Below are 56,376 nucleotides of genomic sequence, written 5' to 3'. Positions count from 1 at the left end.
ACTCTACCGATACAAAAAGGAAACTCTTGTTGAATACCTGAAAGCTGCAAACATACCGGTTCCAGACTTCCTACAGGGTGAAACTGTGAACTGGAAAGTGAGCAAGGGACTTGATGCTGAAGAGATACGTTTAAGGCAGTCGAAGGCTGGCATTAGCAGCGCCATGAAGCGGCGCGAGAGTACGTTGGAGTTAATAAAGTCTGCTATTCAAAGTGGAGCCAAAAAAGGGCACGAGATAGCGTCTTTAGCAGGTATTTCGTTGCGAACTGTACAGCGTTACGTAAGCAGTAACATTGCGTCATTCGCTAGTCTTGTATATCCGCCCCCCGTGGGGATGATGTAACTTAATTAGTTTCTTTGGTTAACGGTCTAACCTTTGATGATCTCTTGACTGCTGAGTTCGTCTGGGTGCTGGCCCGGTCAATGCGTCTGGGTGCTGCCCGGTCAATGCGTCTGGGTGCTGGCCCGGTCAATGCGTCTGGGTGCTGGCCCGGTCAATGCGTCTGGTGCTGGCCCGGTCAATGCGTCCTGGCCCGGTCAATGGCCCGGTCAATGGGTGCTGGCCCGGTCAATGCGTCTGGGTGCTGGCCCGGTCAATGCGTCTGGGTGCTGGCCCGGTCAATGCGTCTGGGTGCTGGCCGGTCAATGCGTCTGGGTGCTGGCCCGGTCAATGCGTCTGGGTGCTGGCCCGGTCAATGCGTCTGGGTGCTGGCCCGGTCAATGCGTCTGGGTGCTGGCCGGTCAATGCGTCTGGGTGCTGGCCCGGTCAATGCGTCTGGGTGCTGGCCCGGTCAATGCGTCTGGGTGCTGGCCCGGTCAATGCGTCTGGTGCTGGCCCGGTCAATGCGTCTGGGTGCTGGCCGGTCAATGCCCGGTCAATGCGTCTGGGTGCTGGCGCAATTTATCGCAGCGAGTGCGGTTAAAATTGCGCATGCGCAACAGTTTAAGATGAATGGAAACTAACGGGATACCTTTTTGACGGTTGCTATTAACTCACCGCCTGTGAGTTGATACTTCTTCCCATCAATCAGCATGATCAGAATCCTTATGACTTCTGCATTAGAGGTTTTGGGGGGCAAGTCGTACATTTCCTTAAATCTTGTAAGTGCTGATATGTCATCACCATGCAAAATCGTGTTTAATCTAGCGCCGCCAGCATTAATCAGCTTCTCCATCGATTTTTTATACAATTCAGCCTGGCTCTTGGGCGCTGTTTTACCTTTAGGTCTACCGACCTTTTTAGATGAAGTAATCAAAATCATTCCCCGCTATGATACTTTTTAGTATCATAAGGCAATGTGAGGCATATTGGTATCATTTGATTAAAAAGTTCATCTATTTTCAGCAGGTCCGTTTAGTTGGTATGCAGGTATCGCTGAGTGAAATTTGAACTTTTAACTTCATTTAGGACAACACGTATGGAAATATTGCAAAACAAATACTTCTTAAGTCACTGTATTCTTTAGACCATTATGGATTCTTCAGCGAATCGTTCATGGTATAATTTCACCCGATGTTGCGCATGCGCAACTCGCTACTTGGACATTGGTCACAAAATGTTTTTAACATGATACTTAAACGTTGCATGTAATACACTTATCTGTCATATTAGCTGCATGCCAAGAATGGCACGGGATATTGAATCCATAGCCGGAGATTAGACAAGAATGGTTAAGCATTTAAGTACCAAACCCGCTTCAAAGCTTGCAACCCTTACTCAAGCGCAAGCTAAACAACTCAAGACTCTGCATCCAATTATTAGCAACTCCAATGGTAAAGGTGGCGTAGGTAAAACAACCTATACCGCTCATCAAGCTTGGTATGCTTCCGAGTTACTTGGGCTTAAGGTGCTCGTAGTAGACCTCGATCCTGATATGCACATTACTAAAGTTTTCTTTGGTGAACACTTTGAACTGAATGAATATGCATCTTCAACAATGTTGTTCAGTGACGACGAAATCACTAAGCCGATCATTCAACATCCAGATAATGAAAATCTCTATTTTCTACCGGCTGACTACGAATTAGAGCATATCGGTAAAGGTTTGGATGTGGAGGCCACAATTGCTCTTTATCCATACTTCCAGTTGCAGGCACTACGCCAAAATTACGATATCGTGATTATTGACTGCCCACCTGGTAAGGGAGATTACCGAAACGCGGGTATGCTCGCATCTGACTTAACTGTCCTCATTACTGAAATGAGTGGCGTTTCTTTCAGTGCAGTTAACTCAGCGATTTCTACTATTGATCAACTGGTTCGTGACTTAAACAGTCAAAACCCTGATTTTCAATTCAAGTTCCCAGGATATTTGATTATTCCAAATAAATACAAAGCATCACGTCAAAAGCATCGAAATGCACTTGATGAGTTGAGAGATTCTCCACTTAACGTGGGTATACCTCTGGGTGACTTTGAACCGATTGAAGATACCCTTAACAATCGCCGTCCTGTTTGGGATGTCAAAACTGGCAATGGCCGCACAGCAGCCAAAGCATTTATTGAAGTGATCAATACCATTCTGAAAGCTGCAATCAAGGAGGCTAAATAATGTCTGTTAAAAAAATTACTGTCCCAGCCTCTTTAAAAGCCTCATCACTGTCTAGCTTATCGAAAACAGCGATGACCCGTGGTGCTAACATTGCGGCAGAAGTGCTGTTCGTTGATCCAGAAGAATGTTATACCGTGATAAACCCACGGAAAAAATTCAATCAAGACCTGATTGATTCTTATGCCGAAGAATTTTTAGACCCCGCGCAGGGCCAGCGTGAGCCTTGCCATGTCTATCCGAAAGATGACAAAGGCTATCGGATGCACCACGGCGCAACACGCCGCCTTGCAGCGCTCAAAGCTAAAGAGCGTAAGCCTGATTTTAAATTAAAAGTCATTATTGATAGCGAACTCCTCAATCGTAGTGATGCTGCTAATTATTTTGAGCAAGGCGCTAACAACATTAAGCGCGATAATATGTCTGTATTCGATCAGGCAGATTGGATTGCTGAGAGTATGGAGTTAGCCAAAGCTGAAGGTGTTAAACTGACACTGACAGAGGTCGCAGAAAAACTCGCAATGAGCAAATCGAAGGTTTCGCGCATTTATGCATTACGCAATGCGGCCCCAGAGATTCGTGAAATCTATGACACTCGTACTCAAGACCCAGAAACTTTAACTAACCTGGTTAAAATTCGCGAAACTAACCCGGATCTTTTCACGACTCTTGTAAATGAGACTGAGCTTGATCGTGCGACTGTTCGCGAGGCTGCAAAAAGCGGCACTTTACCAAAACCAGAATATCCTATGATTGCTGGTAATGGCCAACCGCTTATAAAAACGCAAGATGATTCCCAAACCTTAAGTGCTCAGACAACTACCTCTGACAGTAATGGATATGATTGGAGTAATTTTGTTGCGCATGCGCAACAAAGTCCACTTGACGATCTACAGTTAAGCACTGGCAATAACGTAACCATTTATCAGTGTAAAGTTGAAGGCGGTTATATGGCGGCTGCATCAACTGATTTTCCGTCTCACAAGCAATTGAAGTTAGAAGATAACCATTTCTCAATATCTGGTGATGCTCAAGCTGCACTTAATCAGGCATATCTCAGCCTTTATCACTGGTCTGAAAATTTAGAGAAAGACACGAACCTGAATGAAGAACAACTCAGCGATATAGTGCTTTTAGGTGGGTTCTTGCGCATGCGCTTAGCCGCTGTGCCGGGAACAACTCCACCGGCTCCTAAGAGAGAGCCTAAACCTAAAGCTAAAGCTAAAGCGTCATGCATTCAGGGCACTTGGGAAGGACAGGAGTGTGTACTGGTATCTGACCTCAGCGTTCTTAGCTCAGAAGAATTGGCAGCGATTGGATCAAGCGACATGGTCTATATCGACGGATTAAAAGGTGGTCGTAAACTTATTCATCCCGAAGAATTTACGCTTAAGGGCGTTAAATTCAAGATTGAGGACTAAACCATGTTCGCAATCTTACTTAAAGACCGGGGTTTCCCGGTCCATTTATATCTTCAACACATGATGAAGGAAGTAAATCTTAGTCGCACGGATGCAGGGAAGCGGCTTAGTCAGTTTGCCTACGAGGCAGGTCTTCGTGATACTGCGAGCACACCCCTCAATAACACAATGACCGATTGGGTGAGGAATCTCAAAACGCCGCAATGGGCTGTAGTCAGTTGTATGCAACTGCTCGAAATTTCCGGGCGAGTTCCGAAGACTCAACAAGAGTGGGCATTCTGGGCCTTTAGCCGAATCGATAATAAAATTGCTACGGATAGACATATTCCACGAAATTGGCCGGTGGAAACAGCTAACTACTGGTTGGAGTGTGCTGAACGTTACAGCTACTGGTACAACAGACGAAGTGAAATCAAACAATGCCTTGGTGCTTGTGAAAGTCCGTTGCTTGCAGCAAAACTTATGTATCACATTTTTGGCGAGATTGATGAAGTTTGTAGCTACCCTGAACTTTTCTTCAGCCTGGCACACGGTAAATTAGCAAACGAGCAGGTTGCATCTTCGGTTCGAAATGATGTAGCTCTTAATATGCTTCAAGTTGAGCATGTGTGCCTGAATGACCATGAAGCTAAAAAGATGGACGAGAGTATAAAAGCTGAACTTAATATTCTTTCCGGTATGAACTTAATCAATATTGACCACGATAAAATGATAAGGGGGCAAAAATTCAATTTGCTCTCTCTTTTGAGGGAACCTGCTTAATTATTCCTTCGACAAGTTCGCGAAGAAAGTTGTTTGCGACTTTCCTCGCGAAATTAGCGCGTTTTATATCTGAATCAACATGATTATGGAACGCAAAAAAGAATTTTTCACTATAAAGATAAGCTATTTTCAGTCGATAACGCTCATGGATGAATGAAAGCTGAAGTCGTACCCAATCATGATCGTCAATATGTATCATGACGGGAAGAGTAATATACTTAAGAACATCCTTCTCTTTTGGATTCAGCTTTTTCATCGAGTATCCTTGTGAAAACGACCGTTGCTATATGATTATAGTATGGTTATGTAAAAATTAAACGGGAATAATTATGTGGCAGGAAGTTCTGTGCGCAGAGTTAAGTGTTGGAGCGCACAAAAAACAATTCAATCTGGGGCAGTTAGCAAATGAGCTAATTAACGTATTACCGATATCTCCTGTTGCATTCAAGCGACTTCTACTGTCGCAATACGATGCACGTAAAGAGATCAGCGAAGCAGATTTGCATGATATGATCTGCTTCATAAGCGACAAGTTAGGTCATGCTGAGCTTGAAAAACATTTGCTCGATGAAAGTGGAGACGCGCACCTAATTGATTCTGATGACGAATGGCTCTTTACCGACTCTGCTATAGAGCTTTGCAGCGAAGATAGCCTATTTCTCGACGTTTATGTAAATCGTCATAAAGTTGCTGACTTGAGTGAGACCGGGAACTTAGAAAACACTTTTCATTGAAAGCCCTGCAAGAAAACGCAGGTATATTCATTACTCATTATTCATACAAACATTACACATTAATTTTCGAAACTAACTTGTCATCAAATAAGCTTAAAATTGATGTGGTCAGGTCTTAGAAGCGCCGTAAGGCGCTTAAAAGTCCACTCTTATAGATTCCAGAATCCTTACCGGATTTCTGCCACCACTAATGTTAGCCACTTTTTCAGAACAGTCGCGAATTGTTTGTGCAAGGCGAGTAAAATGAGTAGGGTTTTTCCCCGCCATTTCGCAGCATTTACTTTTAGCTAATTGAGGGTGAGTTAAAATTATTTCAATCAGTTTTTTATTGGCGGGTGAATCTGCCGACTTTGCTGGAAGAATAGTTAGCAAGCTTTCAATGTATGACTCTGTTGTAAATCCAAAGTAATATAAGACTTCAGTGGCATTATTTAATAACGATCCAACTCGTTCGGCTGATAATTCAATCCGGCAATTTATATTGCTTTCTTTTATCCAGTTCATATAAGTAATATGATTATCAATATCACTGAGCCGTAAAATTGATAACTTTTTATCTATGTCAATTATGTACACATCATTCTCGTCAATGAAATAAATTTGCTTATTTATATCATATTGAACGTCGAAATTGTAACAGCTTGCCAAAATGGTGCGGTGTTCGATTGATTGGCTATCAGCCACCTCCTGATAACAGCGAAATTTTCGCCGCGCCCCGCCTTACGGCGGGGCGAACTAAAGAAAGTGTGCCCGAGGGGGCGGCGGTGCGTAGGTGCCCGGTGCAGCCACGGGTGAAATTCCGCTTCCTCATCGCGGTGTTCGCTCCTCGCTGCGCTGCGCTGCGGTGCGCCTCAACGCGATTTGCGGCGAGCGTAACCGGCGCGGAGACGGTGATCATCACAGGCCCGCGCGGCGGCGGGCGCATTTCAACGGCAGGTGCCCGAGGGGGCGGCGGTGCGTAGGTGCCCGGTGCGGCCACGGGTGAAATTCCGCTTCCTCATCGCGGTGTTCGCTCCTCGCTGCGCTGCGGTGCGCCTCAACGCGATTTGCGGCGAGCGTAACCGGCGCGGAGACGGTGATCATCACAGGCCCGCGCGGCGGCGGGCGCATTTTAAGGGCAGGTGCCCGAGGGGGCGGCGGTGCGTAGGTGCCCGGTGCGGCCACGGGTGAAATTCCGCTTCCTCATCGCGGTGTTCGCTCCTCGCTGCGCTGCGGTGCGCCTCAACGCGATTTGCGGCGAGCGTAACCGGCGCGGAGACGGTGATCATCACAGGCCCGCGCGGCGGCGGGCGCATTTTAACGGCAGGTGCCCGAGAGGGCGGCGGTGCGTAGGTGCCCGGTGCGGCCACGGGTGAAATTCCGCTTCCTCATCGCGGTGTTCGCTCCTCGCTGCGCTGCGGTGCGCCTCAACGCGATTTGCGGCGAGCGTAACCGGCGCGGAGATGGTGATCATCACAGGCCCGCGCGGCGGCGGGCGCATTTTAACGGCAGGTGCCCGAGGGGGCGGCGGTGCGTAGGTGCCCGGTGCGGCCACGGGTGTAATTCCGCTTCCTCATCGCGGTGTTCGCTCCTCGCTGCGCTGCGGTGCGCCTCAACGCGATTTGCGGCGAGCGTAACCGGCGCGGAGACGGTGATCATTACAGGCCCGCGCGGCGGCGGGCGCATTTTAACGGCAGGTGCCCGAGAGGGCGGCGGTGCGTAGGTGCCCGGTGCGGCCACGGGTGTAATTCCGCTTCCTCATCGCGGTGTTCGCTCCTCGCTGCGCTGCGGTGCGCCTCAACGCGATTTGCGGCGAGCGTACTCATCAAGCAAGTAATTTAATAAGCACTTACATTTAACAGTGGAGAAATAATAAAACTGGTCTAGCAGAAAAGGAGGTTTTAATAAACATATAATTAAATATATTCGCTTTTATTTTTATATTACCTATGATAAGGTAATATAAATTAAAGCGGAGGTGTAATATGTTTGCTGTGATGAAAGGCCACACTGTAGAAATCTCGTTTAATAATCTTAGGTATAGTGTAAGACTTAATACTGTTAAGGATGCTCTTACATATCTTGAAGTCATCAACAAACTGGCGAAAAGAGGGGAGTATGCATCTCTCCCGGCCAACTTTGCCGATGAGCTTTTCTCGCACCTCAATAAGATTGGCCGCATCGGGCCTAAGCGGAATGTAAGCCACAATGTTCTACATGAAAAGGCGCGTTTAGTCAGTTCCCTTGCTAAATCTAGGGGGGCGCTGTCTCATGCGTAGAAAAGTAAAAATTACTTGTCTCAATCGCTTAGGCATAAAGCTAGGGACAATGACCATAACTACTGATGATGCTGTTGTTGATCCGAAAGATATCTTTGAGAAAAACAGGAAAGCAATCAAAGAACTTTATCCCGCAACTGTAAAGGTGAAGATGTACAAAAAGAAATAAATAATTTTATCGCATGATGTGCATTTAAAATTGTTGAGTTATTACCTTTTTACAGGTAATATAATCATGAAAGAAAATTAATCATACATACTCGGGCATTGTGCCCTTAACCGGAGATAAAAAGTATGTCTAACCCAAAATCACCTGTCGTTAATCCAAACACGCCTCCTCTTGAAAGTCTACTTGCAGATTTTAATGCAAGATTGTATTTCTACCCGGAAAACATGACGGGTTATTTCGCCTTGCGAAACTCAACCGATTTTCAGTGCGCTAAAATTTATGCCGAAGTAACTGGGGGCCAGAGGGTCGAGGTTGCAGCAATTGGCTGTAACATCCGTGCCCAGGAAGCTTTACAAGTATTGACCGAAGCTTTCCAGCCGCTGCGAGAGGCATTAGAGCAACAAAAAGCTACTAAGCAGGCAGGGCGTGAACACCTTAATCATTATGAGCGTCGTCTTGAAGAACGCAGGGACCGCTTCAGTGACTTAGCATTTAAGAAGCGTCGGGCAGCATTAGACGCGTTTGATGCTAGTCACAACGCCGTTGCGCACATTCCCTTTGGACAACCTATTTTAATCGGCCATCACAGCGAAAGAAGACATCGCGCCGTACTCTCTCGTTCCCATCGCTTAATGGACAAAAGCTGTGAATTATCTAAAACGGCAGATTACTATGAAAATCGCGCCGATAGTGTTGGCAGAAGTGGTATATCCTCAGACGATCCTGAAGCGACAATGAAACTTGCAGAGAAAGTAGCAAGCCTGAAAAAAGCTCATGCCATGATGATTGAAGCTAATAAAATAGTCAGGCTAAAAAATGTAAGCGACGAAGGCAAACAGGAAGCGCTATTTTGCCTTGGTTATTCTGAAAAAATGATCAAAGAGATATTAGAGCCTGTTTACGGCGCTCAGGGTTTTGCAAGTTATCAATTGAGTTTAAGCAATAAAGCTATAAAAACTGCTGAAGAAAGAATTTCAGCGATAGAGAAAGCAAAAAGCCTCAATACAGAAGAAGTTTCATATAGTGGCTTCACGGTACAAAATGATACGGATGACAATAGGATCATCATCCGATTTGAAGAGAAGCCAGCGGAAGACGTCAGAACGTTGCTAAAAAGGAATGCTTTTAAATTTAGTCCGTCGCGTAAAGGGGCGTGGGTTAGAAAAATCACACCTAACGCGCTGGCTTCGATGAAGTATTTACTTAAAAACTTAATTGAGATTATGTAAGAATAAGGCGGCGTTAGCCGCCTTTTTTTTCATAGAGTCAATCATTATATAACGTTTAATCAAGCAGGTATTCATGGAACACTTAAGCTATTACGATTCGGCTGAGGACATGCAGATAGATCGCAAACGAGTCATGGCCGAATTTGAAAAACATCATACTGAAACACGGGATGTAGAGGAGTTTTTCTCAAAGCATCCTGCTAACTGCAACAAATTTGATGCGCAAGAACTACTCATTTTTTTAGGTTACTAATCCGCTATAGTGTTGCGCATGCGCAATTTAAAAACCTATCATCGGTTTAGTTTATTGAAATGTTTAGTCTTTTCATGTTCCGGGCTGTGTCTTTGCTGTTCCATCTTGCAGGTAAAAATCACCCTCTCTATACTGTATAAAAAAACAGTGTTAGGGAGGGGCTATGCAGATTGAAATTTATACACCATCAAAGGCTGACATCAAGCAGCATGCATTTTTTTATGCAGAACCGGTGTATGCCGGTTTCCCTTCTCCAACAAGCGGCTATGAAGCTTCTGAATTGAATCTTCACGACTACTGTGTAAAAAACAGAAACGCGACTTTCTTTGTCAGAGCGTCCGGTTCATCAATGATCGAAGCAGGGATAGGTGATAACGATATTTTAGTTGTGGACAGGTCTCTTAAGCCCGTTCCTGGCAATGTTGTTATAGCCGCGATGGATAATGAGTTTACAGTCAAGTTGTTGAACATCGTGTCAGGTAAACCTGTTCTTATGCCTATGAATCGCGCGTACAGCCCTATCTATCCAGACCCGGACAGCTTAATTATCTGGGGTGTCGTAACATATATTGTTAAAAAGGCAGATATATGTTTGCCTTAATCGACATTAATTCTGCTTTCGCCAGTTGCGAAACAGTTTTTAGACCGGATCTTTATAACAGTCCGGTTGTGGTCTTAAGCTCAAACGATGGCAATATAATTGCAAGAAATAAACTTGCGAAGAAATTAGGCATAAAAATGGGAGATCCCTATTTTCAGCTTAGGGGGTTCTTGAAGAAAAATAACGTTGCCGTTTTTTCGTCGAATTACACGTTGTATCATAGCTTTAGCCAACGGTTTTATAATTTAATCGAGTCGGTATCTCCTAAAACAGAAATCTACAGCGTAGATGAAGTCTTTTCACAAATTGATAGTGTTGATAATGTAATGTCATTCGATGAATTTGGAAAAGAACTAAGAGAGTTGATATTTAGGAATACCGGCCTAACGGTTGGAATCGGAATAGCACCAACCAAAACTTTAGCTAAAGTGTGCAATCACCATGCTAAAAAATGGGATATTTTCGGCGGAGTTGTAGCGTTATATAATACAGAAAGAATAAAACGTATGTTAATTAAGACAGACGTTGAAGATGTTTGGGGAGTTGGACGGCGACTTACCAAAAAACTCGCATTAATGGGTATAAAAACAGCTTATGATCTGGCCCAAGCGGATACTCGATTAATCAGAAAAAGCTTTGGTGTTGTCCTGGAGAGGACTGTTAGGGAGTTACGCGGAGAGGTTTGTTTCAGGCTTGAAGAAAATCCGCCAGTTAAGCAACAGATAGTTGTGTCACGTTCATTTGGTAGTCGTGTGACAGCACTTGATGACATGCAGAGGGCTGTCTGTGGTTACGCGGTCAGAGCAGCAGCTAAGCTACGTAGCGAAAAGCAGTACGCACGCATAATCAGTGTCTTCATAAAGTCTTCCCCATTTGCATTAAATGACGAGCCATACAGCAACATAGCCACTATTAAGTTAAATACTGCCTCGCAAGATACAAGGGACATCATCGAGGCGTCACAGCGCGCCCTGGCAATGATTTGGCGCGATGGAATACGATATGCAAAGGCAGGGGTGATGCTGGGCGATTTCTCCGGTAAAGAAACTCAGTATAATCTGTTTGATGAGCACCGGCCAAAGCCTAAGAGTGAACAGTTAATGAGAGTGCTTGATCAGCTTAACGCTCGTGACGGAAACCATCTCTTCTTTGCAGGAGAAGGTATAGACAACTCCTTTTCTATGAGGCGTGAACTACTTTCACCGTGCTACACGACAAATTGGAATGACATACCAACAGCTAAAGTTTTATAATCCGCAGTCTTCAAGGATTTTAATCAATGTAAGGATTTCACATGGCAGGCAGAGAAGATAGTTTAAAAGCTGTGTTTGATGATTTATTTATAAGCGCCTGTGAGCATTACGGAACAATAGATGTAAGGGCACCTCTAAATGGTTTAGACCGTTTTTTTAATGCTGACACACTATTCTCAACTTTCGATAGATTTTTTATTGTTGAGTTTAAATCTTTCATGCACAGTCTGGGTGATGAAAAATACAAAGACTCTGCATGTGACATTTGCTGCGGTTTAGTTGCTGCACCGAGTGTTATACCTTTACATGATCAATGCCATTTTGCTATGTGGGGAAGAATTAACAGAAAATCACATTGTTTAGAAGGTGATTATCAAATCTATAGGAAGGCTGTTTGTAGACCTGTCGTTCTCCCCGAATGTAGAGGAGCTAGCTACTCAGATGATTCTATAGAGTTTGAACATTTCAAATCTCTTGCTAAAAAAGCTGGACAAAACGCAGCGGGTTTACGTTCAACTGAATTTCAGATCTATCTTGCGTGGCTTCTCGGCAATCGCGGTATTGGCGCTAATGGAAAGGGTGATTTTAATTGTGCTATATACGCAACATCTAAGTCACACGGCATTGCAGGAATGGCTTTCAAAACAAGTTCAGATCTTCATCGATGGTCTACAGGAGCGCGGCCTGCGAAGCGAAACGATGATTGGGATGGTTTTTCGGCTTCATAATTTAGCACATCCCAAAATCATGCTCTGTCCTCAAAGCGACATAATGGCCCCCTTCGGCTCCCCGGCGCTGCCGGGTCGTCGAGCCATACTCCGCTAAGCGGCAAGCCGCTAAGCTCCGCCGAACCCCGCAGGCGGGTTTCGGGCCTACCGGCTAATGTCTGATGGCTGAGGTCAAAGACGTGCAGCCAGCCTTGCGGCTGTCGCGCAAAAGGGCCATGCAGCCAGCCTGACGGCTGTCGCAATAACCGGTCGCAGGCTCCCTCTGAAGGCTCACGCCTTGCGTGAGAAATGCTGTGCCCTGTCTTACCTCTCTGCCGTGACGCTTCCCCGAGTCCCTCCACCGCGCCTGACGATGCCACACGGGCTGTGCCGGTCAAGGGTCGCTGGCGCTGAACGGCTGCACCCGGTCCCTCCGGGCTGCGGCTTTGCCGTTCCCCCGTGACAGTCACCTGCCGCCCGTGAGGCACCTCGGGCTTTGCGGCGGGGGAACGGGGAATCATCAGCAACAACAACGGGAGAGAAAGACATGTCACAGCAAAACATCAACGTCAAGGTCAAGGGCGCAGCGAAAGGCCCAAGGAATCTTTCGAAAGGTCATAAAAATGAAGGGGATATGATTAAATCGACTGTAAAAGGTTCAATTGTAGGTAATTATGACGAAGTCGCCGCGCACCTAAAAAATAATTACCCGGCAGGTGTTTTCACTGTAATCGTATGGACGCGTGAAGAAATTAAACAATTGGCACAGGAGGGGGGAGCATCAATAAGTGATAGCCAAGCAGATGACGTACTGTTTGATATTGCCACGAATGAGATTCATGAGCATGGACAAAATGAAGAAAGTGCCCTGTCTTATATATATTCGATAAAAGGGCATGCCGAGTAAAAATTACTTAATTCTACCTGGTATAATTTTTTTAGTTTATATATAATGTATTTGCTTTCAGGCGCAATGCCTAAACCGGACACCCGCCGTAATTCGGATAGTAGGTAAGAAATGAAAATCACTATTTCTCATGCAATTTCAGTATTAAACATTTCAGGCGAAATCACAGAAGTTTCAATCAAACGCGCTTACAGAAGTCTCGCCAATAAACTCCATCCTGACCGTAATCCGGGCAATGCTAAAGCAGCGGAAGAAATGAAGTTAGTTAACGCTGTGTATGAATTTATTAAAACCCAGAACATTGAAGCAATTCAGAGTGCTGCCGCTGAAGCACATGATGAAAAGTTAGTGGGCGTAATTGCAAGTCTTAATCAGCTTTCGGGCATCAAGTACGAACAGATTGGTCGCTGGGTATGGATCATGGGAGACACCCGACCTCACAAAGAAACCCTTAAGGCTCTCGGCTGCATGTGGTCACGTCAAAAGCAGCTTTGGTACTTTCGCCCTAATGAACATAAAGCGCCTTTCAATCGCCGCACACATGAACAGGACGAACTACGGGAAAAGTATGGCACAAGCGGTGAGCGCCGCAGTGCAGGCATGACATCCTTACATGGCTAGTTAACCTGGCGGGGGATTGACCCCCGCCAGATTAAATATCGGGCACCCGCCGCAATTCGGGAAGGAATTAAAATGAAAAACTACAGAAAAACAATCACTGGCACAATCACCGAAATCAACGGGATTTCGCAATTACATTTTAACGGTGTATATAAATTGTCGGGAGGGAAAAACACCCTTAACTTTCCTTTCTTTCAAGAAATCCCCCTCCACAATCAGATTGAATCAATAATGTTGGTGAATAAAATGTGCACCAATGTCACAAGGGTTTGCATTTTAAGGGATGTTAATCAAGTTAAAGATATTGAAATTACGTACAACCTGCCAGCCTGAATAAATTCTAAATGATGAAACGGTCTGCTGACCGTTTCACCTCTAAATATTGGAGTTTCATAATGTCCCATTTTACTTATCCATGCTTTATTGGTGTTCAGGGCGGTCAGAGAATTATCACTATTCAGGTGCCATTCTCCCATGTTGAACGTTTACTAGTGTGTGACAACACAGGCCATGTCCTTGAGCGAAGTCAGCGGGAACGTAGCACGAAACGCGTAAACGACTTTGCTAAATATCTTCTTGATGCAGTAGAGCATGATAAACCTTTTATCGTTCCCCCGCTCATCGGTAATTGCGATGGTGAATTGCAGATTGAATTATGGGGCGAGACCTTTTTAGGCCAGGTGACATTTCCGATGGAAGCGCGAACAGTCCTTTTTGACGGTCAACACCGACAGGGCGGCATTGTGCAGGCGGTAAAGTGTGATACACGCCTTGCCACTCATAAGGTGACAATAGTGCTCACACAGAATTTAGATCTACCGACCCGGCAACAATTCTTTTCCGACATTAACAGTAATGCCTCAAAACCGAGTGCCTCGATCAATCTTGCATATAACCGTTCCAATGAGGTCAGTCAGCTTGTGAAAGAGGTAATCAGTTCGCATCCTCTACTGCACAGAAAGACAGATTTTGAGCGTCCTGTCGTGACCGGGAAAATCAATAATTACTACGTTTCTTACAAAGCTGTATGCGATGCTACTAATCGCTTTATAGCGTTTCTCAGTGATGACGACGCAGAAACCATAGAGTCAAAACTGTTTTCAATCTGGAGTGCCTGGGTGAAATTTTCCCAGCTAGGGCAGGGGACAGAGATTGCTTATGCTTCTTATAAGTCCTGGTTCGTTACCTTCCATGCCGTATGTATTGTAGGGTTTGGGTTTGCCATGAAAATACTCCTTGAGCGCCATTCACTGACAGAAGTAGTCACAATGCTGGAGAACATGAAATCAGATACGTGCAATGCCCAGTCTAACTACTTTGAACATCAAAACTGGAAGGGCATATGTGTTAATCCTGATACTGGCAACATGATTGCAACAGTAAAGGCGCAAAAGGCTGTGGGTATTAAGCTGGCCGCTACGATTCTGTCCGGCAGTTTTAGCTGATGTTCTATATAGCCGCAGGGATGCGGTTTTTTAGTTTGTAAGGCGTTGATTGCTGCTTATACAATACGTGCTGCTAAGTTAAATAGGGTGAATAATGAACGTTATATTCGAGAATACTCATACAAAAAATACGAAAGAGTTCATTTTTACTGTCTACCAAAAAAATGATGGCTCTTACGTCATTACACATGTCAGTTACAGAATCATGCCAGATGCTTCGCGCCGTGTTGTAGCCCAGAAGGAATGGACAGCCAAAGATCTCACCGAGTTAAAAGGTGGCGAATTTATGAACACCCGGCAGGGAAGCTTTTCGCCAGTTCCTTAGCGTAAAAATTAAGTTGCAAAGCCCTTAGTTCAATACATTTTCGTTAGTGTGACCTCACAATTTCCTCTTTTTGCGCATGCGCAACTTTCAGTATTTTTCTCCCCCTAAACGGCATGCTGGCCCCCTTCGGCTCCCCGGCGCTGCCGGGTCGTCGAGCCATACTCCGCTAAGCGGCAAGCCGCTAAGCTCCGCCGAACCCCGCAGGCGGGTTTCGGGCCTACCGGCTAATGTCTGATGGCTGAGGTCAAAGACGTGCAGCCAGCCTTGCGGCTGTCGCGCAAAAGGGCCATGCAGCCAGCCTGACGGCTGTCGCAATAACCGGTCGCAGGCTCCCTCTGAAGGCTCACGCCTTGCGTGAGAAATGCTGTGCCCTGTCTTACCTCTCTGCCGTGACGCTTCCCCGAGTCCCTCCACCGCGCCTGACGATGCCACACGGGCTGTGCCGGTCAAGGGTCGCTGGCGCTGAACGGCTGCACCCGGTCCCTCCGGGCTGCGGCTTTGCCGTTCCCCCGTGACAGTCACCTGCCGCCCGTGAGGCACCTCGGGCTTTGCGGCGGGGGAACGGGGAATCATCAGCAACAACAACGGGAGAGAAAGACATGTCACAGCAAAACATCAACGTCAAGGTCAAGGGCGCAGCGAAAGGCCCAAGGAATCATTTTGAAAACCATACAGGATACCTTTGGTATAGCCCTGAAGCAGATGCAGCCTGGTATGCCCACTGGAACGGTGAAGAGTGGGATCTAGAAATTGCCGGTATCGGGCTGGCAAGCATGAAGCAGGAACATCCCGACTTAGTGTTGATAACGAGCAAAGATTTTGAACTGATCCGCTATCACCTGAACTGCAAGCCGGTTACTGAAATTTCAGAGGAAATATTCACAGACATGCTGGAAGTGCTGCCACCGATAAAATGGCAGAATCCCGGAAAGAAAGAAGGATGCTCTTTCCAGATGGAGGAAATATACCCTGGCGGTGTTGTTGATTTTTTCGTTGAGTGGGAGGGGAAATTCTATGCACTGAGAGATGACATGGAACTGACTCACGCCGAAATCATCGAGAAAATTAAAAATTCACATGTAATTTTGAAGAAATGAAAAAAGCAGGGGGCAACCCTGCTCTTTCATCCGTCATACGCGGGCGTATGACTATCACGTCAACTCTGGAGGCAACATGATTACTGAAGAACACATCCTCACACATGCAAAAGAATTTGTAAATGGCCTGGTGAACGGTCGCGCCTCAATGCCAGCCATGCCTGTACATGAATGGACGATGTTTATGACGCTTGTCAGAGAGCAAATCAGGCAACGGAATCTGGCTATTCATTAACGTGTAGCGAACCAGCCATGATCCATGCATGAGGGCGGGTGTTTATACACCCGCCCTCATAGCTTTAAGTTTAAGAAGCTGGATATCGTCAAATGATTTAAATTTGCGCAAATTTTAATTACAACAAGCTAGCGAATAAGCGCTAACTTCAGGTGCTGTATGCTGGCAGCAGATGTTCTGATTTGGAAAAAATAAGTTGAAAAGTCCCTCAGTGGGACTATAATAGAATCTTAGTCCCGTAGTGGGACAGTGAGAGGAAGCCATGAGAGTTATATCAATCGCAACGTTGCGCAATTTCTGGGAAAATAAACTTTATCGCGATGCAGAACAACCACTTAAATCATGGCTTGACGAAGTCAAAAAGGTTAGCTGGAAAGAACCAGCAGACATTAAAGATTTATACGGGAGCGCCAGTATCCTGAAAAACCGACGCGTTGTATTCAATATCAAAGGCAACGATTATCGTCTTGTCGTAGCTATTGCTTATAACACAGGGGTCGTATTCGTAAAATTTGTCGGCACCCACGCCCAATACGATAAGATCGACGTAAATACAGTTGAACCGGAGTGATTATGAACATAAAACCAATTCATACAGAAGCAGATTACAAAGCAGCACTGAATGCAATTGCACCGTTGGTTGAGCTTGACCCGATGCCTGGCACCGAGGAAGGTGACTATCTTGAAGTAATGGCAACGCTTATCGAACAATACGAAAAAAAGCACTATCCGATTGAAGCGCCCGACCCAATTGAAGCCATCAAGTTTCGCATGGAGCAGGCCGGTCTTACGGCCACTGATATGAAACCCGTGTTTGGTACTACCAGCCGTTTTTATGAAGTAGTAAACGGGAAGCGCAACCTTACACTGCCGATGATCATCAAACTTCATAGAAGCTTTAAAATACCTGCTGAGGCATTATTGAATCTTAGCATTTAAGGGATTAATGATGAGTGTTAATAAAATTATTAAATTTATCCCCTGTCTTCTATTAATGGGGTTTTTAATCACCTTTGTAAATGCTGTTGATACCACGGTTAATAGTGGTCTTATAGGTAAGGGCGAGTTCATTTATGAGTCACTAAAAAGTGGTGATTCAGATGTAATTGTACGTGCCTTTTTCCTGGCTAGTTTTCAATATGGCGTATTTTTATGGGTAGGGCTGTACGCTTTAGTAAAAATTGGAAAAGCAGTGCTCTGATTGACAGGTTTTTTAGACACAGATCTCAACCATTATTAGGCCCCCTTCGGCTCCCCGGCGCTGCCGGGTCGTCGAGCCATACTCCGCTAAGCGGCAAGCCGCTAAGCTCCGCCGAACCCCGCAGGCGGGTTTCGGGCCTACCGGCTAATGTCTGATGGCTGAGGTCAAAGACGTGCAGCCAGCCTTGCGGCTGTCGCGCAAAAGGGCCATGCAGCCAGCCTGACGGCTGTCGCAATAACCGGTCGCAGGCTCCCTCTGAAGGCTCACGCCTTGCGTGAGAAATGCTGTGCCCTGTCTTACCTCTCTGCCGTGACGCTTCCCCGAGTCCCTCCACCGCGCCTGACGATGCCACACGGGCTGTGCCGGTCAAGGGTCGCTGGCGCTGAACGGCTGCACCCGGTCCCTCCGGGCTGCGGCTTTGCCGTTCCCCCGTGACAGTCACCTGCCGCCCGTGAGGCACCTCGGGCTTTGCGGCGGGGGGAACGGGGAATCATCAGCAACAACAACGGGAGAGAAAGACATGTCACAGCAAAACATCAACGTCAAGGTCAAGGGCGCAGCGAAAGGCCCAAGGAATGCATGTTTAAAGGCTGAAAACAAAATATTGAATTTCAGAAATGGGACTGTTGAAACAGGCGATATCTTCTATTCATCCTGGGGCTACGAACAAACGAACATCAATTTTTACCAGGTAACGCATCTTAAGGGAAAAAGCACGGTCGTCGTTCAGGAAATCCGGTGTCAGCAAATTACTGCATCGGGCGCTATGAGCGGCACTGTAGAACCTGTAAAGAGTGATTTTATCGGAGATCCTTTAACAAGACGTGTAAAGGAATGCGCACAGGTTCCCATGATTGCTATAGACGAATGCGAGAACGCTTACAAAAAAACAAATGACAAAAAGTTTTATTATTCATCCTATGCATGAGGAAAATCAAAAGAATTAAATTAATAATATTGTTAAGCCTGGTATATTTGCCCGGATTTTAATATAATAGCTGCATGGCATTGGGCCACTAACCGAAGGTAATTTTATGAAAGCTGATTTAACTACGTCATTTATTAATAAATACTCTCACCTGCCAGTGTCTGAATTGGTTTTATACATTCCGGGAAAAACATCAATTCAGGACACTGTAGTTGTTCGTGATGGCTCGTATGTTGGTCAATACTCTAATAAAACCCTTGAGGAATATCGGGAAGAATATCCCAGCATGATTATTACCTCTTTTGCTGAAGCCATTGCGCTGACTGAGGAGTTAGTCAAAACTGACGTGAGTGAGATCACTGAGGAAAGGTATAACGATATGCTGGAATGTCTTTGGCCTATCGACTGGAAACAAGGTAGCGGGACTGACTCATTTAAATTCCGTGAAATGTATTCAGGTAATATCACTGACATTTTTGCATTCATTAAAGACGAAGTAACAGGCGAGCGCCGTTACTTCACTTTCCGCGATAATGTCAGAATGGCACATAGCGAAATTATTGCAAAATGCTCTGCTTTCATCGCTAAGGGGGAAACCGCATGAGTACGACTACAAACGTCTCTATGGTGCATAAACTCGCTGGCCTGGAAGGTGAAGCGGTAACGCTTTTAGCGCTTATAAGTACAGTGGCAGATCTGGATATGCATGAAATAAGGATGCGAACTGAGAAGCTTTTCAAAAGCGTTTCAGACCTTGTCTGGAGTGATAGCAATCTCGGAAAACACGGATTAGATATCCTCGAAAGTATTGAAAATGCTGCTTTAATTTTGAATCCATCATGCTGGCTTGAACACATGCCCGAAGATATTTCAGTTGTGTTCAATGAGGAGCATTTAGCGTTTTTGCAAGATGAGGCTGATGAAGCAAAAACGGAAAAAACTTGTGATGCATCCGATGAAGGTTGGAGTTTAAACGGCCAGCGATTCTACGGTGGCTGTATCGCGCCTGGTGAACAGCTTCAAGCTTACACCTTTGATTGTGAGTGTTCTGTATGCGGTTCTGCGGCAACGCAAACTGAATTTGAGCGGGTCGAGGGAGGCTCACTGAATCGATATTATAAAACAGAGTGTTCATCATGTGGAGGCATAACCGATTACGGCAGCATGAGATAACGTAAAAATGGCGGCTGATAAAGTCGCCATCTAACTATTTTCACTTTGCGCAAAGGAAAATTAAATCATGCCACGAATTACATACATAACTGATGTGAAACCTGGGGAACCAGACATTTTAAAAGCGCATCTACAGTCAACACTTGTGATCAAAACTCTGGACAGTGCAACAGAGATATTTTCACAAGTGGCACCTGAAAGCGGATGGACTCATGCGATCTTATCAAATATACAGCCACAAAATTTATTCTATGGCGCAGATGCATATCTCGATGGCTGTTGGATTGGTTCTACTGAAGTTTGACAGTATGGTGCCCCAACTCAGGGGCGCTAAAAGCCTCTGGCCCTTCGGGCCGGGAAAAGCCGGTGCTGCCGCACCGGCATCACCCCTCCAGTGCTTTTCATAGCTGCCAAAATTATTAAAAATAAATGTATTTCATATCGTTAAGATTTTTATCTTGCTGTATTAGATGCATGTCAATGTTGAATGCGCGTACATCAACGTCAACATTAACAGCCGTAAACTGGCCCCCTTCGGCTCCCCGGCGCTGCCGGGTCGTCGAGCCATACTCCGCTAAGCGGCAAGCCGCTAAGCTCCGCCGAACCCCGCAGGCGGGTTTCGGGCCTACCGGCTAATGTCTGATGGCTGAGGTCAAAGACGTGCAGCCAGCCTTGCGGCTGTCGCGCAAAAGGGCCATGCAGCCAGCCTGACGGCTGTCGCAATAACCGGTCGCAGGCTCCCTCTGAAGGCTCACGCCTTGCGTGAGAAATGCTGTGCCCTGTCTTACCTCTCTGCCGTGACGCTTCCCCGAGTCCCTCCACCGCGCCTGACGATGCCACACGGGCTGTGCCGGTCAAGGGTCGCTGGCGCTGAACGGCTGCACCCGGTCCCTCCGGGCTGCGGCTTTGCCGTTCCCCCGTGACAGTCACCTGCCGCCCGTGAGGCACCTCGGGCTTTGCGGCGGGGGGAACGGGGAATCATCAGCAACAACAACGGGAGAGAAAGACATGTCACAGCAAAACATCAACGTCAAGGTCAAGGGCGCAGCGAAAGGCCCAAGGAATCGTGAGGCACCTCGGGCTTTGCGGCGGGGGGAACGGGGAATCATCAGCAACAACAACGGGAGAGAAAGACATGTCACAGCAAAACATCAACGTCAAGGTCAAGGGCGCAGCGAAAGGCCCAAGGAATCTTTCACAAAACCAAAACAAAATGAATTTTGATGAAGTTTATCAGTTTCTAAAGTTGCACTATAAACCATCGCGGTTTGCAGAACGTGATCAGCCTGGTGTATGGCACGATTATTCATCTTGCGTGACTAAATCACATATCGAATCTTTGCATCTTTATGGTGTTTCATACATTTCCAGGTTCGAAGACAAAGCAGGAGTTGGGCTTAAGTTTAATGATCAGCTTCAGATTGTAAGTTAATAGTCTTTTCATCAGGCATTAGGCCGCTAACCGGGATAAAATTATGCGTATTGTTGAAACCAGAACGCCAATATCAACTGTAAAGAATATCAAACTTTTCTATATCGACTGTTCGCGCGAGTGCGAAAATTTGGAACTGTTAGCCCGAAAAGCTTTTGTAACCCAGCTTGAAAAGCATTTCAACGAAGCTTTGATAGTAGCCACAGGGGAGGATTTATGTCATGGCTTTTGCATTTGGTCTAAAGGATGGACGTCCAATTTTGGCGTGAAAATGCATCATGAAGATGTTTTCCGCAATGTGTTTAATAAGGTACAAAGTGAATTTTCATTCTCTCCACCTACGGTGAATAAAATTTGCGCCTCTTGTATGGAGAGTTATTGTGGCAATTGTTCACAAAGTAATGGAAAAAAAATAGCTTATTAGAAATAATCAGGTCTGGTTCTCCAGACCTGATTTTAGACTTAATCCGCAGCTACAGATTTTACTGGTTCTGACTGATTCAGCTTTGCCGCTATGGCTTTCTTCATTTCCGTTATCGCCCCTCTCACGACTCTTTCAAAGTCTTCGTTTAGGTTGATTTTCAATCCCAGTTCGTTTAGCTCTTTTCTCAGGTTGTCAAATTCGTCCTTCAATTCCCCATCACACGCGAACTGGATCTTCTTACGTCGCGCTTCAGTTGCAGAAACAATCTTAGCCATCTTTTTAACTCCTAATGATACGAATAGGTATCATAAGATCGCAAATCAATTAGAGCAACAACTGACACACTATTGATCGCTTAGTATGAGAGAAAATAATCAGCCCTTACATCGCAATAAAAAGCCGTCATATAGCAGCCACCAATAAGCTCCACCTTACGCCTGGAAGTGGCAGGAGGTCGCGACTGATGCCGCTGCCGCCAGCGCACCCGCCTGATTCCCGGACGGGGGAGGCGGTCGCGGTCGTTGCCGCTGCCGCCAGCGCACCCGCCTGATGCCCGGACGGGGGAGGCGGTCGCCGTCGTTGCCGCTGCCGCCAGCGCACCCCGACTGATACCCGGACGGGGGAGGCGGTCGAGGTCGTTGCCGCTGCCGCCAGCGCACCCCGCCTGATACCCGGGCGGGGGAGGCGGTCGAGGTCGTTGCCGCTGCCGCCAGCGCACCCCGCCTGATGCCCGGACGGGGAGGCGGTCGCGAGTGATGCCGCTGCCGCCAGCGCACCCGCCTGATACCCGGACGGGGGAGGCGGTCGCGAGTGATGCCGCTGCCGCCAGCGTACCCGCCTGATGCCCGGACGGGGGAGGCGGTCGCGACTGATGCCGCTGCCGCCAGCGCACCCCGACTGATGCCCGGACGGGGGAGGCGGTCGAGGTCGTTGCCGCTGCCGCCAGCGCACCCCGCCCGATGCCCGGACGGGGGAGGCGGTCGCGGTCGTTGCCGCTGCCGCCAGCGCACCCGGCCGATGCCCGGACGGGGGAGGCGGTCGCGGTCGATGCCGCTGCCGCCAGCGCACCCGCCTGATGCCCGGACGGGGAGGCGGTCGCGGTCGATGCCGCTGCCGCCAGCGCACCCCGCCGATGCCGGACGGGGAGGCGGTCGCGGTCGTTGCCGCTGCCGCCAGCGCACCCCGCCCGATGCCCGGACGGGAGGCGGTCGCGGTCGATGCCGCTGCCGCCAGCGCACCCCGCCTGATGCCCGGACGGGGAGGCGGTCGCGGTCGATGCCGCTGCCGCCAGCGCACCCCGCCCGATGCCCGGACGGGGAGGCGGTCGCGGTCGATGCCGCTGCCGCCAGCGCACCCCGCCCGATACCCGGACGGGGAGGCGGTCGCGGTCGATGCCGCTGCCGCCAGCGCACCCCGCCCGATGCCCGGACGGGGAGGCGGTCGCTGTCGATGCCGCTGCCGCCAGCGCACCCCGCCCGATGCCCGGACGGGGAGGCGGTCGCTGTCGTTTACGCTGCCGCCAGCGCACACCGCCTGATGCCGGATTAGTGGAGCAGTCGCGGCGGTGCCGCTGCTGCCGATGTACGGCACGGCCAGCGCCCGGATTATGGGGGCAGTCGCGGCGGTGCCGCTGCTGCCGATATACGTAACGGCCAGCGCCCGGATTTTGGGGGCAGTCGCGGCGGTGCCGCTGCTGCGGATGTACGGCACGGCCAGCGCCCGGATTATGGGGGCAGTCGCGACGTTGCCGCTGCTGCCGATGTACGGCACGGCCAGCGCCCGGATTTTAGGAGCAGTCGCGGCGGTGCCGCTGCTGCCGATGTACGGCACGGCCAGCGCCCGGATTTTGGGGCAGTCGCGGCGGTGCCGCTGCTGCGGATGTACGGCACGGCCAGCGCCCGGATTTTGGGGGCAGTCGCGGCGGTGCCGCTGCTGCGGATGTACAGCACGGCCAGCGCCCGGATTTTGGGGGCAGTCGCGGCGGTGCCGCTGCTGCGGATGTACGGCACGGCCAGCGCCCGGATTTTGGGGGCAGTCGCGGCGGTGCCGCTGCTGCGACATGCACTTAGGCTCCTCAGAACGATTCTGGCAGGGGGTCACAGGAAACGACAGGTTTTCCAAACCGGCGCATTCAACGTCATAGCGCTCGACTCCTGGAACCTGACGATGCATCGAAACAGTGACCAAGGACAAAACCAAGGGAAAAACGCGGATCAGTGCCCGGTTCGGCTGTATACCCCACGAAAATCCGTCACACCCAACGCATCATGCGATGCTAAGCCCAAACCCGCACAGGGCGCGGCTTTGGGGTGCATGACTGCTATTTCATAGCTGTCATGCACTAAAAGGATTCACTCCGCAGCAGTAAAGGGGTTAGAGGTGCATGATCGTCATGCTATGATACGAATATGTATCATCAAGAAGAGAAACAGCATGGCGGTCAAAAGACATAACTTTCAATTCAGGCTTGCAGCAGACATGGAGGAGCTAATCCTGGCTGAAGCTGCACGCAGAAACGTATCACCAAGTGATTACGCTCGTTCACTAGTTATCTCTTCACTGAGAGATACAAGCCACTTAAGCGCACGGTCTGACATGAGTCTGAAGCTTCAGGCTACTGCCACCTTCCAGCTTACTCACTTCATTTTTGAGCTTATGAAAAAACTCGATCCCGATGGCAGTGATACCGAGATTACCGAATATCTAAACAGGGCCATTTTCACACCGGCCAAGCAAAAAGCTGAAGCCATTCTGGAGCAACTAGGTACAGGAGAAAACCATGCAAAATAAGCAGGCAGACAGAAGCACAATGGTAGATTTGAACAGGGGAGGACAAACGTTAATCCACTTCCTGCGAATGCTACATCAGACTCTGAAGCGTTACTTCAGGGCTGTGCTTTGCGTTTACGTCGTTTCTTCTTGTTTCTTAGGCTACTACCTGACAAATACCCTTGATCGTTACATGGGGTTTAAATACTACTTCTGCAAGCTTCAATACGACTTCCTAAACCTCAAAACTAGTTCTGCGAACCTGACTCTGCCTAACGGTCAAACTATCGTAACGACCAATCAGGCTATCGTGGAAAGTCCACTCATGCAAAAGCATGGTGAAGCACTTTATAGCAACCTTCTAAATGGTGGCTTAATCGCTGGAGTAATAGCGCTGGCTTCGGCCTACATTCTGTTTCGTTATCTCGTAAAAAGAGGACGCAAAGAAGCGCGGGATGAGCATGTAAGGGGTAGCGAACTCGCTGAACATGAGAAGTTGCGCGATGCTGCGATAATGAAGGTTAAGGAGACCGGGCTTGATTCGAGGATTCGCATTGCAGATATACCACTTATACGCTTTCAGGAAAACTCAGGGATAGGACTTTCAGGCTCTCCGGGAACAGGAAAATCCAACGCCATGCGTGATCTTCTTCGTCAGGTAAGGGCGATGAAGAAAAAGGCTGTTGTGTACGATATTTCCGGGGAATTTGTGAAGCGATTTTATCGCCCCGGTATCGACGTCATTCTTAATTGTTTTGATGCACGATCTCACTCATGGGATGTATGGTGCGAAGGCAATCATGAGATGGTTTTCGACAGACAAGCAAAGGCTGCAATACCTTCAACCACAGGTGGCGATCCTTTCTGGACTCTCTCGGCGCAATTGTTCTTTTCATCTTTAACACATTCATTCTCACTGAGAAGTGAGAAGCCTGAAATGGCGCATCTGATGCACACCATTCTCAGGATGAGCGCTGACCAGATATCAAGTGTACTGGCTGATACAGATGCCCGTAACGTTATCAACGTGGATGCTGAAAAACTTGCATCTTCCGTAAGGGCCATTGTTACTGCTTATACGCGAAATCTTAAATATTTTGCACATACAAAAGGTAAGCGATTTTCTTTTAAAGAGTGGGCCAGAGACGAAGACAGTGATGTGACTGTGTTCATTACTGTGCGTGATGACATGATGGAGGCTTTACGTTCACCTATATCAATGATGCTGGAGTCTGCAATCTCAGCAATTCTTTCTTTAGAAGCCGATGAAGATCGCCTTATAGCTGTACTGATAGATGAACTCAAAACACTAAATCAACTTCCGTCACTTCCTAATCTTATTAACACAGGCCGCAAATTCGGTGCCATGCCTGTGATTGGATTCCAGTCTCCTTTTCAGATTTACGAGCTTATGGGAGAGTCGGGCGGGAAGGCTTTCTTCGATTCTCTGGGAACGTTCGGGGCATTCAGAATTAATGGCATGGATGGTGCAAAATGGTCAGCCTATCAGTTGGGAGACAGAGAGAAAGAAGTTGCGAATGAAAACACCAGTTTTGGTGCAAATGATGTAAGAGACGCTGTTAGTGTCAATCATAGCCAACAGGAAGGTCAGTTACTTTTAGCGAGCGAGATTTTCGCGCTTAACGACCTCCACTGTTATCTAAAACTTAACCGAGGCTTGCCAGTATCTCATATCAAATATGAGCATGATGGTATGAAGCAAATTGCTCCTGCAATTCTTGAAGCTGACTTCCTGAAAAATGCTGAAAGCATGAAGGCTTTTCACATTGATAACAAGGACAGTCCTGAAGCGATCATTGCCGAAATCAACAAAGATGCGCAGTCAAAGAATCTTAAAGATATTAGAAGCTGGGAAGGACAGAAAAAGGCCAATGACGCACGAGCAAGCGGGGCCGCAGCCACAGCCTCTGCAAGCACTTATGCAGCATCCTCTGAAAGTGATTCAGACTCAGGAGAAGGTATAAGCGACGGTATTGATTTAATGGCTATGGCCTTTGAGCGTGAACAGGGAAGCGCACCTTTACCCGAGACTCAATCAGCCGAAAAATCTGGCGAGCGCAATATCTCATCTGAACTTGATATAGGATTCTAATATGCTGAGTGTCACGAAAGTCGGGAATGTTGCGCAAGCCACAACCTATTATAATTCACCTGATAAGTATTATTCTCAGGATGGAGGCGATATTGGTTCTGAATGGAACGGAAAAGGAGCAGGAAATCTAGGGCTTTCAGGTAATGTTAATGATGAAAAATTCTTACAACTGCTTGATGGTAGAGTAACACCAGACATTCAGTTAGGAAGAAACGGCTCAGGTGGAGAAATTAAACATGTTCCAGCATGGGACTTTACATTCTCAGCCCCTAAGAGCGTATCAATTCTGGCTCTGGTCGGAGGCGATGAAAGAATTGTTAAAGCTCATCTTGAAGCCAACAGAAAAGCAATAGCCTATATCGAAAAGAATCATGCATTAACCAGAATTACAGAGAAGGGAGAAACTAAATACGAAAAGGTTGATAACTTAACTGCTGCTAGCTTTACGCATACAGAGTCACGTAAAAATGATCCTCAATTGCATACGCACAATGTAATTATGAATGCGGTTGTCGATAAAGATGGACAGTGGCGCAGCTTAGAGACCCTTCGAATGTATGAAGGGAAAATGATGGCAGGTCTTATTTATCGTTTTGAGCTAGCCAATCAAGTTAAACAGTTAGGGTACGACCTGGAGATTACAGATCGCGATAAAGGGTTCTTTGAAATTAAGGGCGTACCTGATTCTCTAATCGGCTCTTTATCGAAAAGAAGAAAGCAGGTTTTGGAATCTGCGAAGCAACGCGGGCTATTCGATCAAAAATCACTTGAGAAGGCGACAGTCTATAGTCGGGATTCAAAAAAAACACCCGAAAGGCAAGCATTGCTTGAAGAATGGAAAGATACAGCTATTGAGTCAGGTGCAGACCTGAAGGGAGTTATTGAGAGGGCGATTGATAACACTGCACCTAAATTGAGCGAACAGCCTCTTGCGGAAAATGTGGGGAGCAATCCGGCCAAGGCTCAAAGGCGTCAGGAAATAGAGGATGTATCTGATTGGTCAGACAATAATGATGGCGAGGAGCGGGAAACTGATTATGAGCGTGCCAATTTTGAATCACTGTATGAAGCTGCTTATCCTACGTTCACTGTAGAGAGTAAACAGGCAAACTCCGAACGTCACATTCTGACCGCGCAGTCAGAAACGCTCGTCAGTGATGTTCAGCTTGCCTACAGGGTATTGGCAGAGTCTGAAGCTGTTTTTAACGCTGAAGATCTTACAAAGGAAGTCGTGCGCCTCAGAATAGGGGAGGAGACAACTCAGGAAGATATCGAGCAGGTTTATAACGCTATGGTAGAGAGCGGCGAACTCCTTACCCGTGCGTCACGCACAAAGCCTGGCGAGCTTGCATTTACAACTCCTCATGCGTTCGAAACAGAAAGGCAGATGGTTTCTATCATGCTGAGCGGTAAGGAATCGAGGCCAGCGATTGCAGATGAGGCTGGAATCGGCACTTATATTGCTGCGTTTGAAGAGAGCAAGTCAGAAGAATATGGTTCACCATTCAAATTTTCAGAGGACCAACGTCAGGCCATCATACAAACGGCCACCAATAAGGATCTGGTTTCTGGCATTCAGGGGTTTGCAGGAACGGGCAAGACGACGCTGCTTGAATGTCTGATAGGCTATGCCAGCAAAGAGGGTTACAAGGTCAAAGGATTTGCACCCACAGGTTCAGCTAAAGACACGCTCGCAAAAGAGACCGGCATCGATGCAAAAACTGTTGATACATTCCTGTTCCAGCGTAAGAGAGACGAAGTTTCTACCGGTGAAGTGTGGATTGTGGATGAGGCATCGCTGATCAATGGTAATAACGTTTTCAAACTAATCGATGAAGCGCAGCGCAGCGGCGCGAAACTGATATTGCTTGGTGACAGCAAACAGCTTGAATCTGTTGAATGGGGTAAGGCATTCTCTGTTCTTCAGGGGTTTCGCATGCAAACCTCACATGTAACTTCGATCATTCGACAAAAAAATGCTGCCCTTCTGCAATCTGTATATCACTCGATAGATAAGAACTGGTCTGAAACGTTTGAGAAGATCAGGGATAATGTACACAAGATTGAGGAGCGTGATATCAAGGATGACTATCTTGCTTTGACTCCCGAAGAACGTGTAAAAACGCTGGTCATCATCCCTGATAACGAAGGGCGTAGCGAATTTAACCGTTCAGTTCACGATTCCAGAGTAGAAGCAGGCGAACTTTCGGCCAACGAACATTCAATTAGCATTCTTGTGAACGCCAATCTCAACACCGCCCAGCGCCGCGATGCACGTTACTTTGCGAAATCGCAGCATATTGAATTTCAGCGAGATCATGAAGAGTTTAAGGCTGGGGAGTTCTGGGAAGTGGTTTCAAAAACTAACGACACACTGGAACTTAAAAACAAAGCAGGAGAAGTTAAAACCCTGAATCCCTCAGCCTTGCCAAAAGACAGTAAATTCAGCCTGGATGTTTTTACCCAAGAAAAGATAAACGTCTCTGAAGGCGAAACCCTGCGTGTGACAAAGTCCAGAAAAAAGTTAGGGCTGGGAAACGGGGATGAGGTCACAGTAAAAGGTGTAAACGCAACAGAGGGCACTTTAACAGTAATTAAGACCGATGGTACTGAAATAGTGCTCGATACAAATAAGGCTCATAACATCGATTACAACTATGCGCAGACAGCTTTCGGAGCACAAGGCAAGACGGTTGACAGGGTAATGGGCGTGGTGGAATCGTGGCGCAGAAATCTTATCAACTTCAGGTCTATCTATGTAACGCTGAGTCGCGCGAGACACGAAGCGCACCTTTATGTGGATGATCAGGAAAAAGTCATCAAAAAACTCGGTGAGCATTTGGCCGACAAAACGACGTCATTAAGCGGTATGTCGCAAGCTGATTTGATTCGTAAAGCCACACAATTGCAGGAACAGCGCGAGAAAAAGAGTGATGTAGCTGGCCCTGATTTCAAACACCTATTTGCTGATCTTGAGTTTGTGACCCAAAAGCTCTCTCTGAAGCAAGGCGTATTCAGCCATACGGACTTACTCAAGGAAGTGCTCAAGCACACGATTGGCACCTATGATGTACACGATGTGGAGAAGGGCATAGCCATAATGAGGAATCGCGGCGATCTGGGCTTGTCGCGCATATCCGGCGAAGGCCGCAAATCGGAGCATTTTTACACGCTACCCACGAACATAAGGACAGAGGCGCAGGTTGTTCGCCATATGATTCAGGGTAAAGAGCGAATACCCGCAATAGCGGGTAAAAGCGTTGTTGAGTCATTTGTAAAAGCACGGAATGAACGTGCGGCAACCGGCGATTGTGAACCTGTAACGAAAGAGGCAGCGGTGGCGCTGACAAAGTTACTTTCTAACCGCGACGAGACCATACTTGTCCTGGGTACAGATCACAGTGGTCATAAAGACTTGATGCGCGGTGTTGGCCGCTCTCTCGCAGAAACCAGCGGCTATAAGGTGAGAATGTTCAGCACCAATACTGAAGGGGTTAACCAGTTGCGTGAAAATGTACGTGACGCTCAGAACGTCTACGCGCACGTAAGCCGCATTGAGGAGCGCATTGCGTTAAATGACAGGGTAAAGGCCAGAAAAGAGGTTTGGGTCGTCGAGAATGCTTCACAGCTAGGTTCTGACGATATGCTGAGATTACAGCAGACAGCGCGTTATGCAGGCGCTCGCATAATGCTTGTTGCAGACCGTTCAGAAAATGCCCTTTCATGGGGTAACGTACCGGCACTTCTTATGCAAAATGATGTGTCAGTAGTGAACCTCGATCAGTCCCAGCGCTCGCGCAATGCTGATATCAACCTGGCGACGGATTCGATAGCTCAGGGCAAAGTCGATGAGGCTTTAAAACACATCGACGGAATGATTGAAACGATAAATGCCGGTGATGATCACGCAGAAGGCAAAAAGGCGCGAATCCAGGCACTCGCCAATACCTACCTAAACTTGCCCAAAAATGACAGGGAAAAGACAGCCGTAGTCATTCCTGACTATTTCACAAGAAACAAAGTTGATGCCCTTATCCGCAAAGGGCTTGCAGTGGAAGGCCGTTTGAAGGGGGAAGAACTGACGACAACTCTTTACCGTAACGCTAACCTTGACCCAATGGAAAAACGCCGTGCTCAGTATTACAAAGCGGGGCAGGTTATTGAGTTTGAGAGCGCAAGGAGCGGAGCCGAAAAAGGTGAATATTTCACGGTGACGTCAGCTAATCCGCAGACGAACATGCTAACTCTCCTGTCGATTTCAACGGGAAAGGTATTAAGCCTTAACGCTGATGACATTGCAGGTAGCAGAGGTAATAGTGTCCGGGTCTATCATGTGGAAGAAAAATCAATATCAGTTGGTGAAGAAATACGGTTCAACAAAACAGCACTCAAAGAGCGTTTGATAGATGCTGATAAAAATGTTCCCACGAAGTTAACTGGAAAAGTTACAGGCATTGAAAAAAATATAATCCACCTTTCGATGCAGAACGGGCGTGAGGTCAGGCTGGATACAAATAACTTCAAGCACCTTGAATACGGCTATACAAGTAATTTCTATGACTTAAAAGATAAGCGATTTGAAAACGTAGTTACCTTGATGGAGTCAGGGAAAAAACACTTTGCTACTCAGGCAGCACTGCAAAACGTTTTGACTAAATCAACACTAAATCTCAAGATTGTGACGGACAATAAAGGCAAGTTGTTTGACAGTCTGAGGCACCAGAATGGTTTTCAGCAAATTGCTTTAGACAGTAAAAAGGTATCAATTAACAAGAACGAACTGGCGCAGTTTGATAAAACCTTTGGGCTTGGATTGTCACCCGTTAATCGTGGTTTAGCACGACTCGAAAACGCTTTCAGTCAGGCAGTTCATATGGCAAGAAATAAAGTGCTGGAGAAGGTAGCAGAGAGAAAGGTAGAAGTACCGCAACCACAGAGGCAAAAACAGAGAAGCTTGTAAAAAAAGGGCCGCATCTGCGGCCTTTATTTCGCTAAGATATTCTATAAGCTATGCGGTCATTCCTGAGCTAAGTTATCCGGTTCCAGATGCTTAATACGACGTAGTGCGCTATATAAAAAGTCGCACTCTGCCTGCTTGTTTGCAAGAAATGGCTTATGGTCAAACCACATCGTATTAGGCGGCCATCCATGCACCTTTACTACAGACCTGCCAATGACATGCAGCAATCCCCATCCTTGCGGTAAATCACTGGAACTGATGATGTGCGGTTCGCTCATAAAGAAACGCCAATCGCCCATGCCCTGCTCTGAGTTTATGCGAAAATGCTTTTTACGGTCGTTCAGGAAATCGGAACGAGAACACTTAACCTCAATGAGACATGAGCATCCGTTACGAAAACCAATGGCGTCAGGCTTTTCACCAGTTGCAACTCCAGCCTGAAAGCGATCACTAAATGCCACACTGAAACCATTGCTTCGCAAAAATCTCTCTGCTCGGAGGCAAAGAGCGTCATGAGGTCTTGCTACTTTGTTTATCACAGGTTCTGTAGAACAGGATGTATTGGTTTCTCTGCGAAGAAAGGCCATTAATAACCTCCTTAAAATTTTAATTTAATTTCACTGTTTAGTAGATCAAGTAATCGCCCCCCACTGATGATTGTTATTTTTCCCATATTGATTTTGCGAAGGCTGATGTTCTTTGGCGTTTTACCTGTATGTACAAATATGCCTTTACAGTTATTTTCCTCAAGAATGTTTGAAAATTCTTCAAGGTGGTCGTAGCGAATCTCTTTCTGATAGCGCTTTGCCTGAATGAGATACATTTCACCATTTACAAAGAAACGACCATCAATTCCACCGTCATTTGAATAACGCACGTTTCTTTTAATTGGAAATCCCTTCCTTTCCAGACACGTCATTATTAACTCTTCAAAACTATAAGGATCAATCTTACGCAAGTACCCTAACTTTTGAGGAGGTGTAAACTGGCTTATCCTTTTTAAAACATAATCTGCGGTTTTTATTTTTTTGTTATGTCTGCTTTTCTTCCTTCTAAATGCGCGAGTGATTAGATAAAGAGCAAAAAAAAAAATGATAAGATATCTGTATTCGAATGCTAATTTAACCAGGCTTGCAGGTGTCATCAAAATGAGTCCGTAGGGGGAGAAGTATTCTCTGACTCATGGGTGTTAAAATATGAGTCAGTATTAAGGCTATCTGAAGCAGGCAGGTCAGTTTCCGGTATTCCTTCGATACCCTCAGTTATCTCCTTTTCAGTCATAGACTTTCCTTCAAATTCATGTGGCATCTGGAATCTTTTGGCATCGCCCGTGCCGTTGTCACTTTTGCTGCCTGTGACCCAACGTAGGCCCACCAATACCAGCAACGCAGATACGATCAGAGCAATGCCAATGCCGAACTTACTGAGCATCTACATCGCTTCCATCATTTTGTTGCGCATGCGCAACATTTTCAGAATCACCGAGAGGAAGTGAAAACAAAACTAACACCAATGCAACTGCATGCCATACAGTCACGGCCATTAAATATACTGACGGCAAACCGGGTTTGGAGTACATGTGATCGAGCGTCAGCAGACCAGCCGTGATGAACAAAAAGAAAACGTGATAACTCTGATTGACCAAAAATACCTTCATTGCGCAATTGAGTGACCATAGCGACAGCAACGTGCCTATAGCCATCTGGTAATCAGAAAAGTGCAAATAGCCAAACAGTTTCATGACGTAAAAGATGAGGGCAGCGAAAGCGCCCAGGGCTGTGATTTTTTCATTCATCAGAAGTTACCAACGAGTTTGCCCGGAGCGCCAAGATCTCGCTGGCGAACAATATTGAAAGAGAAAGACCTTAACTGAGATTCGAAACGGTAGTTGTGCGCGCCGCCTTCGAAAGTTTCACGCAACTCACTGACCGGTAAAGATCGTAACTTGTCACTGACTTGCGCAATGAGGACGTTGTCTGTCCGTCCTTTGAGCCTGGCGAGATGCTTCTGGATAAGCCCAATGTAGATCCTTCTTGCTTGTGCCGTTTCAGTTCTGAAACCGGCGTTATAAGCACCGACTGATTCCCAGTTAACGCCATTCAAAGCAAAGTTACCGGCTAGTATCCATGCACCTGTCCTTATGCTCAGACACCCATCATTCAGGAGGGCGTCACGGGTTATGTTGTTGGCTATAAAGTGGGGCTGCTTAAGCCACCAACCGCTGATCTGCATTAAAGAGATATCGTCATAGCGGGGCGAATGCGTATTAACCGCTCTGTTATTTAAGGAGGACTCCTGTATGCCTATCGATTTAAGTACCATCGGATCGATACCGTATTCCTCTCCTGCTTTAACAAAGCATTTATCATAAGGGCTTGGCCCGTATACAGAGGTAGAAGCATTTGCGCTGAATATTGCTAATGCTGCACTGCACAAAAAAAGAGTTCTGATCATTTCGACTTATTCTCTCTTCGGTTTTGAAAAACAGAATCGATGGCAAAAGAGCAAGTTGCAGACAACATCCATGAAAGAAGCAACACGTCTGAGACGAGGGCTTTGAGGCTGTTCCGGTGAGAGGCAAAACCAACAAGAACACTTTTAAGTGCATTGCGTGGTAAGGCCGGGTCATTCGACATGTCTAAAAGCACGTTCAGACGGGTCTGGCGAACTGCTGCGGTCGTTAAAGTTCTGTTGTGAAGTTCAGGGCTTAAATCAACCGGAACGCTGTACTCACCTTTACCAATAATTACATTAGCGCTGCCAGAAATATTGGCTGGTAGTTGATTTATTACTTTTCCCACATTCAGGTTAATTACCTCTTGATTCAGTGAAGTATCATTAATGTTGGTCTTGTGCAGAGATTTTTCGATGGATTCATACAGAATTGCGGTATCTAAGTCCGTTAAGCAGTCATAGATGCGGTCAGGGCCGACAGCTAAAGTCAAGGTTACAGCAAATGCTCCAGGCACCACTAAGCCATGCTTGACGGCAAGACAAAGCGATTTCTTGAAATCAATCGCAGAGATCACGAATGCATCCTTAACAATTTCATTATTGTGTCTTGGGCTTATGATTAATTCACATGATACAATATAGTATCATAAAGGAAAATTAATTTAGCTTGGATTGAGGCATTTGATTTTTTATGCCATGATGCTCAAGGAAATTAAACAAAACATGCAATGGGGTTGCGATTGACCAGAGAAGAACATAGATCCAGCGAGGAGGTATCGCTGACGCTTAGCTTGCTGACCGTCACCAAACCGCAACTTATCAGGCAGATTGTCAGTCACATCGTTAATGATGTTCCAGCAACTGCTCTCGCGGGCAACCTCAATTGCGCTCAGATATATCGCGGAAAAAAGAAATTTATACAGCTCAGGGATAAGGTAGCCACGCTGTCTGAGTCTTACTCACGCCTTTTTGCTGTTAAGGCAGATAACGTAGAGGGGGCAGCTTTTCCTGTCATACTCAACGTCGATAAAGCAGATCTTGAGAAAGGGCTCCTCTGGAAAAGCGTGAAGAATGGCTCTGCATACAAAACGTCTGAACTCTGTTTCTTCACGCTTTCTGACGACGAATACGTACCTTTCTCAATTATCTGATGGCTGACAATATGAAAAACTCTGGACAAAAAACAACCGAGGAAATTTGCTCATATTTGGGTAATTTGTCACGCCGTCGCCAGGTATTTCGTTCACTTTCAATGATGCAGCTAAAAGCGTTAATCACTGATGCACAGAACGTACTGGCTGACCGTGACCAGGAAGAAAAACGACTAGAAGAACAGGAAGCAGTTAAACAGGCCAAGATCAAACAGACCCTGGAACAGCTTAAGCAGGATGGCGTGTCTGCTAATGATTTGACACCGTTTCTCAGGAAAAAGAAGCCATCAAAAGGGCCGGTGCGGTGCTACCTTATCGAAGGGGAGCACATTGTTTACAAGGGTGCAGGCCGAATGCCAGCCAAGCTCAAGGCGCTTGAGGAGCGTGTCGGGCGAGAAGGGCTGAAAGCTTATGAAACAGAAGAGCAGCCATCCAGCGACGATTAAAACTCAAACCGTTTATTTGACGGCCACGGCAGAAGCCGTGGTTTTTTTTACACCGACCGCGATACCCATTCATCAGGATGCAGTGTTATCCTTGTGTACCCTCTAAGCCCAACCCCAATTGTATTTTTATTTATTTTTTCTACCCCAAGCACTTCGTAAATCTGACTTATTTGCAGATGGCCGGGTTTAAGCCAGTGCCCCTTCACGATATCTGAGGCTCTTATACGATAAAAAGTGCCATCCTCCCCGCTAACCGGATTATGTGCGTGGATCAGAACGGGATTTTTACAACCGGGGCAAAGCCAGTCATCCTGAACCTGTTCCCGAGTATAACTTTCCACACTGCAATCTGTGCATGAATAGGACTCACCAGGCAACTTTGTTGCAAATCTTCCTTCATAACTCATTGATTTATTCCCTTTTAAATTTCCACATATCAGCAGTATAGGACATGTTCATGAAATGTTTCAGACATATTTCAGCCTACTGTTATTCCAGTGAACCGGTAATGGTCTGATCTCTTAACGCACGTACAGCGAGTTCGCTATCCCAGGAAAAAGACACCCTGTTTTGTGCGCCGATATCCATAGCAAACAAGCGTGTGTATTTCGCAGTGCTACTGAGATACTTATGCCCGAGATATGTCTGCAACGTTTTCTCATGAACCCTGTTAAGAAGCAGATGTATTGCAAATGAATGGCGGAATGTGTGTGGGGTGATGTGAATGGTAAAAGTGACACCGTCACCCGAAGCAAGGACAATTGCTTCCTTCAGCCACCGCGCGACCGTATCAGGTGACTCCGGCCAAAGTGGTTTACTGACAGGAACCTGGAAGGTTGCAAGGTATTGTCGCATCATCCTGACATAATCTTTATCGAGTAATGGTACAACACGTTTCACGCTGTCTCCGCGAGAAGGCCGCCCAGGCTTGCGACTGCGCTGCTTGAGAGTGCGGATTATGACGTGGGGCCGTGGCCCGTCAAGTACGAAGCTTGCAGGCGTCAGAGCCAGCGCTTCATTGGGACGCGCACCAGTGTTCCAGAGAGTCTGGAAATGTGCCAGGCGCCGCATGTCATGCATGTAGCTAAACAGCACAGAAACTTCTGGTGCAAGCAGATACATGATCGGGTCGGTCAGATTTTGTGCCATTCGCCGCATAGCAGCGGCGATCTCCCACTCCCTCAATGACTCAGTTTGAATCAGGGGCGCTGTAGCGAAATGTGCGGCTGGTAAATTCTGCAAGATTCTCCCCCTGTATTTTTTTCAGAATGGGCGTAGCGTTGCCTACGTCATTTCATGCTGTGTTGCGCATGCGCAACACCTGTGGGTGTTATTGTGCCGCAGAGGCTGTGCGTAAGCACCCGAAGAAATTATTTTCTGTCGATCAGGCTGTGCGGAAGTAACTATGCTGTACAGGCTAATTCCGCACAAATAAATGCCGGTAAGAGTTGCTTTCGGAGGTTCATAATTACAAAAAAAGCAACATATGGTAGTCGTGAGTGGAAGGTTGGCACTAAATGTTGTGCAGAGCGGGAAGGGGCAGGGCGTGCGGAAGAAAACCACTTCTTCCGCAAGGGTGAATAAACAGTGTGGAGTGACGAGACGTAATTAATCCTCGTCTTCCTCCCATATACCACGGGGCTTGGATATCTGCTCATCGTGGCAGAAAAGGCAGACGTAACGATTGCGCTTGCGATTGTATTGCACAGTTTCAAGCGCAGACTCGATAAATTTTCCGTCAAAATTCCAGCTTTTTTTCATGACTGATACACATTTCTTGCAATAGAAACTTTCTTTCTTATTTTCATCTTCAGGATGGTTTTTAGTATAACCAAAATATTCACGCGCTGATTCTTCGGAGCATGCCGAAATAGCGGCAGAAAACTCGTAGTGAGTCTGAAGCATTTCCCACACAATACCAGAGAATTCTTCCTCATCTTCCTGGTGATAGCTGATGCCGCCAGAGGAATGCGCCGCTTTATATTGATACCTGTGCCAAATCCAGTGCGCAGCATCAGAATTAAGATTAATATGAGCAAAAACGACTGAAGTGAAAATTAATTCGGGTGATATGTCCGTTTTCATATCAACCGTATGCATAAATCTGTTCCTGAGAATACGCATATCTCTGAACCAGTCGGTAAATTTAACCGGGAATTTTACGGGGAAAATGTGTCGTGAACTTTTATGAGATCCTGCGCATCAAGCGTATGAAATTCAGAGAACGAAATATTTCCATCACTATCTGCCTTTGGCGTATTACGGGTTGCATTCACTATAAGAAGATAGGGGGAAATATCAACAATAAGACCTTTAATTCTGAATTCCACCGATTGAAGTATTAAGGTGAATGCAGTAATTAATTTGGGGCGCGCAAATAACCAGTAGTGTTCGAGGTTTCTGATTTCATCGTCGGTGAAATGTTCTGATTCGCTGTAAAATCCGTTCCAGATATCTATCTCTCTGTATTCATATGCCAAATCAGCAATTTTTTCCCACGCTTCATTGACCATATGGTCAGCCATAGAATAAAAATCAATTTTCGTAGGAATATCTGTAATCACGTTTAAAACTCCCAAATTAAGAACATGTGAAGTTTTGGTGAAAAATTAAATGGTATCCAACTACGATTGTTCATCATAATAAGGAGTATCAAAAATATTAACGGACAGATCAACAGTATGCCCTGACAGGCCAGAAATCTTTTCCAGTAGAGCCTCTGGCGTATCGCGGTCGAACTCAACGTAATAACCGACAAGCATGCCATCATTAGTCGTCTGTTCATGAACCTCAAACAAGCCTTGGATTTCATCCAGTTCATCATATTTGAGATTTATAGCATGGGCTATCAGGCGCGTGCGCATGGTTTCATCTTCAGGGTCGTGAGTTTCGCGTGGCAGGGCGGTTAATTCTGCCTTTACTATGCCCTTATCCTTCCAGTTACGCAGATACCCTGACCACAGGTTTGCGCGAAGATTTGAATCTTCATTAAAACGTTTGACTTCCCAGTGGATCACTTCTCGTTTACCGCTGTTATAGTAGAGCGCAACTTCAGCATGCCCACTGGCGATGAAGGCTGCTTTAAATTCTTTATCATCTTCAGGGCAAAATGAGAGTTCGGGCTTGGTATGGCTGTTCCCTTCGGCAAAGTTCAGAAGTCGCGATATGACCTGCTCAGGGGTGTCAAAGCCCGTGGCGTGCTGTTCCAGACGCTTGTAAACTGCATCAGAAAGAGTAATCTGCGGCATCATGAATATCTCCATAAATGATAGTAATATTATCATATATGATAAAATCAATGAGTCAAGCACAGATGCTTTACTGGATGGCAATCGATGGCCTGGCTTGTTACCATCCTTAAGAAGAAGTACAAAAATAATGTCAGTACACAGCGCAGACTAACAAGACTACTATCATTACAAAGCAAGGGCTAGAGTATGAGTGTTAAACAAAATAAACAAAACAAAGATGCTTGGTTCAACTCAGTGGTTATGAATGCAATTTACTTCCTGAACAGTTCGGTGAGCAATCTTGATGCTTCACCAAGAGCGGCAATTATAGAGTTGTATACCGCAATTGAGCTAATTTTCAAAGCAAGACTCATGAAAGAGCACTGGTCTCTTGTTATCACGAAACCAGAAAGTGCTAATCTGACGAAATTTGAAAATGGAGATTTCAAGTCTGTATATTTGTCAGAGTCTGAACAGCGACTTAAAAATATCTGCAATGAAAGTTTTAAAACTGAGGCAATGAATAACTTCAAAGCATTGGGAGAACACAGAAATCAGATTGTTCATTTCGCCCATACTGATTTTAATGGTTCTAATCAGAAGTTAATAATTGAACACTGGTCTTCGTGGTTTTATCTGAGAGACCTGTTGATAAATCAGTGGTCTCCAATTTTTAAAGACTTTACAGCGCAATTCGACGTGCTTCATGAAAATATTTTGAAGCGTAAAGAGTTCTTGCAAGCAAAGTTTGATGAAATTAAAAGCGACATCAATTTAAGAAAATCCAATGGAGATGTTTTCAAGACCTGTACATCATGTGGTCTGAATAGTGCGGTCATCACGCATAGTCATTTTTGGGGAGATGATTTTTATTGTCTTGTTTGTGAGGTCAAAGATAACTTCCCTAAAGAAATTAACACTGAAATACCGTGTGAAAAATGCAGTTCGCCACTCGCGTATTTCCTCAATGCCTCACATGAATGTAAGGTATGTCAGCATATCTGCACTGATGAATATGCTCTCTCCAAATACACTGAAATATATCGAGCTGATTTTGAGGAGGGTGATGATTCCGTAGACGACGTATATCCGGTCGCTTATTGTCATAGCTGCGAATCCGATACTCCTTCTGTAGTTGAAGTTGATAACCTCTCCGTTTGCGTTTTCTGCGAAGAACGAGGGTGGACCATAATGCATTGTGATCGCTGTGGTCACTACGTCACAGGAGATCCCAAAATGATTGAGTATATCGGTTGCTATGTTTGCGAAGACGAGGCCAGACAGGAAATTTTGGCAGAGGTGGCTGCCTTCCAGCCTCAATGATAAAGAAAGATGCTAAATGTCTGCGGAAGAATACCGCTTTCTCCGCACAAATCGACACTTTTAAAGAAGACTTTTCTTGCTTGTGAAAATCCCTACCAAAGTAGCCGTCACAGACATTACAAATCCAGAAACGGGTGAATGCCATGTGAGGATAGCAGCACCATCACTCGGGTAGTAAAAGTTAAAGATGAGTGACATCGGGCAGAACATACAAATCATCATACATAATGGTCGCATGTCACTCCGGGGCCGCATGATCATTAACAGTAAACTGCATAACCAAATGCCAGCAATTGTTAACAGTAATTGTTTTTCTTGCATCAATAATCACTCTTGGTTAAAAATTACTTACACGTATAAATCGATAGCATCGATAATTCAATTGAAACAACGTACTAATATTTACCATTGCTATCACCTATTCATCTTTCAGTATGCACATACCTATCCTCTCTAATCAGAAGGGTTTACATAACTTGTGAATATCTCAAGCGTCTTTTCAAGGTCAATATCATCAATCATTCGATGTAATATGTCGGTCCATCTGACTTTGCAACCAATTTTTTCTTCCAACTTTAAAGCAATGATTTCTAGTTTCGTTTTTTCAACCATCGACACAGCAAAAGTTGTTCTACTTCGTTGCTGATTGTTATTTGATTCAACTGTGTTGAGGAACTGTCTTTTTTCACCAAGAATTTCTTCAACAGAGACGCCTAAAGAATTAGCGATTTTGACTACGGTTGTTGAGTCACTAGTAGTCTTTGAACCGGCTTCCATGCGTGATAATTGCCTTGCTGAAAGACCAGAAAGCTCTGATAGTTTCTTCAAGGAAACACGTTCTGCCTTTTTGGCCGTGTTTGTCACTTCCCAGAATCACTCATTTATTAGCCTCCCTTCTATACAAATTAAGCTTAGCTCTCACCGTAGCCATGTTGATAAATTGTTGATATTTAACATAATTATGATTATGCGTAGTAGTCGTAGATTCATATGCATCAGAAAAATTCGACTTTGCAACGTACCTGCCTTGCAGGTTTTAAAGCTTTATCGTTGTCAGATGAAACTGGTATTATCAAAGCTATTAATTGTCCATTCGTTTTAGCCTCGTATGCAAATCCATTGATGCACTGTTGAGTAAGATATATTTCTTTATTTTTTTGACTGGATGATGCTAAATATTTTTCTTTAATAAGAGAAGTTAATTTTTCATTCATCGCTATCTCTATTGCGTTGATTTTTTTATTTACATCATCTGGTAGAGGTTCATTTTGAGCATGCAGGATAAATGAGTCACGACGATCTTGCTCTATTGTTTGTTCATGAAGATAGTCATAGGTATCACATATCCAGTGAGTTAGATAAATTGACAGCACCATTACTAAAGCTAACTCTAAACAACTTCGTACTTTTTTAGGCAATTCAGCCATTCTCTCAAAGATGTCCTTCACGCTCCCCTCCAATTAGGCATAGTCTGAAATGCTGCTCTTATGCATGAGTTTATCCGTTTTTTGTTGTTAGTGATACTAAAATGTATCATAATGAGAACGTGATGTTTTGTCAGTCTGTCCAAAAAGTCCCAAAAAAAGTGTGATTGGCTGTACGATCATACAAAAGAACGTGTTCTTTACTGACGCGGTTGAATGCTTTGGCATATAAGCACTTTGATTGCTTATAAATTATTTCAGTGATTATATTTCAGGAACAAAAATGACAAGAGAAGATTGGCTTTTCAGGTTGAGAAAAATAAATAGGATCGACACGCTGGAGAAGGTTATCGATAAAAATAAATATGAACTTTCAGAAAGTGAATTATCAGTCTTTTACTCCGCATCTGACCACCGCTTAGCTGAGCTTACAGTTGGTAAATTATTCGATAAAGTTCCAGCGAGCGTCTGGAAACTGGTTCAATAGAGTTTTATGGAAAGTCAGATTTAGGAGATACTGACATGCGGGAATCAGATAAAAAAATTGATAATATTTGCTCGTCGGCTCTCTGCATTTCATGGGGGGTAATCTTTCCATTTATTTACAAACACCTTACCCGTAAGTCGCCTGATTCTCTAGGTCCGAATCTTGCCGATATTTTTTTACCCTTAGTTTATTTATGGAGTTGCATCGCCATTGGATATGGCTCTTTTCTGATTTACACTCTAATCAAAGAGCACATGCAATCGGGTAAGAAGGATAGTAGAGAGTGAGGTGCATAACCCTGTCAGTGAGCCTTGAATGACTGGAAGAACGCTCATGGCCCGTAGCAGTGACGGCTACACTTTCACGATCACATCATACGATAAAGGTTATCGCCTGTCAGTTTGTCCAGAAAACCGCTACAACGGTACTCAGAGTTTCGACGGGTGGTTTCCCCGCTTCTATACGCGTCCTCAGTCTGCCAAGTCTGCCCTCACCCGTTTCCTTGGTGAGTCTTTAGTATGGGTAGATTTGTAAAAAAGTAAATTACTTTGACATGATTACGTAGTGCAGAACATCTGCCTTAAGGGATTAAATCGGGGATGGCCGGGACAACGGTACAGTTTATAAACCCCGGTAAGGGAAAGATGTGCTGCCCCGGCCACGTTCATTTTGTCCATAGTATCTTGCACATGTCCATTTTTTATTGCTGTGCCGGTTGGCCGCAGAGCAAGCAAAGGATTATGCGGTCTGTTCGCTATAACTTTAATTTCAATTAGTAAACTATTTTATGTTGGATATTTCTTGAAATTTGCCTGCCATCTTTTACAGGCGTCATTTAGTTGTATACTCAGTAATGAGTAATAACTAATGGAGGTTTTATGAAAGAAGCAATGATGAATGATCCTATCATGTTCTGGCAGTCAGTCGCTGTATTGACCGTTCTTGTAGTTCTAACTATCAGAAATGCAGTAGTACCACGTTCAAAAAAATAATTTAAGTTTGCGCAAAGTTTAATTGAGTTTTAAAGAAAAGCCCCTCGATGAGGGGCTTTTTTCATTACTGTCCTGATACCGGGACTGCTGTTGCGGAAGAATACTGAGCTTCAGGTTCGTTAAGATACTGCCTTATGCCTTCAACTATTTCCGAGTCATCATCGACATGTGCAAAGATAAGACAACCTACCCCTACCCCTGCCATTATTGCTCCTTTGCGATCATCATCTTTGCCAGACAAGATGATTGCGGCAAACGGTAAGCGTGTTTTCTTATCTATCAACACGGCTTCAGCGACAAGGCGATGCATTTCTTGCTGGAAATTGGCGTTTTTACTGAGTCCTGGTGAGTAAACGAGAGAACTAAATGGCTGCTGTGTGCAAACATAAAACTGGTCTGAGAAATGTTTATAACAAATTTCTCCCAGCTTTAGGCTATTGGCTTGCTTAAGTAGCGGCTGAATATCTTGAGGCTTTCTCATCAATTTCTTGGGCCTGTAGATACTGAGATAGTAAAACAGGGCAGCCAATAAGATCCCGCCAATTAGATTAACTTCAAATTGTGTCATATCACCCTCTGCAAAAAGTTTTTTTGTCAGTTACAAGAATATTTCTGCTCTCGTTCATTCCTACAATACGTCCCGATTTAAGCTTTGAATACAGAGTCTCAAACTCAGACGTCGAGGCTATACGTTTCAGGTTTTCAATCGTTGCCGTAGAGCGACAAACATTTGAAAAGGTCATATCAGCTTGCATGTATGCAGCATGACGGGAGCCGTCAAAGCCACTGCTTTCCTGAATGAACTTGCCCTTATCCATGCCTGCTGTTAATTGCTGGGGAATGTTTACCGTGACTGCATAGCTTTGTTGTAATGCAGCCATGACCGTTAATAACAGAGCAGAAGCCGTTTTCTTTAGCATATTCATAATAACACCTATGATACTAATATGTATCATTGAGGGATAAAAAAAAGCCAAACCTTAACGGTCTGGCTCGTCAATTGTTGCGCATGCGCAACGGCATATGCTACCCGCGATGATAGTGACCGCCGTCCATCGCTTCACTTCTCGCGTTCATATGCGCAACATTCTGTCCAATGAAGTGCGCCGGTTGTCCGTTCACCAAAGTTTCGGCGGTAAGAGGATCTGCAAAGTTTGCCGGTTTACCATTGCGGCTTGCAATACCATTCAGTTGGGATAGCGCGTTTCCAGAGGCCCAGCTTTTAGCAACTACTCGTGCACTTCTCCGGGTTTTTCGCCACAGAAAAGCAATATCAGTCATTAATTTCGTCAGCCATTTTTTCATTATTCTGTCCTTTTTTTAGCCATATCTTATTTTTAGCATGAATCTATCCAGGTAGCAAATAATACTGTGTTTTTAAACAGCCCGTCCTTGGGCATGAGGTATTATTTCGGGGCTTTTGGGTTATCCTTGGCTGAATTAGCAATAGGAATACCGGCTGAAGCTGTACCGGTATTTACTGGCGGATGTGCGCCCGTATCATCGTGACTGCTTGCCTCGGGTGACTCGCCCTCGCCTGCATCTGCCTTTCTGACCCGTACTATTGTCTGTACATTAGGCGGCGTATAATCTGGTGCCCGTGGTTCGCTGGTTGATGAATTTGCCTTTTCCTGATTAACCTGCTCAGTGACTTGTTCTGACGCCGTTCTTACCGCCCCGTTCTGTTGCTGTCGCCATAGATACTCCTGTGGTGAAATCATTTGCGTTTCTCCCTTTTCATTTGTAGGGATAACGGGTGCGGTTGGTCTGTCATTCATACCGTTCTTTTCATTCCACGTTTCATTGAATTTATTCTGACGAGTAGAAAGACCGGACTCCATCGAATCAGAATTTGCAGTTCGTAAATTCTGACCGTAATAATTTGCAAATTCGCGGGCTGTATAATCGTCCACATAGTTCTGTTTAGCATCACCGTGAAGACCCAGTTTATTAGCCTCACGCAGCCCTGCCGCCTGCATTGCCTGAGCCTCGTTCAGATAAGCACCGTACATAGCATTTGTTCTCTCGGTGTCTGTGTCAGTATGGGACGCATTTGCCCCCGCGCTGGCACCCAGCAAACCACCTGCTACACCTTTACCGGCGTTAACACCGCCCGAAATGCTTGTTGAAGTATTGCCTTCATTCGATGCAGAGCGAATTGAAGCCATATTTCGCGCAGCCTCATTCGCCAGGACTTCCGGTGCAGATCCCGGACGATTAGCGTTACTTTGCTTAATCAGCCCCAGCACACTCTGTGGATCTTGGAGCACCGTGCGGCCACTGTTGTCACCGCCCGTATCAATCCCTTTATTAACTGAATAGCTGCTGTCGTCTTTAGTTGAGTTATCTCTGGATATACTGTGGCCGCTGTGAACCGAACCGGTGGAAGAAAGTTCACCTTTCGGATTCCGTGCAAGAGCCAGGTCCACTTTTGCCGCGCCTCCATCCGGTACGCTTGCAGCCTGACGCGCGTCAATAAGACCACTTTTATTGAGCGATTCTGCCTGCGCAGCGTTAACGGCAAGATGCACACCAGAACCAGCTTCTGCCGCTGCAAGTTGCTGATCGCCTCCGAGTGGTTTACTGAGTTCATCGAACTGATTCTGCCCCGCAATACCGCGTTCCGTACTAATTTCCCCACCACGCTCAAAGTGCTGTGTTGCTTCAACCCCGTTTGCTGAAAGCGCTTTCTGTTCACCGATGTTCTGCGAACGATGCTTGGTAGCGTCATACGCTGCCGTGTCTTCAACGGCTTTACCGTCTCCGTCGTGTGCTCTGAGGGCACCGGCAGTCTGTGCGCCATTCGCATCGGACAAATCTCGACGTGCCTCGCCTTCAGTTTTATGAGCCACCCCGTTTTCGTCCCGCTGTTGCAGGGTATTCACTAACTCTGCCTGGCGCTGCATATCAACCGCATGCTGTTTTGTCTGCTCGGTCTGCATTGCAGCGATACCGCTCTCAATACCGCCGTTACCGCCAAATGCATTATGCAACGAATCAGCATGGCCTTTGCTTTCTGCACTGCCTGTACTTGCAACGTAGCTTTCGCGGGACTGTACATTTGCGAGACTGCCACCGGCTGCATCGAGAATGCCTTGTGAATGCCCCAGGTCAGATGACTGATTGACGCTGGTTTTCTTGGCAGTCATATCAGTAACCGATAGACCAGCCGCATTCGCTGCCTGCTGCGTACCTGCGGATGTACCGATTTCAGTCTGACGTTCCGTACCATGAACCTGTTTTTGCTGTTTATGTAGATTTGCGAGGGTGCCGCCTGCGTTAGCTATGTTGGATTGTGCATCAGCGGTCTGCATAACGCCTGACGCAGCACCCGTCACCCTTGCCTGCTCACCCACACTGAGGTTAGCTGCACCTGCTGATTCAATTTGACCAAGAGCGTTACCTGCTTCGTGCTGTGCACTGGTTTTTGATGCAACAGCCGCGCTTTCAGCACCCGACATGTTTGGCAGGGCTGTTTCGTACCCGCTAACCTCGCCAACCTGTCTGCCTCCCTGCACTTGCCCTATTCTTTGTGCTGCGGTTTCAACACTGCCGTTACCCAAGCCCTGAATCTGGGCACTGGAAGCGCTTATATCTTTCATCTGTCCAAGCATGCTGGTATTGGACATGGCATCAATACCTGCTGTGTTAAGGACTTGCTGAGTTGCCATGCCGCCGCTGATATCATTGATTAAGTGGCCGCGTCCCTCTGGCGTCAGCGTTTTGTCACCAACTTCATTACTGATACGGTCAAGGTTAGACAGGGCACGTTGACCAAAAGCACTCAGGCCAAAGGCACTGACTCCAAATATACCCGCAACAAGAGTGGCAATTTGTACGGCGCTTGTACGCGCAGACCCCATAACAGACATTGCTTTCATTGCAGCCGTAGGCGCAAGCTGCATTGAGTCGATCCCCAATCCATAATTCTTAACTTCGTTCATTACAGTCAGGATTTCGTCTGTGCTGGCCTGCAAAAGCATAACGTCAGCAATCTGCCAGGTCGTGATAAAGACCCAAAGACCGAATAGAAGGGTCAGCGCCTTTGCCATCAGAGGGGTGAAAACCAGTAAAAGCAGCATCGGAGTGATAGCGAGGATAATAGCCAGCACAGCGGCCATTATCGTAGACATCCACTCCGGGTTAGTCATGGCATCCGCTAACCCGCTGTTCATCATTGAGCGATTAGCCACCATTGAAGCTGCAACTTCAGGATTGTTTTCGATAAGTGCATCGGTGATACCTTGCGATACCAGAACGTTGCTCATAATGCTGTTAAGCGAGAGAGAGCTAGATCCGAAAATGGTCTGAATCGAGCTTTCAAGTCGGTTCTTACAATCGACGTACTGAGCGCTGTCAGAGACAGCGTATCCGCTTTTCACACAGATATCCCTCAGTCGTGCATCATAGGCTGCGGGACTACCCAATGCGCCTTTGAGGGAGGTATACGACTGATCACACGTTACCGTTGCGCCACCGGGATTTGAACTGCTGTACCATACCGTGTAAGCCGCCTGATTTCGTAACGGACTGAGTGCCGTCACTACGTCCAGAGCATTAGCTCCCGATTTAACGGTGCGCGGATCAAAACCTCGGGACTCTGCAATAGGTTCACATTGCCGCCAGAGTGCTTTTACGTTGTCGGTAAGATATGAGTCAAACGGCGCTCCATTGCGTGAAACTACGTTCATAAGCATTTTTACGGCCATACCCTCACCCGTAAAACGGGTAGTGGAAGCCGTGTCCCGATTAGAGAAATCTACGAATGCCTGGTAAACAGAGTTAGTCAGTCTCGCAGTTACGGTAAGAAAGTCAGGAATACCGCTGACGGCCTGATACTGATTTCGGGATTGGTCATAAATGTGGACTGTACCTTTAGGCTGTACCAGCCCGACATAGAACAGGGTTCCCATGACGGCCATTGCAAGCCATCCCATCCCCATCTGTGCTTTGCCGGTTTCAAGATACTCGATCCCGCTTTTGGCGCTTTTGGTAAGCAAAGCTGCGGCAATACCCATGAAAATAAAAGCTGATATCAGCATCGTATACTGATTGTCATTGAAGATAAGCTTTAGCCGGACAAAAGCATTCACGACAGTTTCAAATCCGCCCATGACAACATAGTCAGTGTCAAAGGCGAATGCAGCGGGGCTTAGCCCCGCCAGAACGGTAAACAGCAGTAGATTCTTTTTAATCATTTCAGGTTTGCTCCCGCCCAATCGCGACCGCGCTGCCGCTCATCTTTTTCAAATGACTGACTGAAGTCTTTATTCAGCATGTAGGATTGCAGGCGGCTGTTATAAGCCTGCTCAACCTTACCGCTGGCATCGCGCGCCTGCTTGATAAGGTCATCAAACTTGGCTACAGCCGGTTTGAATAAGTCCATACGGCATGGCTTCGAACCGGCATTCGGATCGGAAAGAGGCATTGAAACCATTTCATTCACCTTATCGAAGGTGTTTTGTGTATTGCGGTAAAGGTCGGTGAAAATGAAATACGTGTAATTAAGGCCAACAAGCTCTGACAGAGTGCCAAGCATTACGTCGCTTTCGCCGCGCACGACTGCCTCTTTAAGGATGGAATAGACGGGCATATTGGTATTCTTGATAAATGCCTGGTCATCTGTTGATAACGGCTGCGATGCCTTGATGTGGTCCACGATGCTTTGCATTTTCTGATACACAACCGTGCGAACCGGGCGGGAGCCAGAAGGTACACATTGTTTATCTTGCGTTTTAATGTAAACGCGACCGTTAAGCATATCGTCCAGGCTGTATTTCTGGTTCTGAGGGCATGCAGTTACGGTTACGGCCATAGGGATCTTGTTGTTTGATTTAGCGTCAATCCAGACGTCACCAAGGTAGCCTCGGATAGTGTCAGCGTAATCCCCCATCCCAACTTTATCAGCGGCGCGTTGCACGATTGAACCATTACGCATGAGGTCGCGGAAATCAGCAGGACAACCGGCAATCATTTCATTCAGGTTCGCAATTGGGTTGTCGTTGTTCGCTTTAATTTTGCTTGTTGTATCAGACCACATGCGATCAGCAGCTTCATTCAGGTTTTTTGTGCCGGTCATTTCGGTCCAAAGCCCCTTCAGCGCTTCTGGATCTTGATCGACCATAGCCGTTGCGATTGGCTTAGCCATAGCACACTCATTAAGCTGAATGCCGTTAAGAAAGTTAGTTATTTGCTCTATCTTCCCAAGCGTATCAGCACATTCCTTGCACATAGTTTTCAACGCCATATCGAAAGCAACGTATGGAGCCGCCTGCATGGCGCGTTGCGCCTTTTCGACGAGATAATCCGGGTCAAGGAAAGAGTACCCTCCCAAAAAGCCGTCAATGCCGCCGCAACCGACTGATAATCGAGGTGGTGAGATTGTTACGGGATAGTCTGTGCTGCTCGTCGTTCGAGCGGTAAATCCGCCCATCGTGTAGTAGCCTCGCTTCTGTGATTCAAAACTGCTCGGAGAGTCATATACAGCATTATCGAACCATTTATCCGCCCAATTCGCAGCCAGGCATGGTAATGAACTGACAGCCAGCGTTGCGGTAAATAACAGTTTTGCCAGGTTCATTGTTGCTCTCCGCTATAGGATGTTGATTGCCCCTGCATTACAAGGCTGTTGAGTTCTTGTGCCGGAGCTTCACCGTTAAGGACTCGGGTAATCCCGTAAATGCTGTTAACAAGCGCTCCAGCATCTGCAAACCCATAAGAAACGGGCTGCCAAGAGCGCGAGTCCATATCGTGTTTGATGAGTACAATGGTTGGAGTGTTTGTAACGTTAAATTTGGTGCGCACTTCGGGCTGACGACGAATATCGACTTCTTTTACGTACCATCCCGTGCGCTGACTGAACGCAGAGATAATCGGTTGTTCTTTCGCACAATACGGGCACCCTTCCTGGACGAAATAAAGCAGGGCATAGCGATTGTTCTGACTTGCCAGCCTATCCAGCACGGACGCAATAGGCTTCATCGGTAAAGAGGCTAAAGCCGGTAGTGCTGCACCCAGGCCAATGACTCCGGCAACAAACTGACGGCGAGATATAATCATGGTGTGACATCCTGTGCTGGATTATTGATTTGTTTGAGGGGGTCAAAGAAACCACCCTGCTGTTTTTCACTAGTAAAGAACTGGCGGGGATCTGTTTCTCCGTTAAGCAGGCGTGTCATGTTGTAAACGCTGGTTCGGAGGTTATCGAGCGAGTCAACGCCTACTGACACCGGCATCCATTTATCAGGCACATTCTTCTTAATAAGCACTGTCACAGGCGCACGGTCGATCTTGAATTTGGCTCGGGCTTCGGGGTGAGCTTTAATATCAATCTGCTTGATATACCATCCTGTTTCGCGCTGAAAGTTTTCTAAAATGTGTGACTGCTGAGTGCATAAGCCGCAGTCAGGCTCCGTGAAATAGAAAAGTGCATAAGCATTCGCGTTACGGGACAGGTTTGCGCCAATCGATGCTTCACGTTCGCGCTTTTTCTCCGCTGTACCCGGATTGGTGATTGGATAATCCTGCGCCGCGTTGTATTGCGGATTTTCAAGCATCACGTAGCCGGTAAGGTTGGTATAAGCTGCCGCTTTGCGGCGGGCTGCATCCTGAACTTTGTAGTAATCGAGTACAGCATCAGGTGTAAGCTTAAACACGGCATAATCACGCGTTTCATCAAGTAACGCCTGTATATCTTTTGGATGCATTTTAAAAAGCGCGTCTGAAGACGGAACCACCGGGCGTGGATGTTTCTCTTCTTCTTTTACTTCATCAGGCTTCTTAGGTGTTTCGTACCAGAACAAGCCATGTTTAGGTGTGCTCTGCTCTCCATTCTGCCCGACACTCGCTTGCGCTGAGCTACATAGCAGCATCACCATTACGAAGCTGAGTTGTTTTAATTTCATTGTCATCACCTGTTGGTCAGAGCGTGAAAAGTTGCGCATGCGCAATCATCAGAAAATCGGCGTCAGCCGCTCGGCTTTGCTGATATCCATGAATCCCCAGTACCGGCTGTCATAGCTCTTGTCGGTATCACCTACGGCAAAGGCTTTCCCTTTAGGAATTAGTCCGGTGAATGAGAAAACAGGCAGGGCCGTTCCAGTCGAGTCCTGAACCGCAGCAATTGCTATTTCATCGCCATCACAATAAAACTGACGGTTTAGCTTGCTCAGGTACTGCCCTTCGATGCAGCCCAGACGTTTAACCAGGTGCGTTTCACCTTCAGGCAGATAGGGATCGTTATGCTCAAACATCACGTATTCGTTCTGCGCTGAAGGAATGCCGCCAGACCGCCAGAGCACCCTGTATTTAATGCTGTGGGTAGCAGGGATAAGAATGTGATTCATTGTGAATGAACCAATGCCCATACAGATGAGTAGCACGGCGACACTGAGTGATTTTCTGTCTTCCGTTTTCATCAGGCTTTTTCCAGTTTTTTAATCAATGCCTGAACTTTCTCGTCAGGATTAAGCTGATTCATGCGATTCAGCATGCCCTTAAGCGAGGCGTCACCATAAATAACGGAGGAAGCGCGGTTAATGTTTTCCAAGCCATCGCAATAGCTTTGAATATGCATATTTGGCTGATAGATAAGGGCAGGAACTTGATTTATGCCATATACGCGGAAAATAACCGGATCAATCAGCATTTGAGTAGCCCACATTTTGCAATTCGCTCCTTCACAAGTGGGATCAGCACGAAGCGCATCATGGGTCAATTTCATAGTCGCGCCTATTTTACTGATACCACCCACCGACCCCCGCAGTACCATTACGCCATTTACTTTAGCGAGGTCGCGAGCGTAATTACGTAGTGTCTGAATAGGCATGCTACTGGATACAAACAATACAACCTGATCTGATACAAGCTCAGGTCCTTTTTCTGAATCGCTATTTTCGTCTAAACCGGCTGTTTTATAGACTTGCGATTTGAGTGCGTTTTGTTTTTGTCGAAAATCAGTGCTGTTCGAATAATCAGAAATTTTCCTGGCCATATCTTCTGCATGCTGAACATCGAAGTCTTTCAGTTTTTCGCCTTGGCTTTTCACCGCATCTTGAGCAGATTTCATCATTTCAGGAGTGATAGAAATACTGTTCCCTGCTGCGTATACGCCAAAGGAAGCAACCAGAGCTAACGAAATAATAATCCTGTTGTTCATGGCATTTTATTCCACTTCAGGTTGACGATAGTATGAGATAGCCATAAAGAATTGATGAGGCTATACGTGAATGATATTTTCATGCTGTCTACGTCCACGCCAAAAAACTTATTTATCGGTTGAAAAAGATCAGTCAGGCAAATAAAGCACATAGTTGAAAGAAACAATGCCATTGCCAGTAAAATCATGACGGCGAACTTCAAAGCCGTCATGACGACTTTTCCACCTTTGTCATTGGCTAATTCTGTTTTTTTCATTCTCATTTTTTCCCGAACTTGAGATTTGCTGAATTAATGAAAAGGATCGGAGACAGAACGCCGAATAGTCCCGAAAAAGAAATTGCTTCTCTGAAGCTTTCTGGCGTCCACTCTATCTGTGAATAAAGCACGAAAGCTTTAAGCAGAAACCATACTGCCATAATAACCAGAGGTGCCAGAACTCCAGCGATGGAGGCCAACGCTGCATGCTTTTTATCCCGACCAGCCCACAGGCAGAAGACAAGCAGCACTGATAAAAGAAAGTGGAATCTAATAAAAATAAAGTCAGCAGGGAGTAATGATGATCTCATAGCAAGGGAAATGACCATTAGAAAAGCATAATAGAACATGACAGGGTAAATAATTACACCCGTGTTATTTATCGCTTTAAGTAATTTGCACATATCTGTAATTCTCTTTCAGGAGTCGTTGACTCAATCAAAATTCATCTTTTAAAAAGGAAATCGTCATAGACAAGGAGATGTGTCAATACGATAGTTTTTCAAAATGAATAAAGGTTTCATGTTTTCCTTTTGTTGCGCATGCGCAACTTCTTAGCCCTGATAGCGAATGCAGCAATCTTTCTTTTCAAACATCATCCACATGAAGTTATCTTTGCGCGGATTGTGTTTCATGCTGTCCCAGAGCAAGCCTTCACGCCCAATGGGGACACACGCTGATGCACGGGTCGGGCGCATCATCTGAAGCTTGAAGCGGTCCTTACGCCAGATAGGTGCGAGTTCGCGGTAACACCCGTCTTCAGAGGTATTCCATAGCAGGCCCAGCCTTCCCATCATGAAAATGGTTCGCGCAGCGATACCGGCATTGGCTTCTACGTAGTCTGTGCTCGTAATGGCACCGGAAAGCGGGTATGCATTGCCCCATGACCCCATACACCAGAACAGGAGATTATTTGGCATGCCATAGGTCGCCAGTGCTGCATCAGCAGAACAGGTGATGGTTGAGATTGGATTAGCAAACAGTACCGCTTCAGGATTAATGATCAGGCTCAGAACGTCGTTATTCCACTGCGGCAAAATCTCCGTCATCATCGCAACGTCATACCCTTCATCATCCAGACAGGGAATGTCATAGAACATATTCAAGATTTTCCACGCTGGGAAAATGTAGTAATGGGCTTGCTGGAAGGCGCGCTTTGAAGTGTTGTTTTCGTTGAGGCCACCTGACAATGTGCCGGGAACCGGAGTGTTCAGCGCAACTCCCAACGGCATCATGCAGTAAGGATCACTGACGGTGTCGATAATGCGTTTCGGCTCCCAAAATGAGGTTCGCAGGCCAAGCGTTGCGATGGTGCCGCCTTTACAGATGCATATGGGGCTATTAGTAGAAGAAGGGTTTTCTTCACCATTTACGATCTGAACACCGGCTATACGCATAGGAAAAATGCAACTCCAGCCAATATCGGTGACAGGATTTATAAACTGACTATTACACTCTGCATGCGCGGGGGTGATCAGGGAGTTAAACATCGAGGTTAAGAGCGTATCCCCCGCGCCCCTAACATCGCTTCCCAGCGAACGAAGCAATGCGGTAGACCGTAATTTCTGAGGATTCCAAGCAAACTCCTGAATAACCAGGCGAGCGCCTTCCTGATGGACAATCGAAGGGGTTACACGAATATCGAGACGCTTTCTGACTGAATCGTCCAGGATAAACGCTGTGCGGCCTATTGCCTTACCTTTGGTGATAACGTCGCCGTGGGTAAAGAGAATCATGTCTGTGTCTGTGACGTGATCCTTCAGCCAGTCTTCCTGTCCCGGAGAAATAACTACGATGCGTTGAGGCAGCTTGACGTATGTCAGAGGATTAAAAGTGTACCCTTTCGGATAGAGTATGCGCCCTTCTTTATCCGGTACGTCCACGGTGGAAGTGTAAAACGGGATAAACGTTCGTGTGCTATCCTGCTGGGCTGTAGGAAGGCGAACACCTTTAAACGCAGCCCAGTCGTCGCGGTTTTTGTTTAGCTCTTTTTCCCAATTGACGCTGGCTACGCGGTTTTGAACTTCAGTCAGTGCATCTGGCTCATCAATTGAATAAACCTGCCCGATCACGTCTTGAGAGGCGCTTACGCTGCTACTTACGCTTAGGAGTAATGCAGCTATGCGAACATTAAACTTGGTCATTATCAATCCATCCTGTGATACATATTAGTATCATAAGGTAAAATTGATTTAGTTGATAGGCGAGTTTTTAATTAATGATATCAGTGGGAGGATTTGCATAAATCAAGCGCCCGTCAGGACGGGCGCTTGAATGTTTCTTAGTTGGTTTTATCGTAAAAACTTTGCGTTATGGTCGTCACATTTTGCTGTATCTCAGCGGTGGCCGCATGCACCATCGTTTGAACATACTCATCGAGATTGATTTTGCTGAAATCAAGATTCTGAAATTCTTCAGGGGTAAAACCGCGACATTCAGGAGCTTGAGGTGAACCCCAGCCGTTAAATGTTTTAAGTTGTGGTCTGCCCTGCTCCTGGATAATTCGGGCCAGTATGCTGTTGTAGCAACAATATGTTTTTGCTTTCTGGACGCACCCTATCAGTGGAACTTTCTTCTTACAATATGTGCCTACTTCGTGGCACATGCCGGAATCAGCCTCCATTGCGGTCTCCATAGACATCTGATCACAGGCTTTCATCAGATACTGCATAACAAAGTGGACGGCTATAGCAATGGCTATTGTGGCAGGGTTCATAGATGCCATCATGGCATTTACGAATGCGTCTGCGGCCATTGAGGAGGCAACAGCCACGTCTGCCGTTGCCTGCATAGCTACAGAATAATAAAGATAGGCTTCCTGTGCGGCTGCATAGACGTCCTTAACCATACTTGCTGCCTGAAGCACGGTTGTATAAGGTCCGGCATCGTCTGAGTACACCTTGCCTTCGCTTTTGCAGCAGTTTTTGAAAGCTGTGCTTACACCTGCAAGCTTACAGTCAGCACCACGACCATTGAAGATAAGAACCTGATCGAGACAGACTCCCTCCTCGTTCTTTTTGCCGTCATCAACAAGCTGAGTCCCATCAACGTTACCCTCATCAAAGGGTTTATTCTGAGTCAGATCAACACAGGTTGCATTGCCAAGAGGACAAACAATCGACTGCTCGGTTTTTGAACAGATATTGTTTTGTAGCGAATAACCGGTAGGGCATGAAATAGTTTCCGGTGTCATGCTGACGAAAACGCATGATCCGTTAACGTAGTTATAGTTTGGAGGGCAGACCATTACCGCATCTTGAGTCACGTCCTGGGTACATTGTTCACCTGAAGGCGTCCAGCCGGGTTCGCAGTATTTATTCACGTAAGGAACCAGCCAGCCATTCTGGATAAACCGATCCATAGCCGGGTCGCATGAGGGCCAATAGCCGTTCATAAGATCACATCGGTTTTTTTTGTTCATCAGCTCAGTCCAGCGTTCAGGAGTGTCAGCACAGAACGCCTGTCCTATATATTTTCTTGACGACCATGCGGTTCCCCAGTACATATGGCTCGGATCGCTACAGGTGTATGGGTCGGCACTGGTCGATGCCGGTTTGCTGTAATGGACCGTGCATTTCGTACCGTTTTGAGTGTAGCCAGAAGGGCAACTGAATGATGGCGGCGAGTTTTCCTGGCGGATACAAGTGCTTCCGTTCATTGTATATCCAGCAGGACAGGAGTGCGTTGGCCCTACGGTTAATATGTTAGTTCGGTTTAAACACGTAGCATATTCACCTTCGGTATCGAAACTGCCATCACCATTTTTGTCTATGCCACAGGCATAATTCGGGGCAGGAGTGTCTTGCGCGGCGCTCACTGGCACGTACACAAACACAGACAAGTACGTGCATATTAAAATTGCACTCAAGAGCCTTTTGATTAATTCCAT

62 protein-coding genes (1 of these 62 only partly in view) are annotated in these 56,376 nt (G+C 46.4%); 32 read left to right on the top strand and 30 right to left on the bottom strand.

Features of this window, described 5'->3' with window-relative positions:
• A protein-coding gene (locus tag C1N60_RS23530; RefSeq protein ID WP_394522045.1) for a hypothetical protein crosses the window boundary here: on the top strand, window positions 1–343 show its 3' portion. 1,025 nt of this gene lie to the left of the window's left edge; 343 of the gene's 1,368 nt are visible here — the last part of the coding sequence; its start codon lies off the left edge, out of view; it ends in the stop codon at window positions 341–343.
• A 616-nt stretch (window positions 344–959) separates the two neighbouring features.
• Here the strand turns inward: C1N60_RS23530 and C1N60_RS23525 are convergent.
• A complete protein-coding gene (locus tag C1N60_RS23525; protein ID WP_394522044.1) occupies window positions 960–1,256 on the bottom strand; it encodes a hypothetical protein in 297 nt (98 codons plus the stop codon).
• Between the two features lie 411 nt (window positions 1,257–1,667).
• Here C1N60_RS23525 and C1N60_RS23520 point away from each other — a divergent pair, with 411 nt between their 5' ends.
• Genes C1N60_RS23520 through C1N60_RS23510 form a run of 3 tightly spaced genes read left to right on the top strand, consistent with a single transcriptional unit; the run spans window position 1,668 to window position 4,732 of the window.
• On the top strand, window positions 1,668–2,552 hold the full coding sequence (locus tag C1N60_RS23520) for a ParA family protein (protein WP_394522043.1): 885 nt from the start codon (window positions 1,668–1,670) through the stop codon (window positions 2,550–2,552).
• A complete protein-coding gene (locus tag C1N60_RS23515; RefSeq protein ID WP_394522042.1) occupies window positions 2,552–3,970 on the top strand; it encodes a ParB/RepB/Spo0J family partition protein in 1,419 nt (472 codons plus the stop codon). The genes C1N60_RS23520 and C1N60_RS23515 overlap by 1 nt, the downstream gene beginning before the upstream one ends.
• A 3-nt stretch (window positions 3,971–3,973) precedes the next feature.
• Entirely contained in the window at window positions 3,974–4,732 is a 759-nt protein-coding gene (locus C1N60_RS23510; RefSeq protein WP_394522041.1) for a hypothetical protein, read from the top strand.
• On the opposite strand, the gene C1N60_RS23505 is transcribed toward C1N60_RS23510, so the two are convergent.
• Window positions 4,698–4,988, bottom strand: a complete 291-nt coding sequence (locus C1N60_RS23505) for a hypothetical protein (RefSeq protein ID WP_394522040.1) — start codon at window positions 4,986–4,988, stop codon at window positions 4,698–4,700. The genes C1N60_RS23510 and C1N60_RS23505 overlap by 35 nt on opposite strands.
• Window positions 4,989–5,061: 73 nt before the next feature.
• On the opposite strand from C1N60_RS23505, the gene C1N60_RS23500 reads away from it, so the two are divergent.
• Window positions 5,062–5,466 (top strand): hypothetical protein, encoded by a 405-nt coding sequence (locus C1N60_RS23500; RefSeq protein ID WP_394522039.1) that lies wholly within the window; start codon window positions 5,062–5,064, stop codon window positions 5,464–5,466.
• Window positions 5,467–5,601: 135 nt separating this feature from the next.
• Here the strand turns inward: C1N60_RS23500 and C1N60_RS23495 are convergent, their stop codons facing one another.
• A complete protein-coding gene (locus C1N60_RS23495; protein WP_394522038.1) occupies window positions 5,602–6,150 on the bottom strand; it encodes a hypothetical protein in 549 nt (182 codons plus the stop codon).
• Window positions 6,151–8,018: 1,868 nt separating this feature from the next.
• Here C1N60_RS23495 and C1N60_RS23490 point away from each other — a divergent pair.
• The 20 genes from C1N60_RS23490 to C1N60_RS23395 all read left to right on the top strand — a co-directional run bounded on the left by C1N60_RS23490 (window position 8,019) and on the right by C1N60_RS23395 (window position 21,724).
• Window positions 8,019–9,122 (top strand): DUF3560 domain-containing protein, encoded by a 1,104-nt coding sequence (locus tag C1N60_RS23490; RefSeq protein ID WP_394522037.1) that lies wholly within the window; start codon window positions 8,019–8,021, stop codon window positions 9,120–9,122.
• Window positions 9,123–9,195: 73 nt separating this feature from the next.
• Window positions 9,196–9,375: a hypothetical protein gene (locus tag C1N60_RS23485; protein WP_394522036.1), complete on the top strand. Its 180-nt coding sequence runs from the start codon at window positions 9,196–9,198 to the stop codon at window positions 9,373–9,375.
• A 163-nt stretch (window positions 9,376–9,538) separates the two neighbouring features.
• Window positions 9,539–9,976, top strand: a complete 438-nt coding sequence (locus C1N60_RS23480) for a LexA family protein (protein ID WP_394522035.1) — start codon at window positions 9,539–9,541, stop codon at window positions 9,974–9,976.
• Entirely contained in the window at window positions 9,964–11,229 is a 1,266-nt protein-coding gene (gene umuC / locus C1N60_RS23475; RefSeq protein ID WP_394522034.1) for a translesion error-prone DNA polymerase V subunit UmuC, read from the top strand. Before C1N60_RS23480 ends, umuC begins: the two co-directional genes overlap by 13 nt.
• Before the next feature lie 41 nt (window positions 11,230–11,270).
• The gene (locus C1N60_RS23470) at window positions 11,271–11,957 is read left to right on the top strand and encodes a hypothetical protein (protein WP_394522033.1); all 687 of its coding nucleotides are present in this window, start codon (window positions 11,271–11,273) and stop codon (window positions 11,955–11,957) included.
• Window positions 11,958–12,483: 526 nt separating this feature from the next.
• Complete coding sequence (locus tag C1N60_RS23465; RefSeq protein ID WP_394522032.1) at window positions 12,484–12,843, top strand: hypothetical protein; 360 nt, start codon at window positions 12,484–12,486, stop codon at window positions 12,841–12,843.
• Between the two features lie 111 nt (window positions 12,844–12,954).
• A complete protein-coding gene (locus tag C1N60_RS23460) occupies window positions 12,955–13,464 on the top strand; it encodes a J domain-containing protein (RefSeq protein WP_394522031.1) in 510 nt (169 codons plus the stop codon).
• A 72-nt stretch (window positions 13,465–13,536) separates the two neighbouring features.
• Window positions 13,537–13,797: a hypothetical protein gene (locus tag C1N60_RS23455; RefSeq protein ID WP_394522030.1), complete on the top strand. Its 261-nt coding sequence runs from the start codon at window positions 13,537–13,539 to the stop codon at window positions 13,795–13,797.
• Window positions 13,798–13,859: 62 nt separating this feature from the next.
• Entirely contained in the window at window positions 13,860–14,909 is a 1,050-nt protein-coding gene (locus tag C1N60_RS23450) for a DNA sulfur modification protein DndB (protein WP_394522029.1), read from the top strand.
• A gap of 924 nt (window positions 14,910–15,833) precedes the next feature.
• Entirely contained in the window at window positions 15,834–16,331 is a 498-nt protein-coding gene (locus C1N60_RS23445) for a hypothetical protein (RefSeq protein ID WP_394522028.1), read from the top strand.
• 76 nt (window positions 16,332–16,407) lie between these two features.
• Complete coding sequence (locus tag C1N60_RS23440; protein WP_394522027.1) at window positions 16,408–16,566, top strand: succinate dehydrogenase flavoprotein subunit; 159 nt, start codon at window positions 16,408–16,410, stop codon at window positions 16,564–16,566.
• A 262-nt stretch (window positions 16,567–16,828) separates the two neighbouring features.
• On the top strand, window positions 16,829–17,137 hold the full coding sequence (locus C1N60_RS23435; RefSeq protein ID WP_394522026.1) for a type II toxin-antitoxin system HigB family toxin: 309 nt from the start codon (window positions 16,829–16,831) through the stop codon (window positions 17,135–17,137).
• A 2-nt stretch (window positions 17,138–17,139) separates the two neighbouring features.
• Window positions 17,140–17,505, top strand: a complete 366-nt coding sequence (locus C1N60_RS23430) for a helix-turn-helix domain-containing protein (protein ID WP_394522025.1) — start codon at window positions 17,140–17,142, stop codon at window positions 17,503–17,505.
• Window positions 17,506–17,512: 7 nt separating this feature from the next.
• Window positions 17,513–17,767, top strand: a complete 255-nt coding sequence (locus C1N60_RS23425; RefSeq protein ID WP_394522024.1) for a hypothetical protein — start codon at window positions 17,513–17,515, stop codon at window positions 17,765–17,767.
• Window positions 17,768–18,287: 520 nt separating this feature from the next.
• Complete coding sequence (locus C1N60_RS23420) at window positions 18,288–18,695, top strand: hypothetical protein (RefSeq protein ID WP_394522023.1); 408 nt, start codon at window positions 18,288–18,290, stop codon at window positions 18,693–18,695.
• 106 nt (window positions 18,696–18,801) lie between these two features.
• A complete protein-coding gene (locus tag C1N60_RS23415) occupies window positions 18,802–19,299 on the top strand; it encodes a hypothetical protein (RefSeq protein WP_394522022.1) in 498 nt (165 codons plus the stop codon).
• A complete protein-coding gene (locus C1N60_RS23410; RefSeq protein WP_394522021.1) occupies window positions 19,296–19,868 on the top strand; it encodes a hypothetical protein in 573 nt (190 codons plus the stop codon). Before C1N60_RS23415 ends, C1N60_RS23410 begins: the two co-directional genes overlap by 4 nt.
• 67 nt (window positions 19,869–19,935) lie before the next feature.
• Window positions 19,936–20,172 (top strand): hypothetical protein, encoded by a 237-nt coding sequence (locus C1N60_RS23405; RefSeq protein ID WP_394522020.1) that lies wholly within the window; start codon window positions 19,936–19,938, stop codon window positions 20,170–20,172.
• Between the two features lie 831 nt (window positions 20,173–21,003).
• On the top strand, window positions 21,004–21,300 hold the full coding sequence (locus C1N60_RS23400) for a hypothetical protein (protein ID WP_394522019.1): 297 nt from the start codon (window positions 21,004–21,006) through the stop codon (window positions 21,298–21,300).
• A gap of 43 nt (window positions 21,301–21,343) precedes the next feature.
• Window positions 21,344–21,724, top strand: coding sequence for a hypothetical protein (locus C1N60_RS23395; RefSeq protein ID WP_394522018.1), 381 nt, complete (start codon window positions 21,344–21,346; stop codon window positions 21,722–21,724).
• A gap of 38 nt (window positions 21,725–21,762) precedes the next feature.
• On the opposite strand, the gene C1N60_RS23390 is transcribed toward C1N60_RS23395, so the two are convergent.
• A complete protein-coding gene (locus C1N60_RS23390; RefSeq protein ID WP_394522090.1) occupies window positions 21,763–21,999 on the bottom strand; it encodes a hypothetical protein in 237 nt (78 codons plus the stop codon).
• A gap of 2,158 nt (window positions 22,000–24,157) precedes the next feature.
• Here C1N60_RS23390 and C1N60_RS23385 point away from each other — a divergent pair.
• Genes C1N60_RS23385 through mobF form a run of 3 tightly spaced genes read left to right on the top strand, consistent with a single transcriptional unit; the run spans window position 24,158 to window position 31,566 of the window.
• Window positions 24,158–24,514: a hypothetical protein gene (locus C1N60_RS23385; RefSeq protein ID WP_394522089.1), complete on the top strand. Its 357-nt coding sequence runs from the start codon at window positions 24,158–24,160 to the stop codon at window positions 24,512–24,514.
• Window positions 24,504–26,606: a type IV secretion system DNA-binding domain-containing protein gene (locus C1N60_RS23380; RefSeq protein ID WP_394522088.1), complete on the top strand. Its 2,103-nt coding sequence runs from the start codon at window positions 24,504–24,506 to the stop codon at window positions 26,604–26,606. The genes C1N60_RS23385 and C1N60_RS23380 overlap by 11 nt, the downstream gene beginning before the upstream one ends.
• Window position 26,607: 1 nt before the next feature.
• The gene (mobF, locus tag C1N60_RS23375; protein ID WP_394522087.1) at window positions 26,608–31,566 is read left to right on the top strand and encodes a MobF family relaxase; all 4,959 of its coding nucleotides are present in this window, start codon (window positions 26,608–26,610) and stop codon (window positions 31,564–31,566) included.
• Window positions 31,567–31,622: 56 nt separating this feature from the next.
• Here mobF and C1N60_RS23370 read toward each other — a convergent pair whose 3' ends face one another.
• Genes C1N60_RS23370 through C1N60_RS23345 form a run of 6 tightly spaced genes read right to left on the bottom strand, consistent with a single transcriptional unit; the run spans window position 31,623 to window position 34,595 of the window.
• The gene (locus C1N60_RS23370) at window positions 31,623–32,153 is read right to left on the bottom strand and encodes a hypothetical protein (protein ID WP_394522086.1); all 531 of its coding nucleotides are present in this window, start codon (window positions 32,151–32,153) and stop codon (window positions 31,623–31,625) included.
• Window positions 32,154–32,164: 11 nt separating this feature from the next.
• Complete coding sequence (locus C1N60_RS23365) at window positions 32,165–32,710, bottom strand: restriction endonuclease (RefSeq protein ID WP_394522085.1); 546 nt, start codon at window positions 32,708–32,710, stop codon at window positions 32,165–32,167.
• Window positions 32,710–32,997 (bottom strand): hypothetical protein, encoded by a 288-nt coding sequence (locus tag C1N60_RS23360; RefSeq protein ID WP_394522084.1) that lies wholly within the window; start codon window positions 32,995–32,997, stop codon window positions 32,710–32,712. Before C1N60_RS23360 ends, C1N60_RS23365 begins: the two co-directional genes overlap by 1 nt.
• The gene (locus tag C1N60_RS23355) at window positions 32,987–33,361 is read right to left on the bottom strand and encodes a hypothetical protein (RefSeq protein ID WP_394522083.1); all 375 of its coding nucleotides are present in this window, start codon (window positions 33,359–33,361) and stop codon (window positions 32,987–32,989) included. Before C1N60_RS23355 ends, C1N60_RS23360 begins: the two co-directional genes overlap by 11 nt.
• Window positions 33,361–34,020 carry a lytic transglycosylase domain-containing protein gene (locus tag C1N60_RS23350; RefSeq protein WP_394522082.1) on the bottom strand — a complete coding sequence of 220 codons (660 nt, stop codon included), beginning with the start codon at window positions 34,018–34,020 and terminating at the stop codon, window positions 33,361–33,363. The genes C1N60_RS23355 and C1N60_RS23350 overlap by 1 nt, the downstream gene beginning before the upstream one ends.
• Window positions 34,017–34,595 carry a hypothetical protein gene (locus C1N60_RS23345; RefSeq protein ID WP_394522081.1) on the bottom strand — a complete coding sequence of 193 codons (579 nt, stop codon included), beginning with the start codon at window positions 34,593–34,595 and terminating at the stop codon, window positions 34,017–34,019. Before C1N60_RS23345 ends, C1N60_RS23350 begins: the two co-directional genes overlap by 4 nt.
• 165 nt (window positions 34,596–34,760) lie before the next feature.
• Between C1N60_RS23345 and C1N60_RS23340 the strand changes: the two genes are divergently transcribed.
• Together C1N60_RS23340 and C1N60_RS23335 are read left to right on the top strand one after the other, a co-directional pair.
• Entirely contained in the window at window positions 34,761–35,171 is a 411-nt protein-coding gene (locus tag C1N60_RS23340; protein ID WP_394522080.1) for a hypothetical protein, read from the top strand.
• An 11-nt stretch (window positions 35,172–35,182) separates the two neighbouring features.
• Window positions 35,183–35,617: an H-NS family histone-like protein gene (locus C1N60_RS23335; RefSeq protein ID WP_394522079.1), complete on the top strand. Its 435-nt coding sequence runs from the start codon at window positions 35,183–35,185 to the stop codon at window positions 35,615–35,617.
• A 47-nt stretch (window positions 35,618–35,664) separates the two neighbouring features.
• On the opposite strand, the gene C1N60_RS23330 is transcribed toward C1N60_RS23335, so the two are convergent.
• From C1N60_RS23330 to C1N60_RS23310, 5 genes are all read right to left on the bottom strand, one after another.
• Window positions 35,665–36,024, bottom strand: coding sequence for a hypothetical protein (locus tag C1N60_RS23330; RefSeq protein ID WP_394522078.1), 360 nt, complete (start codon window positions 36,022–36,024; stop codon window positions 35,665–35,667).
• Window positions 36,025–36,106: 82 nt separating this feature from the next.
• On the bottom strand, window positions 36,107–36,859 hold the full coding sequence (locus C1N60_RS23325) for a tyrosine-type recombinase/integrase (RefSeq protein WP_394522077.1): 753 nt from the start codon (window positions 36,857–36,859) through the stop codon (window positions 36,107–36,109).
• A 366-nt stretch (window positions 36,860–37,225) separates the two neighbouring features.
• Window positions 37,226–37,717: a hypothetical protein gene (locus tag C1N60_RS23320; protein ID WP_394522076.1), complete on the bottom strand. Its 492-nt coding sequence runs from the start codon at window positions 37,715–37,717 to the stop codon at window positions 37,226–37,228.
• A gap of 59 nt (window positions 37,718–37,776) precedes the next feature.
• Window positions 37,777–38,181, bottom strand: a complete 405-nt coding sequence (locus C1N60_RS23315) for a hypothetical protein (RefSeq protein WP_394522075.1) — start codon at window positions 38,179–38,181, stop codon at window positions 37,777–37,779.
• A 60-nt stretch (window positions 38,182–38,241) separates the two neighbouring features.
• Window positions 38,242–38,868 carry a hypothetical protein gene (locus C1N60_RS23310; RefSeq protein ID WP_394522074.1) on the bottom strand — a complete coding sequence of 209 codons (627 nt, stop codon included), beginning with the start codon at window positions 38,866–38,868 and terminating at the stop codon, window positions 38,242–38,244.
• 186 nt (window positions 38,869–39,054) lie between these two features.
• Here C1N60_RS23310 and C1N60_RS23305 point away from each other — a divergent pair, with 186 nt between their 5' ends.
• A complete protein-coding gene (locus tag C1N60_RS23305; protein WP_394522073.1) occupies window positions 39,055–40,170 on the top strand; it encodes a hypothetical protein in 1,116 nt (371 codons plus the stop codon).
• Window positions 40,171–40,623: 453 nt separating this feature from the next.
• Here the strand turns inward: C1N60_RS23305 and C1N60_RS23300 are convergent, their stop codons facing one another.
• Both C1N60_RS23300 and C1N60_RS23295 read right to left on the bottom strand, forming a co-directional pair.
• The gene (locus tag C1N60_RS23300) at window positions 40,624–41,034 is read right to left on the bottom strand and encodes a helix-turn-helix domain-containing protein (RefSeq protein ID WP_394522072.1); all 411 of its coding nucleotides are present in this window, start codon (window positions 41,032–41,034) and stop codon (window positions 40,624–40,626) included.
• A gap of 131 nt (window positions 41,035–41,165) precedes the next feature.
• Window positions 41,166–41,597: a hypothetical protein gene (locus C1N60_RS23295; protein WP_394522071.1), complete on the bottom strand. Its 432-nt coding sequence runs from the start codon at window positions 41,595–41,597 to the stop codon at window positions 41,166–41,168.
• Between the two features lie 280 nt (window positions 41,598–41,877).
• Between C1N60_RS23295 and hha the strand changes: the two genes are divergently transcribed.
• Window positions 41,878–42,081 (top strand): hemolysin expression modulator Hha, encoded by a 204-nt coding sequence (hha, locus tag C1N60_RS23290; RefSeq protein WP_394522070.1) that lies wholly within the window; start codon window positions 41,878–41,880, stop codon window positions 42,079–42,081.
• A 1,056-nt stretch (window positions 42,082–43,137) separates the two neighbouring features.
• On the opposite strand, the gene C1N60_RS23285 is transcribed toward hha, so the two are convergent.
• The 13 genes from C1N60_RS23285 to traN form a co-directional block, all read right to left on the bottom strand.
• Window positions 43,138–43,641, bottom strand: a complete 504-nt coding sequence (locus C1N60_RS23285; protein ID WP_394522069.1) for a hypothetical protein — start codon at window positions 43,639–43,641, stop codon at window positions 43,138–43,140.
• Between the two features lies 1 nt (window position 43,642).
• Complete coding sequence (locus C1N60_RS23280) at window positions 43,643–43,999, bottom strand: hypothetical protein (protein ID WP_394522068.1); 357 nt, start codon at window positions 43,997–43,999, stop codon at window positions 43,643–43,645.
• 100 nt (window positions 44,000–44,099) lie between these two features.
• Complete coding sequence (locus tag C1N60_RS23275; protein ID WP_394522067.1) at window positions 44,100–44,378, bottom strand: hypothetical protein; 279 nt, start codon at window positions 44,376–44,378, stop codon at window positions 44,100–44,102.
• Window positions 44,379–44,479: 101 nt separating this feature from the next.
• Window positions 44,480–48,271 (bottom strand): conjugal transfer protein TraG N-terminal domain-containing protein, encoded by a 3,792-nt coding sequence (locus C1N60_RS23270; RefSeq protein WP_394522066.1) that lies wholly within the window; start codon window positions 48,269–48,271, stop codon window positions 44,480–44,482.
• The gene (locus C1N60_RS23265) at window positions 48,268–49,653 is read right to left on the bottom strand and encodes a conjugal transfer protein TraH (protein ID WP_394522065.1); all 1,386 of its coding nucleotides are present in this window, start codon (window positions 49,651–49,653) and stop codon (window positions 48,268–48,270) included. The genes C1N60_RS23270 and C1N60_RS23265 overlap by 4 nt, the downstream gene beginning before the upstream one ends.
• The gene (traF, locus tag C1N60_RS23260) at window positions 49,650–50,132 is read right to left on the bottom strand and encodes a conjugal transfer protein TraF (protein WP_394522064.1); all 483 of its coding nucleotides are present in this window, start codon (window positions 50,130–50,132) and stop codon (window positions 49,650–49,652) included. The genes C1N60_RS23265 and traF overlap by 4 nt, the downstream gene beginning before the upstream one ends.
• A complete protein-coding gene (locus tag C1N60_RS23255; RefSeq protein WP_394522063.1) occupies window positions 50,129–50,977 on the bottom strand; it encodes a conjugal transfer protein TraF in 849 nt (282 codons plus the stop codon). The genes traF and C1N60_RS23255 overlap by 4 nt, the downstream gene beginning before the upstream one ends.
• Window positions 50,978–51,025: 48 nt before the next feature.
• Window positions 51,026–51,490, bottom strand: a complete 465-nt coding sequence (locus C1N60_RS23250; protein ID WP_394522062.1) for a S26 family signal peptidase — start codon at window positions 51,488–51,490, stop codon at window positions 51,026–51,028.
• On the bottom strand, window positions 51,490–52,230 hold the full coding sequence (locus tag C1N60_RS23245) for a type-F conjugative transfer system pilin assembly protein TrbC (RefSeq protein ID WP_394522061.1): 741 nt from the start codon (window positions 52,228–52,230) through the stop codon (window positions 51,490–51,492). Before C1N60_RS23245 ends, C1N60_RS23250 begins: the two co-directional genes overlap by 1 nt.
• Entirely contained in the window at window positions 52,227–52,487 is a 261-nt protein-coding gene (locus C1N60_RS23240) for a hypothetical protein (protein WP_394522060.1), read from the bottom strand. Before C1N60_RS23240 ends, C1N60_RS23245 begins: the two co-directional genes overlap by 4 nt.
• A gap of 2 nt (window positions 52,488–52,489) precedes the next feature.
• A complete protein-coding gene (locus C1N60_RS23235; protein WP_394522059.1) occupies window positions 52,490–52,891 on the bottom strand; it encodes a hypothetical protein in 402 nt (133 codons plus the stop codon).
• Window positions 52,892–53,041: 150 nt separating this feature from the next.
• Window positions 53,042–54,631 (bottom strand): TraU family protein, encoded by a 1,590-nt coding sequence (locus C1N60_RS23230; protein ID WP_394522058.1) that lies wholly within the window; start codon window positions 54,629–54,631, stop codon window positions 53,042–53,044.
• Between the two features lie 137 nt (window positions 54,632–54,768).
• Complete coding sequence (traN, locus tag C1N60_RS23225; protein ID WP_394522091.1) at window positions 54,769–55,146, bottom strand: conjugal transfer protein TraN; 378 nt, start codon at window positions 55,144–55,146, stop codon at window positions 54,769–54,771.
• Window positions 55,147–56,376: the final 1,230 nt, after the last annotated feature.

It is taken from the genome of Pantoea sp. SGAir0184 (assembly GCF_043544755.1).
Note: the sequence above shows the minus strand (reverse complement) of the source record. Positions and strands in the feature narration are given on the sequence as shown.

What these genes read in the sequence shown, in the direction of transcription:
- C1N60_RS23520 (WP_394522043.1), top strand. Translation starts at nt 1,668, where the DNA reads ATGGTTAAGCATTTAAGTACCAAACCCGCTTCAAAGCTTGCAACCCTT.
- C1N60_RS23515 (WP_394522042.1), top strand. Translation starts at nt 2,552, where the DNA reads ATGTCTGTTAAAAAAATTACTGTCCCAGCCTCTTTAAAAGCCTCATCA.
- C1N60_RS23510 (WP_394522041.1), top strand. Translation starts at nt 3,974, where the DNA reads ATGTTCGCAATCTTACTTAAAGACCGGGGTTTCCCGGTCCATTTATAT.
- C1N60_RS23505 (WP_394522040.1), bottom strand. Translation starts at nt 4,988, where the DNA reads ATGAAAAAGCTGAATCCAAAAGAGAAGGATGTTCTTAAGTATATTACT.
- C1N60_RS23500 (WP_394522039.1), top strand. Translation starts at nt 5,062, where the DNA reads ATGTGGCAGGAAGTTCTGTGCGCAGAGTTAAGTGTTGGAGCGCACAAA.
- C1N60_RS23490 (WP_394522037.1), top strand. Translation starts at nt 8,019, where the DNA reads ATGTCTAACCCAAAATCACCTGTCGTTAATCCAAACACGCCTCCTCTT.
- C1N60_RS23485 (WP_394522036.1), top strand. Translation starts at nt 9,196, where the DNA reads ATGGAACACTTAAGCTATTACGATTCGGCTGAGGACATGCAGATAGAT.
- C1N60_RS23480 (WP_394522035.1), top strand. Translation starts at nt 9,539, where the DNA reads ATGCAGATTGAAATTTATACACCATCAAAGGCTGACATCAAGCAGCAT.
- umuC (WP_394522034.1), top strand. Translation starts at nt 9,964, where the DNA reads ATGTTTGCCTTAATCGACATTAATTCTGCTTTCGCCAGTTGCGAAACA.
- C1N60_RS23470 (WP_394522033.1), top strand. Translation starts at nt 11,271, where the DNA reads ATGGCAGGCAGAGAAGATAGTTTAAAAGCTGTGTTTGATGATTTATTT.
- C1N60_RS23465 (WP_394522032.1), top strand. Translation starts at nt 12,484, where the DNA reads ATGTCACAGCAAAACATCAACGTCAAGGTCAAGGGCGCAGCGAAAGGC.
- C1N60_RS23460 (WP_394522031.1), top strand. Translation starts at nt 12,955, where the DNA reads ATGAAAATCACTATTTCTCATGCAATTTCAGTATTAAACATTTCAGGC.
- C1N60_RS23455 (WP_394522030.1), top strand. Translation starts at nt 13,537, where the DNA reads ATGAAAAACTACAGAAAAACAATCACTGGCACAATCACCGAAATCAAC.
- C1N60_RS23450 (WP_394522029.1), top strand. Translation starts at nt 13,860, where the DNA reads ATGTCCCATTTTACTTATCCATGCTTTATTGGTGTTCAGGGCGGTCAG.
- C1N60_RS23445 (WP_394522028.1), top strand. Translation starts at nt 15,834, where the DNA reads ATGTCACAGCAAAACATCAACGTCAAGGTCAAGGGCGCAGCGAAAGGC.
- C1N60_RS23440 (WP_394522027.1), top strand. Translation starts at nt 16,408, where the DNA reads ATGATTACTGAAGAACACATCCTCACACATGCAAAAGAATTTGTAAAT.
- C1N60_RS23435 (WP_394522026.1), top strand. Translation starts at nt 16,829, where the DNA reads ATGAGAGTTATATCAATCGCAACGTTGCGCAATTTCTGGGAAAATAAA.
- C1N60_RS23430 (WP_394522025.1), top strand. Translation starts at nt 17,140, where the DNA reads ATGAACATAAAACCAATTCATACAGAAGCAGATTACAAAGCAGCACTG.
- C1N60_RS23425 (WP_394522024.1), top strand. Translation starts at nt 17,513, where the DNA reads ATGATGAGTGTTAATAAAATTATTAAATTTATCCCCTGTCTTCTATTA.
- C1N60_RS23420 (WP_394522023.1), top strand. Translation starts at nt 18,288, where the DNA reads ATGTCACAGCAAAACATCAACGTCAAGGTCAAGGGCGCAGCGAAAGGC.
- C1N60_RS23415 (WP_394522022.1), top strand. Translation starts at nt 18,802, where the DNA reads ATGAAAGCTGATTTAACTACGTCATTTATTAATAAATACTCTCACCTG.
- C1N60_RS23410 (WP_394522021.1), top strand. Translation starts at nt 19,296, where the DNA reads ATGAGTACGACTACAAACGTCTCTATGGTGCATAAACTCGCTGGCCTG.
- C1N60_RS23405 (WP_394522020.1), top strand. Translation starts at nt 19,936, where the DNA reads ATGCCACGAATTACATACATAACTGATGTGAAACCTGGGGAACCAGAC.
- C1N60_RS23400 (WP_394522019.1), top strand. Translation starts at nt 21,004, where the DNA reads ATGTCACAGCAAAACATCAACGTCAAGGTCAAGGGCGCAGCGAAAGGC.
- C1N60_RS23395 (WP_394522018.1), top strand. Translation starts at nt 21,344, where the DNA reads ATGCGTATTGTTGAAACCAGAACGCCAATATCAACTGTAAAGAATATC.
- C1N60_RS23390 (WP_394522090.1), bottom strand. Translation starts at nt 21,999, where the DNA reads ATGGCTAAGATTGTTTCTGCAACTGAAGCGCGACGTAAGAAGATCCAG.
- C1N60_RS23385 (WP_394522089.1), top strand. Translation starts at nt 24,158, where the DNA reads ATGGCGGTCAAAAGACATAACTTTCAATTCAGGCTTGCAGCAGACATG.
- C1N60_RS23380 (WP_394522088.1), top strand. Translation starts at nt 24,504, where the DNA reads ATGCAAAATAAGCAGGCAGACAGAAGCACAATGGTAGATTTGAACAGG.
- mobF (WP_394522087.1), top strand. Translation starts at nt 26,608, where the DNA reads ATGCTGAGTGTCACGAAAGTCGGGAATGTTGCGCAAGCCACAACCTAT.
- C1N60_RS23370 (WP_394522086.1), bottom strand. Translation starts at nt 32,153, where the DNA reads ATGGCCTTTCTTCGCAGAGAAACCAATACATCCTGTTCTACAGAACCT.
- C1N60_RS23365 (WP_394522085.1), bottom strand. Translation starts at nt 32,710, where the DNA reads ATGACACCTGCAAGCCTGGTTAAATTAGCATTCGAATACAGATATCTT.
- C1N60_RS23360 (WP_394522084.1), bottom strand. Translation starts at nt 32,997, where the DNA reads ATGCTCAGTAAGTTCGGCATTGGCATTGCTCTGATCGTATCTGCGTTG.
- C1N60_RS23355 (WP_394522083.1), bottom strand. Translation starts at nt 33,361, where the DNA reads ATGAATGAAAAAATCACAGCCCTGGGCGCTTTCGCTGCCCTCATCTTT.
- C1N60_RS23350 (WP_394522082.1), bottom strand. Translation starts at nt 34,020, where the DNA reads ATGATCAGAACTCTTTTTTTGTGCAGTGCAGCATTAGCAATATTCAGC.
- C1N60_RS23335 (WP_394522079.1), top strand. Translation starts at nt 35,183, where the DNA reads ATGAAAAACTCTGGACAAAAAACAACCGAGGAAATTTGCTCATATTTG.
- C1N60_RS23330 (WP_394522078.1), bottom strand. Translation starts at nt 36,024, where the DNA reads ATGAGTTATGAAGGAAGATTTGCAACAAAGTTGCCTGGTGAGTCCTAT.
- C1N60_RS23320 (WP_394522076.1), bottom strand. Translation starts at nt 37,717, where the DNA reads ATGCATACGGTTGATATGAAAACGGACATATCACCCGAATTAATTTTC.
- C1N60_RS23310 (WP_394522074.1), bottom strand. Translation starts at nt 38,868, where the DNA reads ATGATGCCGCAGATTACTCTTTCTGATGCAGTTTACAAGCGTCTGGAA.
- C1N60_RS23305 (WP_394522073.1), top strand. Translation starts at nt 39,055, where the DNA reads ATGAGTGTTAAACAAAATAAACAAAACAAAGATGCTTGGTTCAACTCA.
- C1N60_RS23295 (WP_394522071.1), bottom strand. Translation starts at nt 41,597, where the DNA reads ATGGCTGAATTGCCTAAAAAAGTACGAAGTTGTTTAGAGTTAGCTTTA.
- hha (WP_394522070.1), top strand. Translation starts at nt 41,878, where the DNA reads ATGACAAGAGAAGATTGGCTTTTCAGGTTGAGAAAAATAAATAGGATC.
- C1N60_RS23285 (WP_394522069.1), bottom strand. Translation starts at nt 43,641, where the DNA reads ATGACACAATTTGAAGTTAATCTAATTGGCGGGATCTTATTGGCTGCC.
- C1N60_RS23280 (WP_394522068.1), bottom strand. Translation starts at nt 43,999, where the DNA reads ATGAATATGCTAAAGAAAACGGCTTCTGCTCTGTTATTAACGGTCATG.
- C1N60_RS23275 (WP_394522067.1), bottom strand. Translation starts at nt 44,378, where the DNA reads ATGAAAAAATGGCTGACGAAATTAATGACTGATATTGCTTTTCTGTGG.
- C1N60_RS23270 (WP_394522066.1), bottom strand. Translation starts at nt 48,271, where the DNA reads ATGATTAAAAAGAATCTACTGCTGTTTACCGTTCTGGCGGGGCTAAGC.
- C1N60_RS23265 (WP_394522065.1), bottom strand. Translation starts at nt 49,653, where the DNA reads ATGAACCTGGCAAAACTGTTATTTACCGCAACGCTGGCTGTCAGTTCA.
- traF (WP_394522064.1), bottom strand. Translation starts at nt 50,132, where the DNA reads ATGATTATATCTCGCCGTCAGTTTGTTGCCGGAGTCATTGGCCTGGGT.
- C1N60_RS23255 (WP_394522063.1), bottom strand. Translation starts at nt 50,977, where the DNA reads ATGAAATTAAAACAACTCAGCTTCGTAATGGTGATGCTGCTATGTAGC.
- C1N60_RS23250 (WP_394522062.1), bottom strand. Translation starts at nt 51,490, where the DNA reads ATGAAAACGGAAGACAGAAAATCACTCAGTGTCGCCGTGCTACTCATC.
- C1N60_RS23245 (WP_394522061.1), bottom strand. Translation starts at nt 52,230, where the DNA reads ATGAACAACAGGATTATTATTTCGTTAGCTCTGGTTGCTTCCTTTGGC.
- C1N60_RS23240 (WP_394522060.1), bottom strand. Translation starts at nt 52,487, where the DNA reads ATGAAAAAAACAGAATTAGCCAATGACAAAGGTGGAAAAGTCGTCATG.
- C1N60_RS23235 (WP_394522059.1), bottom strand. Translation starts at nt 52,891, where the DNA reads ATGTGCAAATTACTTAAAGCGATAAATAACACGGGTGTAATTATTTAC.
- C1N60_RS23230 (WP_394522058.1), bottom strand. Translation starts at nt 54,631, where the DNA reads ATGACCAAGTTTAATGTTCGCATAGCTGCATTACTCCTAAGCGTAAGT.
- traN (WP_394522091.1), bottom strand. Translation starts at nt 55,146, where the DNA reads ATGAAAGCCTGTGATCAGATGTCTATGGAGACCGCAATGGAGGCTGAT.